Raw genomic sequence first — 40,813 nt, forward strand, 5'->3', positions numbered from 1 at the left:
TAGGCCACCGTCACCGCGCCGACGCTGCCACCGGTGCGGCGCGCGGTGATCACGGCCGTGCCCGCGCCTTCTGCGACGCTGGCGGTCGAGACCGTGAACGATAGCGCGCCGGCCGACGCGACCGTGTCGTTGTCGATGATCGAGATCGTGGCCTGCGACGGACTGCCGAGCGCCGCGCCAGTGGCCGCGCTCAAGCGCAGCTGCAGCGTTTCGGTGGATTCCGCGAGCGTGTCGTTGGCGATCGGGATCGACACCGTCTTGTTCGCTGCATCGCCGCTGGCCCAGGTCAGCGTACCGCTGCGCGAGGTGTAGTCATTGCCGGCCGCCGCGGTGCCGTTGGCGGTGACGTAGTTGACCGAGGCCGAGCCGTAGTCGCCGCCGCTGCGCGTCACGGTGACGACGACGCTGCCACCGGCTTCGGACACCGAGTACGCAGCCGATGTCAGCGCCAGCGTGCCCGGCGCATTGTCGTCGTCGGCGATCGTCAACGTGGCCGTGCTCGGCGACGTCAGCGTCGCCCCGCCGGTCGGAGACGACAGCGATAGCGTCAGCGTTTCGTTGGATTCGGCCGTGGTGTCATTCAGCAGCGTCACGGAGAACGTCTTGTCGGCACTGTCGCCATCGTCCCAGCTCAGTGTGCCGCTGGCGGCGTTGTAGTCGCTGCCGGCGGTGGCGGTACCGTTGGCGCTGGCATAGCTCACACCGACGGCGCCGGCATCGCCGCCGCTGCGGCGCACGGTGATCGTGACGCTGCTGCCGCCTTCGGTGCCGGCAACGCTGCTGGCCGAAAACGACAGCCGCCCCGGCCCGGGCGTGATCGATGCCAAGGCCAGCGCAGCGTCGGCCAGGCCCGAACCGCAGCCACTGCAACTGGCCGGAAACGCGCGCGCCGTACTGGTGATCGCGCTTTCGACCTCGTCGGGCGTCAGCGCCGGGTTCAACGCATAGAGCAAGCCGGCGACGCCGGCCACATGCGGGCAGGCCATGCTGGTGCCTTGCAGGTAGGCATACGAATCGCTGCCCGGCGTGGTCGAGCCGCTGTTGTAGGTCGACAGGATCGTGCGGCCGGAGCCGGAGCTGCCGCCCGGTGCGGCGATGTCCACGCCGGTACCGTAGTTCGAGTAATACGCGCGGCCGCCCGCTTCGCCGACGCTGGCCACCGAGATCACGCCGGTGCAACTGGCCGGCGAGAAATTACCGGCGTCCATCGACGAATTGCCGGCGGCAACGACGACCGTGGTGTTGCGGCTGCGTGCCGATGTGATTGCGCTTTGCAGCGTCGGCGACGACGAGCACGGATACTGCCCGCCCAGGCTCATATTGATCACTTGAGCGGGCTGCGAGTTGGTCGGCACGCCGCTGACAGCGCCGCCCGAGGCCCAGACGATCGCATCGGCGATGTCCGACGTGTAGCCGCCGCAGGCGCCGAGCACGCGCGCGATCACCAGCTTGGCGCCGTAGGCGACACCGACCACGCCCAGCGCGTTGTTGCCGACCGCCGCGACGGTACCGGCCACATGCGTGCCATGCCAGCTGCTGGTCGACGCCGACGCGCCGCACTGCCCTTGCGTGCGGTAGTCCCCCGGGTCTTGCGCATCGCCGTCGCGACCACCGCCGTCGTTGCTGTTGGTGGTGTCGGAGATGAAATCGTATTGCGCGACCACCTGGCCGCTGAGATCCGCGTGCGGTCGGTAGCCGGTGTCGATGATCGCGACGACCGCGCCAGCGCCGCTGACCGTGTCCCAGGCCGCCATTGCGTTGACGCCGGCGACGCCGTTGCTCTGCGCTGGCCCGGCGACACCCCACAGGTTGGCGAGTTGAGGATCGTTGGGTGTCAGCGAAGCCTGCATCAGCCGGTCGGGCTCCACCGACAGCAGGCCCGGCGGCGCGCTGCGCCAGATGCGCTCGGCCAGCTGTTCGAGCACGGTGGCACTGATCGGGCTGCCGTCACCCACGTCGAGCAGCAGCGCGCCGGTGGCCAGTGCGCGGCGCATCTTCAGTGCGCGCCCGCTGGCGGTCGACAGATCACCAACGCGACGCGCAGCCGCTGCCTGGAGCGCCGCCGCACCCACCGCCGTGCCCGGCGCGAATTCGGGCGCGTCGTAGCGCACGATCAGTCGCGCCGGAACCGGATCGGCCAGCGCCGCGTGCACCGCCGTTGACGCGCTCAGCACCGCCAGCATCGAGGCCATCACGAAAAAAGGAGGGCGAAACGCCATGGCACGGTCCTGGGGAAATGCGGCATCAACTCTTGCTATCGGCCGGCGTCGGCGCCGCTTGAATCGACCGACCCGCGGCGGGCCGGTCGTCGGCATTCACATGCGACTCACCGGGCCGGCTGCACAGTGATGGCCCGCAACAATCAGGAACGAACATGACCACGGCGATCAAAAAGAAGGCCTCGGCGGTCTGGACCGGCGACATCAAGAACGGCGGCGGGCTGATCTCGACCGAAACCGGTGTGCTGCGCGACGCGCCCTACGGATTCAAGGCGCGCTTCGAAAACGGCCCCGGAACCAATCCCGAAGAATTGCTCGGCGCCGCGCACGCCGGCTGTTTCACGATGGCGCTGTCGCTGGCGCTGACACAGGCGGGCTTCGTACCGCAGCGGCTCGAAACCCAGGCCGAGGTCACGCTCGACAAGCTCGGCGACGGCTACGCCGTGACCGCCGTCCATCTGGTATTGACCGCCCAGGTGCCCGGCATCGACGCCGAACGCTTCGAATCGATCGCCACGACCGCCAAGGCCGGGTGCCCGATCTCGAAGGTTCTGAACGCCAAGATTTCGCTGCAGTGCACATTGAGCAGCTGATGAACGGCGATGTGACCCGGTTCGACATCTGCCGCGGGAGGGCGTAAGGTGGCCACCGCAGTCGCTTCAAGTTTGCACAGTGTGGCTTCCCAGCGCCAAATGATTCACCCGATTCATGGCCTTCAGATCCCTCGATGCGTTCCTTGATCGCTTGCACCCCACGGGTGGTTTTTCCCGTTTTTATCAAGAAGGAATGTATCAATGAGCAATGTTTCCACCGGCACCGTGAAGTGGTTCAACGACGCCAAGGGTTTCGGTTTCATCACCCCGGCTGACGGCGGCGAAGATCTCTTCGCCCACTTCAAGGAAATCCAGGGTTCCGGTTTCAAGACCCTGAAAGAAGGCCAGCGCGTCGAATACACCGCCGCTCGTGGCCAGAAGGGCATGCAGGCGACGCAGATTCGCCCGCTCTAAGCCGTAAAGCAGTACAAAAAAACCGCGGCCCGTGCCGCGGTTTTTTTGTGGGCGACACCTTGGGTCGGATGGCATCCGTGCCACCGCTCGACGCGGCCGGCGGCGGCCTGATAGCCGCCGCAGCACCGCTGGGCCGGCGCTTCCGTGCGCGATATCGCCCGTATGTTGCACGATGACCAGACGCGGCCAGACACTGCGTTCTCTCAACCGACTCCTGCAGGTGCCGTTTTGCTTTCCACCGACTTACGCGGCGCGGCACGGCTGGCCGTGGACGCCACACTGGCGATCACGAACATCGTCGAAGGCATGCACCGCAACATCGCCCGCGCGCCGTGGATCTTCGGCGAGGTGCCGCCGGGCCGGACGCGCGGCATCACTGGGCTGGTTTACACCAGCATCCGCACCGTCACCGGCTGGGTCGGCTCGGCGCTCGACCTGACGCTGGGCCAGTTGCAGCCCTTGGTCGATGCCGCCGGCGCGATCGACGGCAATGCCGGCCGCGACGCGGTCGTGGCCGCACTCAACGGCGTACTGGGCGACTATCTGGCCGCCACCGGCAATCCGCTGGCGATGGAAATGGAGATTCGCCGTGGCGGCGTGCGCCGTGAATCGGCGGGTGCGCGCCGCGTGCTGCTGCTGATTCACGGCCTGTGCATGAACGACCGCCAGTGGCTGCGCCAGGGCCACGACCACGGCGCGGCGCTGGCGCAAGCCCACGACTACGAAGTGGCCTATCTGCGCTACAACACCGGCCGCCACGTGTCCTTGAACGGCCGCGAGCTGGCCGAACTGCTGGAACGCTACATCGAGCGCGCGGCCGAGCCGGTCGATGAATTGGCGATCCTCGGCTTCAGCATGGGCGGGCTGGTGGCGCGCAGCGCCTGCCACTACGCCGCGCAAGCCGGACACCGCTGGCCGCAGCACTTGAAGCGGCTGGTGTTTCTGGGCACGCCGCATATGGGCGCGCCGCTGGAGCGCGGCGGCAGCGGCCTGCACATGTTGCTGACGATCAGCCCGTACAGCGCGCCGCTGGCCGGGCTGGGCAAGCTGCGCAGCGCCGGCATCACCGATCTGCGCCACGGCAACGTCGTCGACGAGGACTGGGCCGACGCCGACCGCTTCGAGCGCAGCGACCGCCGACCGGTGCCGCTGGCGCTGCCGCAAGGCGTCTACTGCGCGGCCCTGGCCGGTACCACGGGGCAGCGCGTCGGCGACATCAACGACCGGCTGCTGGGCGATGGCCTGGTGCCGGTCGACAGCGCGCTCGGCATCGACCCGCAAGGGCATCGCACGCTCGCGCTGGACCCGGACGTGCAGTGGATCGGAACCGGCACGCATCATCTCGACCTGCTCAGCAGCCAGCCGGCGTTCGAGGTGCTCAAGCGCGTATTCGACCCGGCGCATCCGGCGACCTGAGCCGCTGCGTATCGCAGCGGTCCAACGCGCAGCGGCAGCCGGCTATGCTGCGCGCCCACCCGCTGCATACCGAGAGAGCCGATGGAAGATTGGGTACACCGCGCACTGGCGCGCTGGCCGAACGTGCCCGCGCTGTTCGGATGGCTGCAACTGGATCGCCGGGGACGCTGGCTGGTGCGCAACGAGCTGATCTCGCGGCCGCAGATCATCGACACGATCGGCCGCAACTACGCGGCCGATGAACAAGGCCGCTGGTACTTCCAGAACGGCCCGCAGCGCGGCTACGTCGCGCTGGAAACCGCACCGCTCGTGCTGCGCGTGCGCGGCGATGGTGACAGCGTGCAAACGCACAACGAACTGATCGTCGAGCAACCCCGCGCCGTTTACCTCGACGAAGAAGGCTCGCTGCTGCTGATGACCGAACACGGTCCCGGCGCGTTCGACGGCCAAGACCTGCCGTGGGCGCTGGAGCGGCTGCGCAGCGCCGGCGGCGAATCGATCGATGACGCGCTGCCGGTTGCGCTGGCCTTGCCCAGCGGCGCGCGCACCGCGCTGACGCTGCGCTGGAGCGCGGCACTGAGCTTGCCGGTGCAGCGGCTCGACAACGCCGAGGCGCCGGCGGCGCTGGGCTTTCAGCGCGATCCGCAGCCCGACCCGCCGGCCGGCAGCGCACTGAACTGAGCACCGTGCGGCCCGCCGACCGCAGCCGTCGCCGCGGCATGCTGATGATGCTGGTCGCCGTGGGCCTGCTGTCGTTGATGGACGGCGGGCTCAAGCTGCTGGCGGCGCGCTATCCCCCGTTGCAGGTCGCGTTTCTGCGCGGCGCCTCGTCGCTGCCGTTCGTGCTGGTCTGGGTCGGCAGCAGCGTCGGCTTCGCCAGCCTGCTGCGCGTGCGCTGGCCTTTGCACCTGCTGCGCGGCGTGATCGCGGTGGCGATGATGTCGAGCTTCGCCTACGCGCTGCGTACGCTGCCGCTGAGCACGGCCTACACGCTGTTCTTCGTTGCGCCGCTGATCATCACCGCGCTGTCGGGGCCCTTGCTCGGCGAACGCGTCGGCGTCGCGCGCTGGCTGGCGATCGCCTGCGGCTTTGCCGGCACGCTGGTCGTACTGCGTCCGACCGGTGAAGGCCTGATGTCCTGGGCCGGGCTGGCCGTGCTGGCGGCCGCGACCGGCTACGCGCTGTCGGCGATCAGCGTGCGCGTGCTCGGCCGCAGCGACAGCACGCAGAGCATGGTGTTCTGGCTGCTGACCTTGCTGTCGTTCGGCGCCGGTCTGCTCGCGCTGCCCGGCTGGGTGCCGATCGAGCGCGGCGACGCCGGGGTGATCGTCGGCGTCGGCCTGTGCGGCGCGCTCGGCCAGTGGGCGATCACCGAAGCCTTCGCGCGGGCACAAGCGTCGGTGATCGCGCCGCTGGAATACTCGGCGCTGGCCTGGGGCCTGGCACTGGACCTGCTGCTATGGCAACAGCTGCCGGATGCGATCACGTGGCTGGGCGGCACCATCATCGTCGGCAGCGGTCTGTACTTGATCCGGCGCGAGTCGGACGAATCCGCGATCGCGGCGCGCGCCGCGACCGATCCGCCTGCTTGAACAAGACGACGAGACGATGAGCGCTGCGATTCTGGTGCTGACGCTGCTGCTGTGCGTGGCCATTTCGGCCGTGGCCGAACGCGTGCTGCGGCTGCCGCTGCCGCTGACCCAGATCGCGCTCGGCGCTGCGGTGTCGATGCCCAGCTACGGCCTGCACGTCGATCTGGAGCCGCACCTGTTCCTGCTGCTGTTCGTGCCGCCGCTGCTGTTCGCCGACGGCTGGCGCATGCCCAAGCGTGAATTCTTCCAGTCGCGCGAACGCATCCTGGCGCTGGCATTCGGCCTGGTGCTGTTCACCGTCGTCGCCGTCGGCTATCTGCTGCACTGGATGATTCCGGGCCTGCCGCCGGCCGCAGCATTCGCGCTGGCGGCGGTGCTGTCGCCGACCGATGCGGTGGCCGTATCGGCGCTGGCCGGCCGCGCCGGCATCCCGAAGCGGCTGATGTACACGCTCGAAGGCGAGGCGTTGATGAACGACGCCAGCGGCTTGACCGCGTTCAAGTTCGCGGTCGCCGCAGCGGCCACCGGCGCGTTTTCACTGCAGGCGGCGTCGACCGCGTTCGCGCTGGTGGCGCTGGGCGGCGCGGCGATCGGCCTGGCGATGGGCTGGGGCATGGCGCTGTTCCAGAAGTGGCTCGCCGGCTGGACCAACGTGCAGGCGCAAGGCACGGTCGTGATGATCCTGCTGCTGCCGTTCGCCGCGTATCTGATCGCCGAAAACGCCGGCACGTCCGGCATCCTCGCCGCTGTTGCCGCCGGCATCACGCTGAACCTTAAAAGCGCCGGCGATGCCGGCGCCGACACGCGCATCGCGACAACTCACATCTGGCAGATGGTCGAGTACACGCTCAATGGCGTGATCTTCGTGCTGATGGGCCTGCAACTGCCCGACATCATCCTGGATGCGCTGCGCGAGTCGTTCCAGGAAGGCGGCTGGAAAGACAGCGCGCGGCTGCTGACCTGGGCCGGCATCACCTGGGCGGCGCTGATCGTCACGCGGCTGGTCTGGGTCTGGGGCATGTTGCACGTGACGCATCTGGCCGCGCGCTGGCGCGGCGACGGCCACCGGCCGATGCCGAAACGCCGGCTGCTGTTTGCCACCGCGCTGGCCGGCGTGCGCGGCGCGATCACGCTGGCCGGCGTGCTGTCGGTGCCGTTCGTGATCGAAGGCGGTCTGCCGTTTCCGCAGCGCAGCTTGATGGTGTTCCTGGCCGCCAGCGTGATCCTGATTTCGCTGTTCGCCGCCGCGATCGGGCTGCCGCTGCTGCTGCGCGGCATGACGGTCGAAGAAGACCCGGAAGAACGCGAAGAACAAGCGGCGCGCATCCAGGCATGCGAAGCGGCGATCGCGGCGATTGCCGTGGCAGCGCGCACCGACGACGAACTTCGCCACGTCAATGACGGCCTGTCACCGCAGGCCGCTGCCGCGCAGCGGATGATCCAGGCGTATCAGCAGCGGCTGCGCACGCTGCGCGAAGAAGCCACGGCGCCGGCTAGCGTCCGCGAACGCACTCAGGCTGACTTGCAGCTGCGGCTGATCGGCATCCGCGCCGAGCGCGACGAAGTGCTGCGGATGCATCGCCGCGACGAGATCAACGACACCGTGCTCAACGCGCTGCTGTACGAGATCGACATCCGCGAATCCGCGCTGACACCGCGCGCGACGCGCGGCCACTGACCGCTGCGTTAGTCGAGGCGGTAGACCGGATACAAGCCGAGGCGCTCGTCCCAGGACGGCGCGCGCCGCGCGAAAAACGCCAGCCGCGCCTGCGGGTCGGCAGCGAACGCGGCATCACTGGCCACACGCTGTTGGAACGCATCGGCCAGCGCCGGATCGGCGTCGAGCATCTGCCGGGCAATGTCTTCGGCGACGTAGGCTTCCAGGTATTCCTTGGGCTCGTAGGCGCCGTTGAAGAACCCCCAGGCCAGCAGCGAGTCCTCGCTTTGCGGCTCCAGCAGCGTCATCAGCAGCCGCGCACGCGGCTGCGCGATCGGCACGATCAGCGAGCCGGCCGGAATGTCGCGAGCTTCGTTCTGCCACTGGCCGTCGACGCTCAGCGTCGTGTGGCCTTCGAACGTCTGCGGCGAGAACCGCGTCTGCGTGGCGCGGAAGGTCTGCACCGGCGCCGCGCTTTGTGCGGCATCGACGATCGTGTACTGCAGGCCGTGCAGATCCAGCTTGGCCGCAACCAGCGCCGCACTCGCCGCCGGCACGACATAGCCGCGACGCGGCGCTGTCACCTGCCGATCCACTTGCACGTCGTCACGCAGCGGTACGCGCCAGATCTGCGGCTTGCGGTCGTCATAGCGGGTCATCAGCGCGCCGGACACGGTCGATGGCGTGCGCGTGTACTCGTAGCCGCGAAACTCGATGATGCGGCTGCGCTCACTGGCCTTGTACGACAGCGCGACCGGCTGCCCGGCCAGCGTCGACGCGGCGCGTGCATCGGCCGCGCGCGCCAGCGGTTGCCAGGCCGCGCCTTGGCGCGCATGGATCGCCAGCAAGGCATCGATCGTCTGCGTCGTCACGCGCACCCGCGTGGCGTAGTCCTTCCACGAGTGCGTCTCGACCAGCACGCCGAAGCGGTTGCGCTGTACGAAGTAGCCGCTGGAGTAGCGCGGCGGCGATACGCCATCGGTGAAGCCGGACATCGGATCGTCTTCGACGTCGAACGACGGATAGAACGGCAGCGGCAGCGAGCCCTTGCGACGCAACTGCCCGATGATCTCGTCGCGCAGCGCGCGGCCGGCGTCGCGCAGCGCGGCATCGCCCGAATACAGCGGCTCCAGCGTGATCGACACATCGTGCTCGAACTTGGCGCCGTCGGTGACGTGCAGGTCGACGGTGATCAGCGGGTCCCAGCGCTGGATCAATCGCAGCATCGCCTGCATTTCCGGCGCATCGGCTTTGACGTAATCGCGATTCAGGTTGAAGTTCTGCGCCGTCGTGCGCCAGCCCATCTGCTCGGGGCCGACCTGGTTGGGGCGGTTCCAGGCGCCGAAGCGCTCGTGACCGTCGACGTTGAATACCGGCACGAACACCAGCACCTGGCGCTGCAGCGTCGTATCGCGCCGTCGCAGTGCCTGGCGCAGCGCGATGAAGCCGGCGTCCTTGCCGTCGATCTCGCCAGCATGGATGCCGCCCTGGATCAGCATCACCGGCAGTTGCAACTGCTGCGCGGCTTCCGGCGTGAAGGCGCCGCGCGCCGACACAATCAGCGCCAGCATCGGCCGCCCTTCGGGCGTCGTGCCGAAGCGCTCGCAGCGCACTGCCTGCGGGAACTGCTGCGCGAACGCATCGCACAGCCGGATCACTTCGTCGTAGCGGCCGGTCTGGCGCAGGCCCGAGCGCTCGGCCAGCGTCGTTAGCGACGACGCGGCATCGTCGGCAGCCGGGACGGTGGCAGCGTGCACCGGTAACGGCAGGCCGCCGGCCAACAGCAAGCTCAGCACGGCTGCGAGGCCGGCAGCAGCGCGGGTCATCAAGGTCGTCATCGAGGCGTCAGGGTGGGTGCGGCGGCTTACGGCAGGTTCTCGATCGGCACCGGCTCGATGTCATCGGCCGGCGTGAAGCCGAACACGCGGCCGTAGAAATACAACTCGGCGGACAAGGCGCGCTGGCTCGACTGCAGCGCGCGAAATCCGTGCCGCTCGTTGGGGAAGCTGACGTAGGCCACTGGCAAGCCCTTGGCGCGCACCGCGTCGAACATCGCTTGCGATTGGTTCGGCGGCACCACTTTGTCGAGCAGCCCCTGAAACAGGATCAACGGCGTCGATAGCCGGTCGGCATGACGCACCGGCGAACGCTCGCGATACAGCGCCTGCATCCGCGGATACGGCCCGACCAGACTGTCCATGTAGCGGGACTCGAACTTGTGCGTGTCGCGCGCCAGCGTTTCAAGATCGCCGATGCCGTAGTAGCTGGCACCGGCCTTGAACGTGTCGCGGAACGTCAGTGCCGCCAGCGTCGTGTAGCCGCCGGCGCTGCCACCCTTGATCGCCAGCCGCTGACCGTCGGCCAAGCCGCGCTCGACCAGATAGCGCGCCGCGTTGACCGCATCGTCGACATCGACCACGCCCCACTGCCCGTTCAAGCGACGACGGTAGTCGCGGCCATAGCCGCTGCTGCCGCCATAGTTGACGTCGACGATCGCAAAGCCGCGGCTGGTCCAGTACTGGACCGCCGGGTTCAGCGTCGCCGTCGTCGCGCTGGTCGGCCCGCCGTGGCTGAGCACGCGCAGCGGCGGCGCAACGCCATCGGGCAACCGGTATCGGCGATTGCGCGGCGCGTAATAGAACGCATGCGCAGTCCGTCCGCCGATGGTCGGAAACTCGATGGCCTGCGGCACCGAGATGTCGGCAGCGTCGATCTGCAAGGCACTGGAGCGCCGCAGCACGTCCGTCACGCCCGTTTCAACGTCGACGCGCACCAGCGCCGGTGTTTGCGTCGGCGACCCGCCGACGAATAGCACGCGTCCATCGGCAGCCACGCGCAGGTCCTGAATATCGCGGAACGGCGTGGCGATTTCGCGCAAGATCCCGCGCGCGCGGTCGAGGACCGCCAGTTGCGAGTCGCCGCGACGGCGCAACGCGCAGATGATCCGCCCCTGACGATCGAAGCCGTACAACGACATGCCGAACACCCACTGCGGCGCGCCGAATTCGGCATCGAGCGGATACAACGGGCGCACCGCGTCGGCGCCGTCACGCCAGCCATACAGGTTCCACCAGCCGCTGCGGTCGGAGACAAACACCAGTTCGCCGTCTGGCGCGAACTCGGGCTGAAACACCGACTCCTGCTCGCCGCCGGCGATGCGCCGCGCGCTCGACACGCGGCCGTCGGCGTCGATCGGCGCCTGCCACAGCGTGGTGCCGTCCCAGGGCATGTTCGGGTGATTCCAGCTGAGCCAAGCCAGGTACCGGCCGTCGGCGCTGATACGCGGCGACGAATAGAAATCCCAGCCCGACTGCAGCACGGTCTGCTCATGCGGCGCGTCGAGCGCGATCGCCACCAGCGTGTTGACCGCCTCGGCATCCGCGCGACGATGATCTTCGCGCACGGCGATCAAACGGCGCCGCGGCGCATCGACGATCAGATCGGCGAAACGCAGACCAGGCGTCGTCACCAACGGCGTCGGCACGGCGCCGTCCTCCAGCGGCAATGCGTACAAGCCTTGATCTTCGTCGTTGCTGAAGTAGACGACGCCCTCGCCGATCACATAGGCACCACCGCCGTATTCGTGGACGCGGCTGCGCAGGCTCATCGGCGCTGCGCTGACGTCGCGTACGGTGCCATCGCCATCGCGGCGCACCAGCACCGAGCGGCCCGCTTCATTGACGCGCGATTCGAGCCAGTAAACGGCATCGCCGCGTGGGCTGATCGCGCTGATGCCGATGGCATCGGCAAACACGGCATCCAGCGTGATCGGCGACGTCCATGAGCCGGGTGCTGCCGCGACGACATCGACATCGGGTTGGGCGGCAGCAGCGGCAGTCGGGCTCATCGTCATCGTGGTCAGGCAGCTCATCAGGCAAGTCGTCAGGATCGTCCGCAAGCCGCGTGTTGCGGCAACGGTTGCATGCAGGCCGTGCTTCATCGTGACGGTTTGGAGCAGCCCCGCTGCTCAAAGCCGGCCGTGTCGGTGTAGACGGCGCCCGGCAGATAATCGCCGAGGACGGCCGCTTCGTCACCGGGTGTGCGCGTGTTCTGCACAGCCTGCGCAAAACCGGGCGACGGCAGCATGTTGCGCAGGAACAGCATGCCGTCATCATCATGTCCTGCACCGTCACCCGCCTCGCCCCAATCGACCCAGGCGACGCCGCATTCGGCTCGCGCATTGCGCGGTCGATCGGCCGCGCGGCTGACGACAACGGTGTAGCGACGCTTGGCGTCCAGCGGCACTTGCTCGTCGTAGACGCAGGCGCTGGCGCGCTGCGTATAGGCCTCGTAGTTGCACAGCGACCAGTAGCGCAAATCGCCGGCTTGAAAGCGCGCGCGGCCGCTGCGCGTTGCCGGCACACGCGGCATCGTTCCCTGCAGCACCAACACCGGCCCCAGACGACGGCTGGTCATCGCCCACAGGTACGCGTTGTCGGGGTTGCTGTAGACGCCGCCCTTGCGTTCCGGCTGGCCGCCACATTCACCGAGATAAGCGCAAGCGGCGACCACGCGAGCGTCGTAGAACGCATGCCACTGCAGCGGCTGCGTCGCGGGGAACGCATCCGGCAGTGCGCCAGCCTTCAACGGGCGCTCACGCGCCAGCAGGTAGGCCGGGCGCGGCGCCACGGTGTTGGGCATCGCCTCGCGATTCACTTCGGCGCGGACGCAGCTGTCGTCGGCCGCGAGCAAGCGGCCGTCGGCCAGCCGCAGCTGCGCTTGCGGCAGGTCAACGCCGCCGGTGCGCCCACGGCCCTGGTCCGGCACGTAGACGCGGTACAGCAGCGCGATGTCGCGCTGCTCGGGTCCGGCGTACAGCGTGTTGGCCGCGCGCCGCGCCGGCACCGCCTCGGCACGCACTTGCACGGTCCAGCGACGCGGCCGTGCCGCGCGCTCGGCGCCGTCGATGAACGGATTTCGGCTGCCGGCATCGGGCTGGATCAGCGCGTCGTGCAGCGCATCGGTCGGCGCGCCATCGGCGTCGTACAGCACCAGCGAGGCATAACGCGCCTGCGGGTAGTCACCTTGCAGCTGCAGCGTCGCGCCATCCGGCAAGCGCAGGCGCGCGGCCCAGTACGCCGCGCCGGTATCCGGATACGCATAGCTGCGCGCCGGGTCTTCACGAACCCAGGGGCCGTCCCAAAAGCAGCTGTGTTCGGCCGGTGCGGCGTTGGCGGCGACTGTCGGCGTCGTCGCCGGGTCCGGTGCGCGGCCGTTGCACGCGCCTGTGCTCGTGATCAACAGCGCGACCCACAGCGCGGTGGCCTTCATCGGTGCAGCCGTATTGGGCTTGAACATGCGCGATACCGTTCCTTGGTGGCACGAAAGAATCAGACGCTGCGGGCTTCTCCCTGACGCAGCAGCCACATTGCGTCGTCGGCCAGACCGGCCTCGGCGAGCGCGGCGCGCAGCAGCCGCGGCGGCTCGTCGAGCGCGTCGTCGGCCAGTTCGAAGCTGCCCCAGTGAATCGCCAACGACCGACGCGCGCGCAGTTCACGATGCAGTTGCACGGCTTGTGCCGGGTCGATGTGCTGTCCTTGCATGAACCAGCGCGGCGCGTAGGCGCCAATGGGCAATGCGGCCAGATCGATATCGCCGGTGCGGTCGGCGATCTGCGCCAAACCTGACCAGTAACCCGTGTCGCCGGCAAAGTAGAAACCGAAGTCGGTGCTGCGCGCGGTCCAGCCGCACCACAGCGTGCGGTTGCGGTCGCGCAAGCCGCGCGCGCTCCAGTGCTGCGCCGGCACGCAGTCGAACGTCAGGCCGCGATACGCGTGACGCTGCCACCAGTCATGCTCATGGACATCGACACAGCCCCAGTCGCGCATCAGCGCGGCCAGGCCGAGCGGCGCCAGGAAGCGAGTCGGTGTGGACTGCCGTTGCGAACGACGCGCCAGCGCGCGCACGGTGGCGCGGTCGAGGTGGTCGTAGTGGTTGTGCGATATCAGCACGACGTCGATCGGCGGCAGTGCGTCGACGTCGACGACGCAAGGCACCTTGCGCGCAGGCCCGGCGAAACTCAGCGGCGAGGCGCGATGCGACAGCACCGGGTCGGTCAGTATCCACAGCCCGTCAAGATGCAGCAGCACGGTGGCATGGCCGATCCACCAGACGCGCCGCGATTCAGCGGGGGCCAGCGTAAAGTCGGGAGCCTGCGTCCACTGCGCGGCAAACGCGCGGTAGCCCGCTTGCGGCGGCTGCGGCACGCCGGCCGCGCGGCGTTCGCGACGCCAGCGCCAGAAGTCGCCGCCGATGCGCGCGGCTGGGTCCGGATTCTGAAAGCCCCAGGCGGTGTGATGCGCGGGACGCGACACGGTCAGCGCGCAGCAGGCCGCTGGATCGTCGATTCGAGGTTGTTGCGTACCTCGCGCGCGTCGAATCCATTGAGCTTGTCGGCCGGCTTGGGATTCTTGAACACCAGGATGTCGGCCTGCGCATCGTAGGCGGCGTCGCGATTGCCGCCGAGCAGCGTGCCCAGGCCGATCGACACGCCGGTACCGAATCCGCCCGAGCCGCCACCGACGCCGATGCCGACGCCGCTGCTGACACCGTTACCACTGCGCGCCGGGTCGGCGCGGGTCTGCCGGTCGGCGATCAGAAACCAGTCGTAGCCGTTGTTCAGCGTGACTTCGGCGGCGCGGTACATCAGGTAGTTTTCGACCGTCTCGCGCGGCGTGGCGCCATTACCGCGATAGCTGACGCGGTAACGATTGGATTCGAGCCGCTGTTCGGCATAGCCCTCGCCGTCGCGCAGGCTCTGGTACGGGGTCGCCGTGGCACAGCCGCCGAGCCACAGGCAGGCCGCGGCCAGGCCGGCAGCGCCGAGCGCGCGTCGTAGCGCCGGCAACGTGAAGGTCAGCAATTGCATCGGAGTCTCTCCTGCGCCGGTTGGCGCCTCGTCGGCCATCAGACGCCGCGAATGCGGCGACAGTTCCGGATCGCCATCATCGTAGATAACCGGCGGGCTCGATGCCCATGCGCCGGCAACTGTGCGCGACCACGCCCTCGGACAGCGCGGCGCGCAGCGCCGGACCGGCCAGGTCGAGGCTGCGTGCCGCAGCCTCGGCGCGCAGCCGGTGCAGCCGCGTGCGCTGCATCAGCGCGCAGGCCCAGTCCGGCAACAACGCGGCACCGGCGCCGAGAAACAACTCACGGCCGATCGCGCCGCCGACGACCGGCAGCCGGATCGCATGCAGCACGCGCAGCACTTCGCGCGAGCGCTCGTCGTAGCGCAGCTGCGGCTGCACACGGCGCAGGTACTGCTCGACGCCGGCCACCGACTTGGGAACGCGCTCGGCACCGAGCCGCTCGGCGACGCGCGCGGTCTCGCGGTAATAGCGGTCTCGCTCGGCCGCGCTCAGCAAGCGCCCGCGATAGCGCTCGTAGCCGGCCAGGAAGCTCGCCATTTCGGTGACGTGGACCCAGACCAGCAAGTCCGGGTCGTCAGCCGCGTACGGTTGCCCGTCGGCAGTGACCCCGCGCACCTGGTGGTGGATGCGGCGCACGCGCTCGATCATCTGCAGCGCGGTGTCGGTCGGGGCATAGCTGGTCGCCGCGACGAAAGCCGTGGTGCGCCGCAAGCGGCCCAGCAGGTCGGTGCGGAAGTTCGAGTGGTCCCAGACACCGGCCAGGGCCCGGGGATGCAGCGTCTGCAGCATCAGCGCGCAGACGCCGCCGGCCATCATGCCGGGGAAGTCGGCGTGCACCTGCCAGGTGATGCTGCGCGGCCCGAACAAGCCCGGATCACCCTGTGGATGGTCGTAGTCGATGCCGTCGCCGGCACGGTGGGTCAGCAGGTCGATCAGCACCTGCCGTACGCGACCACGCAAGTCCAGCATGGGCGCTTTGGGCGGCGTTGGGGTTACCAGCTTGGAAGGGGTCATCGCGGCATGATGGCAATCAAAGGGGCATGACAGGGCATCTGCTATCGTCGCCGCCTGCCTTGGAGGGGACCTGCAGATGCCGACGAAAAAGAAGATGGCCACCACCGATACGCTGAGTGCCGCCCTGCTGGACGCACATGTCGAATTCGTGATCGAACAGCTCACGGGCGAGGGGCTGGGCGAGGCGCTCGCGCAGGTGCTCGACACGCTGCTGGCCGACGCTGCCAAGCTCAAGCTCAAGGACGTGGTCACGCCCAAGATGATCAAAGACACGGCACGTACCTATGCCGTGGAACTGCAGTTCGGCGGCGGCTTGCCGGAGCTGGTCGGCGATATCGCCCGCGCACTGCACGGCCACAAGATCCACGAGTCGACCACGTTCGGCGACATCGTGTCGGACCGCTACGTCGGCGAGATCACCGACAAGCTGCTGGAGTTCAAGTCGCTGCGGCAGAAGATCGTCGTCGAGCTGTTCAGCGGGCCGCTGTACGCGCAGTTTGCGTCCGACCTGCTGTACTACGGTATCCAGGGCTATCTCTCCAACAACGCGCTGACGCGCAACATTCCCGGCGCCGGCTCGATGATGAAGTTCGGCAAGGCGGTGATGAACAAGGCCTCGCCCGGACTCGACGGTGCGCTCGAAGAAGGCTTGAAGAAGTACATCGGTAAGAGCGTCGAGGCCACGTCGCGGCGCAGCGTCGACTTCCTGCTGCACAACATCTCCGACAGCGCGATCCGCGAGATGGTGCTCGACATCTGGGAGCGGGTGCGCGAACTGCCGGTGGCGAGCTTGCGCGAGGACATCGGCAGTCTCGACCAGGAAGAGCTGTTCGTGATCGGCTACGAGTTCTTTCAAGAGCTGCGCCGCACGCCGTTCTTCGGCACGATGCTCGACGCCGGTATCGACAGCTTCTTCGACAAGTACGGCAGCAGCACGCTGATCAACCTGATCGACGACATCGGCGTGACCCGGCCGATGATGCTGGCCGAAGCAATGCGCTATGCCCCGCCGATCCTGAAGACGCTGAAGAAGAAGAAACTGCTGGAGCCGAACGTGCGCGCGCTGCTGGCGCCGTTCTACGCATCCGGCATCGTCGAGCGCGTCGTCGCCTCGCAATGAGCGATCAGCGGCACCGCGTCCCGCGTCATGCCGCGCAGCGAGCCATGACGACGGGCGTGGGAGCAGGTGAACTCGGGGCCGAGTAATAGACCCCGACGACGACCGCCATCCGCGCACCGGCAGGACTCAGTTACGCTTCAGCCACACCGCCGCCTAATGCGCGGCCATCGAATCGAAGCAGACAGGGGCGGCATGCGGGTGGATGACGACGCGGCACCGTTCTTCATCGTGTTCAACATCGGCTCCGGCCATGGCGACCGCGATGCCACCCGCGCCCGCATCGCCGACGCGATGCATGCCGCCGGCCGCCGTTACGAGCTGCACGACGTCGACGATCCATCGCAATTGCCGATGATCGCCGCACGCGCCGTGCGTGACGCCGAAGCGCAGCACGGCATCGTCGTCGCCGCCGGCGGCGACGGCACGATCAACGCGGTGGCCGCCGCCGTGCTCGGTCATCCGGTCCGATTCGGCGTGCTGCCGCAGGGCACATTCAACTACTTCGGCCGCGCCAACGGCTTGTCGCAGCAGATCGATGAAGCACTCGATACGCTTCTGACCGGTCGCCTGCAGCCGACCCAAGTCGGGCTCGTCAATGGCCATCCGTTTCTGGTCAATGCCAGCATCGGCTTGTATCCCCGGATTCTCGAAGACCGCGAGGTGTTCAAGCGACGCTATGGCCGGCATCGGCTGGTGGCGCTGGGCGCGGCGATCGGCACCGTGCTGCGGCAGCATCGTCACTGGATGCTGCGGATCGAGGACGAGCGCGGCCGCGCCGGCATGATCGACACGCCGACGCTGTTCGTCGGCAACAATTCGCTGCAACTGGAACAGGTCGGCCTGCCGCAGGCGCGCGACGTCGAAGCCGGCTACCTGGCCGCCGTGGCGATCAAGCCGGTCGGACGCCTGGGCCTGTTTCTGCTGGCGTTCCAGGCCGCGCTGGGCCGCCTGCGCCAGGCTGATGACGTGATCCACTTTGCGTTCAAGCAGCTGCGCGTGACACCGCTGCGGCGCCGCCCGCGCCCGCTGAAAGTCGCAACCGACGGTGAGATCCGCTGGCTGATGCCGCCGATCGAGCTGCGCGTCGCCGACGAGCGTCTGAACCTGCTGGTGCCACGCGATCCAGCACAAGCCGAGCAGGCCCGGCAGGCATGAGCGCAACGCTGACCTTGCTGCATCTGTCCGATACGCACTTCGGCAGCGAGTCACCGGCGGTCGCCGACGCCTTGCTGCGCTTGAGCGAGCAGCAGCAGCCGACGATGGCGATTCTGTCCGGCGACATCACGCAGCGTGCGCGCCGCGCGGAATTCGCGGCTGCCGCGCGCTTTCTGCAGGGCCTGGCGAAACCGGTGCTGGCTCTACCCGGCAATCACGACATTCCGCTGTTCAATTTGCCGGTACGGCTGCTGAGTCCGTATGGCCCGTATCGACGCGCGCTACGCCAGCCGCTGACGCCGACCTTCGCCAGCGACGCCTTGCTGGTGATCGGCGTCAATACGACGCGCTGGTTCCGCCACAAGGACGGCGAAGTGTCGCCGGAGCAGATCGAACAGGTCGGCGAGCAACTGAAACAGGCGCAGCCGTCGCAATTGCGTGTCGTGGTCACGCATCAGCCGGTGCATGTGACCTCGCCGCGCGATCAGCACAATCTGCTGCACGGGCACCAGGAAGCCGTTCGAGCCTGGAGCGCGGCGGGCGCCGACCTGATCCTTGGCGGTCACATCCATCTACCGTACGTGCGCAACCTGCGCGAGCACGACACGACGCTGCCGCGCGACACCTGGTGCGTGCAAGCCGGCACGGCCGTATCGACACGCGTGCGTTTCGAAGCACCCAACAGCGTCAACCTGATCCGTTACCAGTCGCAGAACCGCAGCGGACAGGTCGAGCGCTGGGACTACGACGGCACGCGCAACGCGTTCGCGCTGCACGAGACGACTCGATTGATGCTGGCTCCGGCCTGAGCCGGCGGCGCTAACGACCGGCGTCGCCGGCCAGCGCATCGGGCGCCACCAGTTCCGGGCGGCGCGCGATCAGCGGGTGCAGAAACACCGCGGCCAGCACCACGGCCACGCCGGCATAAAACGCCAGGCCCAGCTCGCGCTGTTCACCCAGCAGCAACGCGGCGAGCACGATCGAGTACAGCGGTTCGAGATTCACCGCCAGCTGCGCCGAAAACGCCGACAGCTGCCGTAGCGCGACCAGCGACAGCGTGAACGGCAACAAAGTGCAGCCCAGCGACAGCACCATCAACAACACCGCATCACGGCCCTGCGGTGGCTGCAGCAAGGCGCCGAGTCCCCCATCGAACAGCGGCGCCAGCAGCGGCAGCAGCAGCACGCCGGTGCCCAGTTCCAGCGCGGTGACCATCAGCGAATCGGAGTCGCCGGCATAGCGCTTGTTCATCGCGATGAAGAACGACACCAGCAGCGCCGACAGCGCGCCGACGCCAATGCCGAGCATCATGCCGGCGGGCACGCCGCCGACGACCAGCGCCACGCCCGGCAACACGGCCACGCCGAGCAGCAACTCGCGCACATCGAAAGGCCGGCGCGCGATCCAGGGCTCGACCACGGCCAGAAACGCGGGCGCCAGCGCCAGGCAGGTGACCGCGACCGAGGCGTTGGCGAGCTTGATGGCGCCATAGAACGTCAGCCAGTGCAGCGACACCAGCACGCCGATCACCGCGTAGATGCCGAGCAGCCGGCGCGGCACGGCGCGCAGCGCGCGCCAGACGCGCGGCACGCACGCCAGGCATAGCACGACGACCAGCATGCGCCACCAGACCAGCGCCAGCGCCGGCAGCGAGATCAGCTTGCCCAGGATCGCCGTGAAGCCCCACAGCAACACACAGAAATGCAGTTGCCACTGGGCTTTGGCGGTCGCAGTCAGGGCCACGGGAGATACCAGCATCGTCGGGAAAGGCGCGCAGCTTGCCGCGCCCACCCGCCGTTGGAAAGGCGGGTGTCAGCGGCGGCTCAGCCAGCCGGCACGATCTTGTGACGACCCAGCACGACCGCAAGCCCGGTTGCAACGGCCGTCGGAGGCCATGCCTCGCAGCCGGGACCGATGCGCGCACCCGCCAATGGGCATAGCCTGTCCTGGTACCCGGACTGTCAGGAGATCGAAAGCCATGATCCGTTTCTCATCCGCTGCAGCGGGCGACATCCATATGCTCGACGAACACGGTCGCCAGTTGATCGACGCGATGGGCAAGCCGCGCGGCGAGCGTGGCGTGATCACGGCTGGCGAGATCGGCGCCGTACTGACCCGTCTGCGCGCGGCCATCGCCCAGGACGCGCCCCAGCATGCGCACAGCGACGACACCGACGACGAGGCCGAGCGCGAGCGCCGTCAGCAGGATGTCGATCTGGGTCGCCGCGCATTTCCGCTGATCGACATGCTCGAGCGCGCTGCACGCAAGAACAAAGACGTGACCTGGGGCGTTTGAGCGAGCCGAGGTCAACGCGCTTGCAGCGCCGCGTCACGCCGTGGACGACGACGCGCTTCGAGCACCAGATACAGCAGCAGCGCGAACAGGCCCGGCAACAGGTAATACAAACCGCGATAGGCCAACAGCGCCGCCAGGATGCGCGCTGGCGGACACAGACCGTCGAGCACGGCCAGAAACACCGCTTCGAGCACGCCCAAGCCCGCGGGTACATGGGCCAGCACGCCGGCTACGGCGCCGAGCATCAGCGCGCCGAGCACGTCGCGATAGGCCACCTCGCCACCGAGCAGCACCCAGAGCAGCGCCGTCATCGTGGTCCAGTTGAACACGGACACCACACACTGGCGCGCGGCCAGCGGCAGCGGCGGCGCCTCGATACGAAGTCCGCGTACGAGCAGATGGCGCGGCGGCCGATGCCGGCACAGCAGCAGATACAGCGGCAGCACCAGCATCAGCAGCAGACCGCCACCCTGCAGCAACGGCTCCAACACCGCGATCGACAGCGGCAGCGCGACGCTGCCGGTCAGCAGTACCAAACCGAGCAGCGGCGTGTAGCCGATCCAGTTGCCGAGCATCGAAAACCCGACGATGCGTGTGATCGTGGCGCTGTCCAAGCCGTAACGCGAGTAAAGCCGGTAGCGAAAGCCGATGCCGCCGACGAGCGCGCCCAGGTTCAGATTCAGCGCATAGCTGACCAGCGCGGTCGTCAGCACGTTCGACGTCGGCAGTGCATGGCGTGCATAGCGCCTGCCGAGCAGGTCGAAGCTGGCATACAGCAGATAGCTGACCAGCCCCAGCACGGCTGCCAGCAGCAGGCTTTCGGCGTCGTAGGCCGCCAATGCGGCGCCGACCTGCGCCGCGTCGATTTGCCGGATGCGCGCGTACAGCAGCCACGCAATGCCGCCGAAAAACAGCAGCGTCAGCAGACGACGCGCCCAGCGCCAGCGCACATCATCGGTGACGTTCGTCGTGGCCTCAGAGTTGGAGCGTGCCATGCTCGCCGAAGGCGACCGTGCTGCCGGTGGTCATTGCAATACCCAGCGCCAACCATTGCCGCGCCTTGTTGCTGGGGCCGTCCCAGTATTCGGCGAACTCGGGCTGCACACGCAGCAATGCGACGCCGGGATCGCGGACGCCATCGGGGAACCAGACTTCGACGAGGTTAGTCCAGCGCCGCGCCTTCTGGTCCTCGTCGCGAACCAACTCGGCGCGGCCGCTGATCGCGACATATTCGCTGTCGGCCGTGTTGGCGTAGGTCAGCAGCACGCGTCCATCGTGCTGCTGCACTTCGATCGTCTTCTGCGAGCGGGTGGCGACGACGAACCACAGCGTCAGATCATCGTCCACACCGATGGTCTGCAGAGGCCGGCTGTGCATCGTCTGCTGTAAAGAATCGAGCGTCGTGAACATCGCCACGCGTGCTTTATCGATCAACTTGCGCAGGCGCGCCCGTTGTTCGTCATCGGCGGGTGTGTCAGCGATCGGACGGCGCGCATCATTCGGACCACTCATCGGACTCTCCATGTCGTATCGGGCTGCAACGTCTTACGGCGCGCGATTCATCTACGCGCCGGTGCGCAGCCTGTAGCCTGGGTACTGAAGCCGTCATGAACTCAGCAAGGAGTAACGCGATGAGCCAAGCCACTGAAAGCAGCCTCGACCCCCAGCAAGAAGACGGCGCCGATCTCGGCAACTTCTATCCGACACACCATGTACTGATTGCCTTCGAGCAACGTGAGCAGGCCGATGCGGCGCACCAAGCGCTGCGCGAAGCCGGCTTTGATCAGATCCGCCAGATCGACGACAAGACGATGGCCAGCGCATCGCAAAAAGGCCTGGACTCCGCGGGGCTGTTTGCCGCGATGGGCGCGTCACTGAAGATGGTCGAACTGCATCTGACGCTGGCCAAAGAGGGCTGTCACTTCCTGCTCGTCCATGCGCCGTCCGACGAGGACACCGAGAGGCTGATGCAGGTCATCCGTCGCGGCAGCTTCCGGATCGCGCAGAAGTACCGGCGCCTGGTGATCGAGACGCTCGACTAGCGGCGCAACGGCCGATCATCGTGGGTCGATATCGCTGTATCGACACGCCGCGCTGCGATCATCAGCCGCGCGGCGCGGAATGGCTCGACGCGATATCGGTCAGTGGCGACCCAGCGTGCGGTCGCTGAGCGGTGACGCTGCCGGCTCGCCTTTCTTACCGAGGTCTTCGAGCATCGTGCTCAAGTCTTCGGCGTGCTCTTCTTCGCTGGCGAGGATCTGCTCGATGACGCGTCGTGTCGTCGGATCGTCTTGACCGACGAACTGCGCGATCTCGCGATAGGTGTCGATCGCGATGCGTTCGGCCACCAGATCTTCCTCGATCATCTGCACCAAGCTGTCGCCTTCGACGTACTCGGCATGGCTGCGGGTTGCCAAGCCCTCCGGGTCGAAGTTGGGCTTGCCGCCGAGCTGGGTGATGCGTTGCGCCAGCAGATCGGCATGGGCCTGCTCTTCGTTGGCATGTTCGAGAAACTCGGCCGCGACCGACTTGGCGTGAATGCCCGAGGCCATGTAGTAGTGATAGCGATAGCGCAATGTGCAGACGATCTCGGTCGCCAGTGCCGTATTGAGCAACTCGATCACCTTGACGCGATCAGCGCGATAGCCGCCGGTCACGGCGCCTTGATCCAGGTGCTGACGCGCACGCTCGCGAATCGTCTTGATGTCGGTCAGAAACGCTGGCTTCTGCAGCGGGGGCGCGCCGTCGGTCGCGGTCGGCTGAGCGGTGTGGTCGCCTGGCATGAGATCCCTCCTTGGAATCCAATCGCAGGCCGGCACGCCGATGGCGGCGCAACGGCCCGTTGGAGCCGGCATTGTCAGCCGGCGCGATGAATCGGCGATGAGCCGCGGCGCGAGGGCGCCGCGATCAACGCTTCAGCACCTCACCGAAGTAGCGGCGCAGCTTGTCGACCTTGGGCAGCGCCACGCCGGCGATGTAGCCCTCGTTCGGGTGCAGCGCTGCGTAGTTCTGGTGATACGCCTCAGCCTCGAAGAAATCGTCGAGCTTTTCCAGCCGCGTGACGATCGGCGCGCCGTAGACCTGCGCAGCATCGAGCTGCTCGATGTAGGCACGGGCGATACGCTGCTGTTCGTCGTCGGCATAGAAGATCGCCGAGCGATACTGCGTGCCCAAGTCGTTGCCTTGGCGGTTGAGCTGCGTCGGATCGTGGGCGACCGCAAAGAAAATCTTCAGCAGTGCGCCGAAGCTGGTCCGCGACGGGTCGTAGGCGATCTGCACCACTTCGGCGTGTTCGGTACGCCCCGTGCAGACGGTCTTGTAATCCGCAGTCTCGGCGCTGCCGCCGGAGTAGCCGTTGACGACGTCGAGCACGCCGTCGACTTCACGGTAGACCGCTTCGACACACCAGAAGCAGCCGCCCGCGAGCACGGCGAGCTTGCGTCCGGGCGTGGCGCTGCGCGGCTCGTCGACGACGGCGGCGGGAACATCGCGGGGGCTGACGCGAAGGCCAGTGCCTCCGAAGAGTGAACTCATGACGGCTCTCCTGTTGCGGTAGCAGATCGTGTGGGCGCGCGGCCTGGATTCAACGGCTGGGCGTACGCCGCGCGGGTCAGTAGTGCGGCGGGATTTCGTCGAGCAAGGAGCCGCGTGCGGCGCCTTCGGGCTCGTTGGGCAGACGCTCGCTGACGCGCTTGAGCGTCAGCTGCATCTGGTCGATCAGGCGCGATTGGCGCGCGATCTCGTTGCTCAGGGTTTCGAGCGCGGCTTCCTGGTAGGCCAGCCGCGTTTCCAGGTCGATGAGACGGTCTTCGGGCATGCCCGTTATGCTCGCAAGATGATCGAGGACGCACACCCTACACCGAGCGTCGGCCCGGCCGCGACGGCGCAGCCAGCGGCAACGGCGAGCGTTGATGCGCTCGCCCGCTTCATGACCGAGCACCGGCGCTTGTTCGTGCTCGGCGGCGCGGGTTGCAGCACGGCCTCGGGCATCCCCGACTACCGCGACGACCGTGGCGCCTGGAAGCGGCGTCCACCGGTGACTTGGCAGGCGTTCAGCGGCGACCCGGCGACGCGGGCGCGTTACTGGGCGCGCAGCCTGATCGGCTGGCCGATGCTGTCGGCTGCCCGGCCCAACGATGCACACCGGGCGCTGGCCGCGCTGGAGTCGGCCGGCCATATCGACCTGCTGGTCACGCAGAACGTCGATGGCCTGCACCAGGCGGCGGGGAGCCAGCGAGTGATCGACCTGCATGGCCGCATCGATCGGGTCATCTGCATCGCCTGCAGCGCGACGCTGCCGCGAGCGGTGTTCCAGCAGCAGCTGGCCGCGCTCAATCCCGTCTGGGCGCAGTACGACGCGGCAGCCGCGCCCGATGGCGACGCCGATCTGGACCGCCACGACTTCCACGACTTCCGGGTGCCCGACTGTGCGGCCTGCGGCGGCCGGCTCAAACCAGACGTGGTGTTCTTCGGCGAAAACGTACCGGCCGATCGCGTCGCCACCGCGCTGGACGGCGTTGCGCAAGCCGATGCGGTGCTGGTCGTCGGCTCGTCGCTGATGGTGTATTCCGGCTTTCGCTTCGCGAAGGCGGCCGCCGAGCGCGGCATCCCGGTGGCGGCGATCAACCTGGGCGTGACCCGTGCCGATCCGCTGTTGAGCCTGAAGCTGCAGCAGCCGGTCGGCGAGACGCTGAGCGCGGTCTGCACGCAGCTCGGCATCGCCTGAGTGGCGGCCACCGCGTCGCCCCCAAACGAGCCCGGCGCTTACAACCGCAGCAGGACCCGGCTTGCGGCTTGCAGATCGGGTGATACCGACGAACGCCGGCCCGCCTATGATGGCCGCCCACATCCTGAGGCGGGAGCCTTGATATGAGCCTGTCCATGTACGAAGCGTCGGTGCCCTGCCTGGTGCGCATGCTCGACAACCTGCGTGTGATTCTCGGCAAGGGCGCGGCGCATGCCGACGCGGCCAAGATCGACCCCGTGGTGCTGACCGGCGATCGCCTGTTCCCCGACATGTTCCCGCTGACGCGGCAGGTGCAGATCGCCACCGACATGGCCAAGGGCTGCGTTGCACGACTGGCCGGTGGCGAGCCGCCGAGCTACGAAGACACGGAGACCACGTTTGCTGAACTGATCGAGCGCATCGAAAAGGTCCAGGCCTACATCAAGAGCTTCAACCCGGCACAGATCGACGGCAGCGAACAGCGCGCGATTGTGCTGAAGATTCGCGGCAACGAGGTGCGGTTCACCGGCCAGGCCTATCTGCTGCACTTCGTGATGCCGAACGTGCATTTCCACATCACGACGGCCTACAACATCCTGCGCCACAACGGCGTGGTGCTGGGCAAGCTGGATTTCCTCGGCGCGATCTAAGGCCGGGAGCGACGCTCAGAACTCGTTGCGGCGGCGTCGACGGCCGCCGCGACCGAGTAGCGGCAAGATCAGACCCATCAGCACGCCGCCGCCGACCAGCGCGGCGCCGGTGACCAGCGTGCGCCGTCGCGCCTGCTCCTCACGCGAGCTGAGCTGGGCATCGACGTACTGTTGCTGGGCGGCGGCCAGTTCGATCTTGAGCCGCTCGTTGTCGGCGGCGACCTGCATCGCCGGCCCGACCTGTTGCAGCCGCGCCTGGGCAGCGTCCCGCTCGCGGGTCAGCGTCTGCATTTGCTGGCGGGTCTGGGCCAGATCGGCCTGCAAGCCCTGCACGCGTGCCTTGGCGGCCGGCTGTGTCGACAGATAGCGCGAGGTGATCCAACCGACACGTCCATCCGGCAAGCGCACGCGGGCGAAGCTTTGCTCGCCGAGGTTTTCGAGCACGGTGACGACGTCGCCGCTGTTGACCGAGGCCACCGGTGTGGCGTCGTTGCGCGGCCCTTCGCGGACCGTGATGCTGATGTCATCGGAGATGTACTGCTGTCTGGGCCCATCCTGGGCGCCGGCCATTGCGGGCAGCAGCACAAAGCCCGCGATACAACCGATCCTGGTCATCATCGCTGGAGTCTAGCAACGGCTCGTCGCCATTGAACACCGCCGGTCCGCCCGCGAGCCTGAGCCGCCTGGCGGCGATGCGCTTAAACTAGGCGCCGTTCCCCACCGCCGCCGCCAGACGCCGATCATGAAACCCAACAGCAGCAAGCCGATTTTCCTGACCCAATTCTTGATCGAGGAGCAACGCTCCGCCGGCAAGATCAAGCCCGATCTGCGCTTGTTGCTCGAAGTGGTGGCGCGCGCCTGCAAGCGCATCTCGATCGCGGTCGGCAAGGGCGCGCTCGGCGGCGTGCTCGGCGATGCCGGCACCGGCAACATCCAGGGCGAAGCGCAGAAGAAGCTCGACGTGATCAGCAACGAGATCCTGCTCGAAGCCAACGAATGGGGCGGCCATCTGGCGGCGCTGGCGTCGGAAGAGATGGACCATCCGCATCCGATTCCCGAGCAGTACCCGAAGGGCGGCTATCTGCTGCTGTTCGATCCGCTCGACGGCTCGTCGAACATCGACGTCAACGTGTCGGTCGGCACGATCTTCTCGGTGCTCAAGGTGCCGGAAGGCGTCACCCAGGCGTCCGAAGCCGACTTCCTGCAGCCGGGCGTGCAGCAGGTTGCGGCGGGCTACTGCGTGTACGGGCCGAGCACGACGATGGTGCTGACGCTGGGCAAGGGCGTCCACCAGTTCACGCTGGACCGCGAACTCGGCAGCTTCGTGCTGACGCAGCGCGACATGATGATCCCGGCGGACACCAAGGAATTCTCGATCAACATGTCGAACCAGCGCTTCTGGGAAGCGCCAGTGCAGCGCTACATCGACGAATGCGTGGCCGGCAAAGACGGCCCGCGCGGCAAGGACTTCAACATGCGCTGGGTGGCCTCGATGGTCGCCGACGTGCACCGGATCATCACGCGCGGCGGCGTATTCATGTACCCGCTCGACTCCAAGACCCAGGCGCAGGGCGGCAAGCTGCGCTTGCTGTACGAGGCCAACCCGATGAGCTTCATCATCGAGCAGGCCGGCGGCGCGGCGACCACGGGCCGTGAGCGCATCCTCGACATCAAGCCTGGCAAGCTGCATCAGCGCGTGCCGGTGATCATGGGCTCGAAGAACGAAGTCGACCGGGTCACGCAGTACCACGGCTGAATCGCCGCGTGATCGCAGGCCGGGGTGGCGCCAAGCGGCGTAACGGCGCCGACAATGGCGCCACCAGCCCCGACCTGCGACCGATCCGATGAAGCTGACGCCCGCACCCGACGACCACGACACGCTGAACCCGATCGCCGACGGCATCTGGGTCACGTCGATCCCGCATCGCTTCATCGGCTTGCGCATCGGCACACGGATGACGGTGGTCCGGCTGCCGTCGGGCGCGTTGCTGCTGCATTCGCCCGTGCCGATCACCGCGGCGCTGCGCCAGGCGATCGACGCGATCGGGCCGGTGGGTCACATCGTCTGCCCGAACCTGTTTCATCACCTGTATGCCGGCGATGCACAGCGCGCGTATCCGAGTGCGGTGCTGCATGGGCCGGCGTCGTTGCAGCGCAAGCGCCGCGACTTGCAGTTCGGCGCCACGCTCGGCGACAGCCCGCATCCGGATTGGGGCGGCGCGTTGCAGACGATCACGATCGGCGGCAGCCTGCTCGACGAAACCGTGCTGTACCACGCGGCGACGCGGACGCTGATCACCAGCGATCTGGTCGAAAACTTCCACGATCACGCCCATGCACCGACCCGCTGGTATCTGCGCGCCGGCGGGCTGCTGGGCAAGGTCGGCTGGCACCCGCTGCTGCGGATCGTCTACGTCAATCGCCGCAAGGCGCGCGCTTGCGTCGAACGCATTTTGGCTTGGCCGTTCGAGCGCGTCGTCGTCGCCCATGGCGAGGTGATCACCAACGATGCACGCAAGGCAGTACGCCAGGGCTTGAACTGGCTGCTGTGAACGACGCGGCATAGCCGGCGAACGCGCCGCGATGGTGGCGATACGGCCATCGCGCTTCAATGGCGCATGTCATTTCGATCATCCCCTGCCCGCGTCGTCAGCTGGATTCTGCGTGCCGTCTTGGTGACGACGACGGCCGCTGCAGCTGCGGCGACGCCGACGTCCGCGCGCGTGCCAGTGCTGGTCGAGCTGTTCACATCGCAGAGTTGTTCCAGCTGCCCGCCGGCCGAAGCGCTGACCCAGCAGCTTTATCGCGAGCAACCGATCGACGGCGTCGAACTGCTGGTGCTGGCCGAGCATGTCGACTACTGGAATCACCTGTCGTGGCACGACCCGTATTCCTCGGCCGAGCGGACCGAGCGGCAGCGTCGCTATGCACGCCAGCTCGGCAACGGCGGACGCGTCTATACGCCACAGGCCGTGGTCGACGGCCGCTTTGATGTGATCGGCAGCCAGCGTGATGATCTGATCGCCGCGATCCAGCAGGCCGCGCGCGCGGCGCATGCGCCGCTGCGGTTCGACGTGCAGCCCAGCGGCCATCGGCGTTGGCAGATTCGCGTCACGCCGCTACCGCCGGCTGCCGGTGCGATCGACTACGCCGTGGCCCTGGTGCAGGACGGTGTGATCACGTCGATCCCGCGCGGCGAGAACGCCGGTGCACGTCTGGTCGAGGACAGCGTCGTCCTCCAATGGATCGAAGCTGACGAGCGTGGCCTTGCCGATCTGCAATTACCGGCGTTGCCGGATGCCGGAGGCTGGCGCGTGATCGTATTTGCGCAGCGCCGCGATATCGGTGCCGTGATCGGCTCGGCACAGCAGCGCTTGAGCACTTCGCGATAAACCCGGCCACGGCAACCGGTCGCGCTCGATCAAGACCGCGGTATGCGCATCAGTGGGCCGGCGCTAGCGAGGCGTCTTCCAGATGCTCGGCGTCGTGAACGTCGTCCGATACAGCTGCTCGACCTGCTCGCGCGCCCAAGGCGTTCGGCGCAGAAACGTCAGGCTTGATTTGAGCGACGGGTCTTTCTTGAAGCAATTGATGTTGATCCGCTGCGCCAATCCGTCCCAGCCATAGCGCTCCACCAACGCCGTTAGCAGCGCTTGCAGCGTCAGGCCATGCAGCGGGTTGTTCGCTTGCGCGGGAGCGTCGGTCATCGTCGGGGCCCGGGTGGTCTGCGTGGCATTGTCGTCGATCGGCTGCCGGTCGCGCCGATGCCGCGGCGCATCGCTATGCCGCCAACAGCAGCGATGCGGCGATCGTCAGCATCACCACCGCGATCAGGCCGTCGAGTACGCGCCAGGCACCGGGCCGGGCGAACAGCGGCGCCAGCCGCACCGCACCGTAGCCAAGGCCGTAGAACCACAGCAGCGAGGCCGTGCAGGCCCCCACGGCAAACGCGACGCGCTGCGCGCCCGGATAGCGTCCGGCGATGCTGCCGAGCAGCAGCACGGTGTCGAGATACACATGCGGATTGAGCCAGGTCAGCGCCAGCACCGTGCGAATCACCGTGCCGCGCGGTGTCGGCGTCACCGGTGCGTCGGCTTGCAAGGCTTGCGGCCGCAGCGCGCTGCGCACATGCAGCAGACCGTAGACGGTCAGAAACGCCGCGCCGATCCAGGTTACGGCACTGACCCAGGCTGGATGCGCTTGAATCAGCTGGCCCAAGCCAGCGCAGCCGATCACGATCAACGTGGCGTCCGACACGAAGCACAGCGTGGCCACCAGACCGACATGCTCGCGGCGCAAGCCCTGGCGCAACACGAACGCGTTCTGCGCGCCGATGGCGACGATCAGCGACCCGCTGAGTCCCAGCCCGGCGAGCGCGCTGCCGAGCAGCGTCGCGCTCATCGACGACGGCGCTCAGCCATGCGCATCAGCCGCGTCGTCGGCCACCGTCAGCCCCTGTGCGGCGGCCAGCACCAGCGCCATCGCCAGATAACCCAGCACCCAATCCCAGGCCGGGCTCAGCGCGAGCACCGTGTCGCCAGCGCTGTAGGCGAAGCCGTGCATCAGGCCGGCCAGCGACAGCAGCGCGGCGACCAAACACCAAACGGCGGCGATCAAGAAGCGCCGCTCGATGATCGCCACCGTGGTGGCGGCGAGGATCATCGCGGTGAACACGACACCCTGTTCCAGCGCGAACGCGCCGGTGATGTAGACGTCGCTCTGCAGGAACTTGCCGACCAGCGCCGACGAAAACGGCTCGCCGCCCGGCTGGCCCATGCCGGCGGCATGCAGCCCGGACTTGGCCATCATCGCACCCCAGGTCGCCAGGCCCGGCAGGATGCCGATGACGACGGCCGGTGCGTGGTGGCGCGGCGTCGCCTGGAACGCCTGCGAGGTCATCACGATGCCGATCCATAGCAGGATCGCCATGCCGGCTTCGACCGGCACCAGCCACGTGAACACCGACAGCGTGCCGGTGAAGCACAGCAGCGCGACGACCAGCCCCGACAGCGCCGAATACGCCGAGCGCGCGCCCATCGCCTTCCAGCCCGGATGGCCGATGTACAGCGTGGTTGGGAAGCAGGAGCCGAACACCGCTGCCGCGATCGAGCCGATGCCGTTGACGATCAGCGACGAGCGCGTGTCGTAGCGGTCGCCGGCGGCTTCGGCCGATTCGAGGTTCTGCATCGAGCCGACGACGATGATCAAGCCCATCGGCACGATCACCGCGAAATACGTCATCAGCACGCCGGCATGGAAACCGGCCAGCAGATCGCCGATCACCGGCACGGGCCCATGTAGCGATGGCGGTGGCGGCGTCGGCCCGGTCGGCGCCAACCCGGTGCCCCAGGCCAGCGCGGTGCCCAGCGCCACGGCCACCAAACCGATCGGCAGCCCGCCGCGGATGCGCACGCGGCCGAAGTAGCCAACCAGCACCACGGCCAGCGTCGCCAGCCCGACCAGCGGGTGCGCGTACGCGCGGAACAGGAAGCCGAGTGCGATGAACGCCAAGGCCAGGCCCGCGAGCGTCGACAACAGCGCCGCGCGCGGTGTGGCGCGGCGGATGCGCTCGGCCACCGCACTGGCGACGATCTCGATGACGCCGCAGCTGAAGCAGGCCAGCAAGCCGGCCTGCCACGCGATCCGTGCCGGATCGGCCGCGCCGGCCGCTTGCGCGGCCAGCTTGGCCGGCAGCATCACCAGAAACACGAACGCGAACACGGTCACCGCATTCAAGCCATACGGCAGTGCGCAAACGTCGTCGCGGCCACTGCGTTGCGCCAGCTGCCGCGCCTGCCAGCTGTAGTACAGATTGCCGACCAGCAAGGACACCGCAGCACCGGGCAGCACATGGCCCAGCAACAAGGCATCGTCGAAGCCGAGCACGAAGCGGCATAGCCCCGACAGCACCAGCAGCAGAATCAGGTTGTCGAGCGCCAGCCCGAACAGCCCGTCGATGTCACCGCGAACGATCAAGCGCATGCCAGGCTCCGTATCGAGAGCGACGCGTCAGAACGACACGTCGGCAGGCTGCGTCACGCGCAGCACCGACTGGTCGCCGGTCATCTGCTTCCAGGCCGCGCGAATCGCGTCGATGTCGGCGCGCTGCTGTGGCAGATCGGGATACAGCAGCACGATCTGCTTGGATCGCAGCCGCTCGATTTGCTGCTCGCCCTTGCCGCGCCACTGGCCGTATAACTCGAACACGCTCAAGCCGTCGGGAAACCGCGGGCTGACTTCGCGGTCGAGAAACGCGCGCCACTGCGCCTCGCTGATGCCCTGCCCCGGTTCGTCGGCGAGGCCCGTGCCGAAGTACAACTCGGTGCGCACCCAGTTGTGGGTTCGATCGGGGTGCGCGGCGTCGCCCTGAAGCTGGGAGCTTGCCGTCGACAAGCTCGCCTGCTGCGGTACGGTGCAGGCAGCGGCTGAGAGCAGCAGCAGGCTGGTGGACAGCGGACGCAGCCACGACGGTGCAGGTTTCATCGGCAGCGAACCTTGGTTGGAGTGCGCGCGATGATACGCAAGGTCCAAGCCGTCAACACCGCAGTGCACGTCCGAACATAAACATGGCGTCAAGGCCAGACTGCGAAGACCTAAAGGTCTGCTTGAACGGTCCAACGGCCGATGCAGCGCATCCAATCCCGATATTGATGCGTAAACCCCAGACCTGACACCGCTACAGAAGGGGTTCAAGATGGACTTTTCACTCAAGCCTTTAGTTGCTGCTGCGCTCTGCACCGCATCGTTGACGGCAATTGCTTCAAGCCACCGCGAGGCCCCGCTGATCGGTGGGTCGCCGCGCGTCGACGGCACCGACTTCTACATGTTTCGCAGCTATGAACCGGGCCGCGATGGCTTCGTCACGCTGATCGCCAACTACCTGCCGCTGCAGGATTCCTACGGCGGTCCGAACTACTTCAAGCTCGACGCGAACGCGCTCTATGAAATCCACGTCGACAACAACGGCGACGCGGCCGAAGACCTGACGTTCCAGTTCCGCTTCACCAACACCTACAAGAATCTCGGCGTGCCGACCGGCGCACCGGGCGGTGCCAACGTCGGTGTGCCGCTGAACAACATCGGACCCGTTGATGCCGAAGCAGCCAACGTCAACGTCGTCGAGAGCTACACGCTGTCGCTGGTGCGCGGCAATCGCCGCACCGGCACGTCGGCACCGATCGTCGATGCCAGCAGCGGTTCGGCCACGTTCGGCAAGCCGGTCGACAACATCGGCACCAAGTCGATCCCCGACTACGCCGCGTATGCCAACGGCTTCATCCGTCCGATCACGATTCCGGGCTGCAACACGCCGGGCCGCGTGTTCGTCGGTCAGCGCCGCGAAGGCTTCGTCGTCAACCTCGGCCAGGTGTTCGACCTGGTGAACCTCAACCCGCTGGGCGCGCGCAATTCCGCCAGCAACGTGATCGACGATAAGAACATCACGTCGCTGGCGCTCGAAGTGCCGACCAGCTGCCTCACGGCAGGCGATGATCCGGTGATCGGCGCCTGGACCACGGCCAGCCTGCGTCAGTCGCGCATCCTGAATCCGTCGCCGACCGGTCCGGTTGCATCGTCCGCCGGCAAGGGTCCGACCGTTGAAGGTGGCGCCTACACGCAGGTATCGCGTCTGGGTTCGCCGCTGGTCAACGAAGTCGTGATCGGCCTGCAGGACAAGGACAAGTTCAACGCCAGCGAGCCGAAGAACGACGTCGCCAACTTCGGCACCTACGTGCTGTATCCGACGCTGCCGGTGCTGGTGAACGTGCTGTTCCAGGTGCCGCCGCCGGCCACGCCGCGCAACGACTTGCTGGCCGCGTTCGTCACGGGCATCACGGCGACGGTCAACGGCTCGCCGTTCAAGTTCACCGCGCCGGCGAACCTGACGGTGCCGGGTGAAATGCTGCGCTTGAACACGGCCGTTGCACCGACGCCGGCGGCCAGCCAGAAGGACCTCGGCTTCCTCGCTTGCGACCTCGCCGGCTTCCCGAACGGTCGCCGTCCGGTGGACGACGTCGTCGACATCGCGCTGACCGCCGTCGAAGGCGCGATTGCCGAGAACGCACTGAACCTGCAGACCTGCGACGTCAGCGGCGCCACGCCGACCGTTAAGAATGCCGGTGCGGTGGTCAATGACGGCGCGCTGCCGGATGCGGCGGACTACCTGACCGTGTTCCCGTACCTGGCCTCGCCGCTGCCGGGCTCGGTCAGCACCGCTGCCCGCTAAGGAGCTGCGATCATGACGACCTCCAAGCTGGTCGCCACGGGTCTGGCCGCGCTGCTCGCGGCCACGCTCGTCGGCTGCAACAACAACGGCAGCGATGGTGACGGCGACGGTACGCCGCCGCCGGCCGCGGCCAACGTCAACGACCTCGCCACGCAGCAGGTGAACACGCGCACCTGCGAGCAGCTCAAGTCTGACGAGATCAACTCGGTGGCCATCGCCGAGACCGAAGAAGCCGTCAACGTCGCGAGCCTGACGCCGGCCTGCGCCAGCGGCACGTAAGCGAGGCCCGCAAGGGCACAGTGGTAACAAAAAGGCCCCGCTCGCGGGGCCTTTTTGTTTTCGTCGACATCAGCGCATCGCGACCGCGATGCGCGTTCGGCGCTGCTTGCTAGAACCCGATGCTGAGCATCGCGCGCACCTGGCGCGGCTCCAGCGGATGGAAGTGAAAATCAGGCACGCCTTCGGCCGGCTCGCCGGGCAGGCGCGATTCGTAGAAGTAGGTGATGTCGTTATCGCCGCTGTTGAGCAGGTTTAGCACTTGCAGCGACACCTGATAACGCTGCCGACAGCGATAGCCGACCTGGCCGTTGACCACGGTCGTCGACGGCGAGCGTGCGCTGTTGTCTTCGACCAGCGGGCCGCCGCCCAGATAGCGCAACCGCAAGCCACCGCTCCAGCCGCGCGTTTCAGCAATCGCCAAGCCCGCACCGAATACACCACCGATCGAATTCGGAATGCGGTTGCCATCTTCCGAATCGAGCCGTGCATGGGCGTACGCATAATCGAGATCCAGCGTCAGCCACGACAGCGGCGAGTAGTACATCGCCAGTTCGATACCACGCCGGCGGCTGGCACCGCTGGCTTCGGTGTTGCCGGCATCACCGACATAAACCAGCTCCGAATCCGAGTTGAGCCGCCACAGCGATGCCACCAGGCTCAGCTGCGGCAGCAGCAGCGTCGACACGCCGATCTCCGCTCCACGCTGTTTGACCAGCGCGTCGACCGGTTGCAGCGGCGTGCTGCCGTCGGTGGGATCGATGCGGCTGGTCACGCCACGCGCGTCATTGCTGTGAAAGCCTTCGCCGTAGTTCAGAAACACGCGCGTGCCCGGCGTCGGCGTGGCGATCAGCGCCAGCTTCGGGCTGAGTAGCGTGGCGCGATCCTCGCCACTGTTCTGCACGGTATCGCTGTCGACGTCGAACGTGTAGGCATCGGCGCGCAGTCCAACCTGCGAACGCAGCCACGGCGTCCACTGCTGGTTGCTGCTCGCATACAGCGCCGCGCTGCCCTGACGCACCTGGTCTTCGCGTACCGTCGACAAGCGCTGCCTGGCCTGCGTCAGATACAAGCCGACCGGCTTGATGTCGTCGTAGCGACTCTGTAGGCCGATCGTCAGATCGCTGCGGATAGGAGTCGGCAACTGCCAGTAGCGGCTCAGATTGACGCCGTAGACGTGACGGTCGTCGAGCTGATTGAACTGGTCGCCGTTGACCGGATCGTTGAGGAAGTAAGTGAAATTGGAGTACAGGTCCATGCGATAGCGCAGCGCATAGGCCTGGGCATGCCAATGGCCGGTTTCACCGGCGCTGCGGCGCAGATCGATGCTGGCGCTGTAGCGACGCACATCGCCGCCGTCGCTGGGGTCGATGAAGCCGCGCCGGCCGATCAAGCCTTGCTCGACCGCACGAAGCGGAATCTGATCGGGTGCGTTGTAGTCGATCCGGTAGGTCATCAGCGACGCGGTGATGCCGTCGCGGTCATCGCCCTGGTGATAGCGCGCGACCGTCGACAGTTTGCGGATGTCCTGCGACAGATCGAACGGCCCGTCGTAACGGCTGGCTTCCCCACCGAGCAACAGCGTGCCGCCGAGCAGCGAAGGCGATCCGGCCAGCAGCGCGCTCTGGTAGCCGAATTCGCCGACCGACACGCGTGCGATGTTCTCCGGCAGCGAATCGACGTAGCGCAGCTGCGCCGATCCCGCAGTGGCGAAGTCGCCGGCTTCGGCAAAGTACGGGCCCTTGCGATAATCGAGCGAACCGATCAGATCGCGGATCACGAAGTTGATGTCGGCGTAGCCCTGGCCGTGCGCATGGCTGCGCATGTTGACCGGCACGCCGTCGACCTCGGTGTAGAAGTCGGTGCCATGGTCGAGATTGAAGCCGCGAAGGAAGTACTGGTTGGCTTTGCCTTCGCCGCTGTGCTGCGTGACCATCAAGCCCGGCACGAACTCCAGCAGTTCTCCGGCGCGCGACGTGGGACGCTGCGCGAGTTGCTCGCTGGTGACGCTGCCTTCGGTGGCCGAACTCGCCAACACCGGTTGAACGCCGCTGCCAGTGACGACGATCACCGGTAATTCCAGCGGCACGCCGCCGGCGATGGCCTCAGTGCCTGCCATCGAGGCGACCAGCGCCGACACCGCAACGCTCATCGGTTTTCGCAGAAAAGGGCGGCGCTGATTCACGTGTTTCAAATCCAAGTCCAAGAGAAGGCTCGTTCGACGAACCAAAGGAGTCCGATCAGCAGCACCAGCACCGAACCCGGAATCAGCACCGCATAGCGATACCCGCGCTGATTCCGCAGCCAATAGCCGGCGGGCACGACCAGCATGACCAGCGACAGCTGCGCCAGCTCGACACCGATGTTGAACGCCAGCAGCGCCCACACACGGCCGGTCGTGGGCAGGCCCAGTTCCAGCAATGCGCCGGCGATCGCCGACCCGTGTATCAGCCCGAAGCCGACCGCCAGCCACGGCAGCCCGCGGCCGACCATCGGCAGCAGATTGTTCAACGCGGCGAACACGACGGTCGCTGCAACCGCCGATTCAACCCAGCGCGTCGGAAACTGCACCCATCCCAGCGCGGCGATGCTCAGCGTCGCCGCATGCGCCAGCGTGAAGGCGGTGACGATGCGCGCGGCGTCGAGCAGCGGCGCGCGCAGCGAATCGGCGATCTGCCAACCGCCGCCACGCCGACGACGCGTCGCCGCCGGCAGGAACAGCGCCGCGAGAAACAGCAGATGGTCCCACCCAGTCCACACATGCCAGACACCTTCGTGCAGATAGGTGCGGAACGTGCGACCGATATCGCTGACGCCCGGCTGCCAGACCAATTGCGGCTGCGACGGTGACATCACATCACTGACGATCCGGCCTTTTGCGCTGAGCTTGAGCAGGCCGCGATGTGAGGGATCGATGTCGAACAGCAGCCCATAGCGCAGTTGCAGCGCGGCCGGCGTCGCAGCGCAGTCACCGGTCAGCATCAGCGCGGCGTAGCGACCGTCGAGGTGATCGGCGACACGCAGTTCATGCAGATGCAATGGACACGCGACGCCATCGGCGTCGATCTGTAATCGCGATAAGGCATAGGCCTCGATCGCATCGGACGCGCGGCGCACTTCGCCCCAGGTCAGCAAACCATCACCGTCGGCGTCCAGGCCGATCGCTTCATCCAGATCGCGCAGCGCAATGTCCCACTGCCCCGCCAGTTCGGCCTGGTTGAGTTGCAGTTCGAGATAGCTGGTGCTGGCCGCATGAGCAGCCGCGCGCTCGCTGAACAGCGACAGCGCGACGATCAGCGCCAACACCTGATAGAGCCAGCGTTGCATCAGCGATTCCCCGGCGTCGGCGATGCAAAACGCTGCAGCAATGGATCTTCGATCGCGTGATCACGCAGCCACTGGCGCACCGGCGCCGCTGCAGCAGGTTCACCCGCCGCGTTGGCCGCTTCGAGCACCAGGCGTGCATCGATCGGTTCCCGCTGCAGTTGCCAGTTGGCCAGCGCCAGCGACAAGGCGCGCGTGGCATCGGATTCGACATGCAGCGCGAACATCGCCTCTTCGCGGCCGTGCGTGGTGTCACCACGCAGGCGCACCGCGTCGAAGCGCGCTTGCAGTTGCTGGCGATGGAGATCCAGCGACGGCGTGGCGACGCCCGCCTGCTGCAGCCGGCGTTCGGCGATCGCGACGCGCAGCAACAGACCGTCGACCCGCATGTCGTCATGCAACAACGCAGCAACCGCTTGCGGCTGGCCCTGATCGAGCAAGTGATCGGCATAAGCGGCCAGCAGATATGCGTCGCGATCCGGACCAGCGGACCGCATCGCGGCCAGCGCACGCTCGAAGCGCTGCGTGGCCTCGTCAGTGCGGTCGAGACGTGATGCGATTTCAGCGGCCAGCGTCAGCGTCCACAAACGCTGCTCGACCGGCGCGCGATCCAGCTGCGGCATGATCGTGTCCAGCGCTGCCAGTGCCGACACCGCGCGGCCATCCAGACTTGCCGCCAGCGCGCCGCAGGTCGTCGCGGCCAACACATCGTGACGCGCGAGCGCGGCGCAGTCGCGCACGGCCTCGCGTTGACGTCCCTGAACCAGCAGCAGCGAGGCGCGCGTCAGCCGTGCGGGTCCGACTTCTTCGCGCTGCAGCAGCGCGTCGAGCCAGTGCATCGCGCCGTCGAAGTCGTGCCGCTGCTGCATCAGCGTGGCCTGCAGCCAGACGATGTCGGCCGGCTTGTCGCCGATCGGCGCCAGCGTCGCGCCGTTGCTTGCGCCATCATCGCCGACAAACCAGGGCGCGAGCGCCGCTGCTGCATAACCGTAGAAGCGCGGATCACTTTGGCTGCGGCCAAGTGCGATCGCACGTCGTGCGTAGTCAGCGGCCAGCGCCGCATCATGCGGCTGCGCCGTCAGCGTCTGTCGCAGCTGATGCAGTTCGCGAACCTTGGCGTCGCGACTCAAGGGCAGCAGTTCAAGCACGACCTCATCGTCGGCCGGCAGGTACGACATCATCGTCGTCGCGAGCGCGACGCCGACGCCGCCGGACGCCAGCACCAGCGCAAGCAGGGCGGATCGATGCATCCGTGATGAGGGCAAGGTGATGGTAACCATGCTCAGTGTTCGTGCGCGATCCGCCAAAGGATGCGCCACACGACGCGGCCCCTGGTGACGTCCGGGGCCGCGATGCGGTCTAACCGGGCGTCAACAGGGGCCGCGCGTTGCAGCCGTTGCGACTGATGCTACCTGCCGGCCTTGGAGTGCAGCGTCCACAGACGGGCGATGTCCTTGGCACCATCGGTGCCTTGAACCGTCGCAAACGCCTTGTTTGCCAGATCCTTCTTGCCCGCGAGCAAGTAGGCGTAGCCCTGATGCAGCTTGGACTGATCCGGCTGCTTCAAGCCGCCTTTCTTGATGCCTTGGTCGATCAGCGCGAGACCCTTGTCGTAGTCACCGTAGGCGACCAGATTGAAGCCGGTGCTGACGAGCGCATCGCCGGTCGGCTGTGCGGCGGCTGCTTTTTCGCCTTCGGCCAGCGTGGCCTTGTCGTCGGTGATCTTCTTGGCGACCAGATCCTTGAGCCGCTGGTGACGGCTGGCGTCCGGGCCCTCACCGAGCAGCTTGGCGGCGTAGCCAGCGCTGACGAACTTGTCGGCCTCACCGGGATAGCCCGCCTGCAGCGCCAGCTGTGCGGCTTCCATGTAGTCACTGGCCTTGTCGAGCGTGCCGGTCGCTTCGCGCAGCCGGTACAGGTCGAGGTCGAGACGATCCGAGAAGCCCGGCTTGCGCGAGGTACGGACGATCAGGTCGAGCCAGTATTCCTTCTTCGGCGTGTAGGCGACGATTTTCTCGAGCGCTGCCGTGTAGGCCGCCATGTCGTTCTGCTTGAGCGCGCAGCTGGCCAGCAATTGCAGCTGCGTTTCGGTCGGGCGCTTGCCGGCCGATTCGAGCGCGCTGATCTGGCTGCTGAGTTCGGCGGCCGCCTGCTTGTAGTTGCCACCGAGGTACAGAGACTGCACATACAAGTTGAGCGTTTCGGCGCTGTTGCCGCCGGCGGCCTTGTATTGCTCGATCGCAGAGGCGGTCTTGGCGTAGTCCTTCGATGCGTAGGCGATCTTCACGTACGCATCGAGAGTCTGCAGCTTTTCGCCGGCCGGCAGTTCCGGCGAAGCGAGAATCGTCTCGTAGGCATCCAGCGCCGACTTGTAGTCAGCCTTGCCGATGGCCGCAGCCGACTTCAGGCGCGCAACCAGATAGCTTTCGTAGGCGGTCAGCTTGCCGACCGCTTCGGCAGCGGCAATTTTCTCGGCCGCTGCCTTGTAGTTCTTGCTCTGCAGCGCCTTTTGCGCCTCCTGCAGCGGCGCGCCGACTTCGGCGCGGACGGTCTGCTTGTCGGCCGCAAAAGCCTGCGCTGCCGCCAGCATCAGCAAGGCGCCCGCAGCGAGCTTGAACGGAGTTTTGTTGCCAGTACGGTTGATCATTGAAGGAGTCTCGGAGACGTTACTGCATGAATTGTTCATTGCCGACGATGCCGACCTTGGTCACGCCCAAGCGTTGGGCCGAGGCCAGGACGGCGGCGACGTACTTGTATTCCACCAGCTTGTTGGGCCGGATGTGAAACTCGCTCTGGTTCTCACCCGCCTGCGCCTCGCGGCGGAAGTTCGCTTCCAGCGTGGCGCGGTCCATCGGCGTGCCGTTCCACAGCACCGTGCCGTCGAAGTCGATCTCCAACTCCACTGCCGGCGGCGGCGGGGCTTCGCTCGGCGGCGTGTTCGCCTGCGGCATGTCCAGCTTCACCGCGTGCGTCTGGATCGGGATCGTGATGATCAGCATCACCAGCAGCACCAGCATCACGTCGATCAGCGGCGTCGTGTTGACGTCCACCACCACGTCCGGGTCGCCGTTGCTGCCCCCGCCCGATCCGCCTACGTTCATTCCCATCGTCTTGCTCCTAGCCGTTCTTCGGCGGTGGTTCGGTGATGAAGCCGATCTTGGCGATCCCCGCTCGCTGGCAGGTCACCATCACCGTTCCGATCGCCTGGTAGCGCGCCACCTGATCCCCGCGGATGTGAATCTCCGGCTGCGGCACCTTCACCGCTTCC

General features: G+C 67.1%; 42 protein-coding genes. 18 read left to right on the top strand and 24 right to left on the bottom strand.

Annotated elements, in window-relative coordinates; all coding sequences use genetic code 11:
• Positions 1-2,219 (bottom strand): S8 family peptidase (locus BUB09_RS17240; RefSeq protein WP_084083429.1); only part of this gene is annotated, 2,219 nt, incomplete at its 3' end.
• Between the two features lie 155 nt (positions 2,220-2,374).
• On the opposite strand from BUB09_RS17240, the gene BUB09_RS13545 reads away from it, so the two are divergent.
• The 6 genes from BUB09_RS13545 (at position 2,375) to BUB09_RS13570 (ending at position 7,912) form a co-directional block, all read left to right on the top strand.
• Positions 2,375-2,812: an OsmC family protein gene (locus BUB09_RS13545; protein WP_072898254.1), complete on the top strand. Its 438-nt coding sequence runs from the start codon at positions 2,375-2,377 to the stop codon at positions 2,810-2,812.
• A 201-nt stretch (positions 2,813-3,013) separates the two neighbouring features.
• Positions 3,014-3,226, top strand: coding sequence for a cold-shock protein (locus tag BUB09_RS13550; protein ID WP_072898255.1), 213 nt, complete (start codon positions 3,014-3,016; stop codon positions 3,224-3,226).
• 228 nt (positions 3,227-3,454) lie between these two features.
• Positions 3,455-4,642, top strand: a complete 1,188-nt coding sequence (locus tag BUB09_RS13555; RefSeq protein WP_072898256.1) for an esterase/lipase family protein — start codon at positions 3,455-3,457, stop codon at positions 4,640-4,642.
• A gap of 81 nt (positions 4,643-4,723) precedes the next feature.
• Positions 4,724-5,323 carry a DUF2946 family protein gene (locus BUB09_RS13560; protein WP_072898257.1) on the top strand — a complete coding sequence of 200 codons (600 nt, stop codon included), beginning with the start codon at positions 4,724-4,726 and terminating at the stop codon, positions 5,321-5,323.
• Between the two features lie 38 nt (positions 5,324-5,361).
• Positions 5,362-6,234, top strand: a complete 873-nt coding sequence (locus tag BUB09_RS13565) for a DMT family transporter (protein ID WP_366486459.1) — start codon at positions 5,362-5,364, stop codon at positions 6,232-6,234.
• Positions 6,235-6,250: 16 nt separating this feature from the next.
• Positions 6,251-7,912, top strand: a complete 1,662-nt coding sequence (locus BUB09_RS13570; protein ID WP_072898258.1) for a Na+/H+ antiporter — start codon at positions 6,251-6,253, stop codon at positions 7,910-7,912.
• 8 nt (positions 7,913-7,920) lie between these two features.
• Here BUB09_RS13570 and BUB09_RS13575 read toward each other — a convergent pair whose 3' ends face one another.
• The 6 genes from BUB09_RS13575 to BUB09_RS13600 form a co-directional block, all read right to left on the bottom strand.
• Positions 7,921-9,717 carry a M14 family metallopeptidase gene (locus tag BUB09_RS13575; protein ID WP_139250290.1) on the bottom strand — a complete coding sequence of 599 codons (1,797 nt, stop codon included), beginning with the start codon at positions 9,715-9,717 and terminating at the stop codon, positions 7,921-7,923.
• Between the two features lie 38 nt (positions 9,718-9,755).
• Positions 9,756-11,738 (bottom strand): dipeptidyl-peptidase 5, encoded by a 1,983-nt coding sequence (locus tag BUB09_RS13580; RefSeq protein WP_072898348.1) that lies wholly within the window; start codon positions 11,736-11,738, stop codon positions 9,756-9,758.
• 89 nt (positions 11,739-11,827) lie between these two features.
• Positions 11,828-13,189 (bottom strand): hypothetical protein, encoded by a 1,362-nt coding sequence (locus BUB09_RS13585; RefSeq protein ID WP_072898259.1) that lies wholly within the window; start codon positions 13,187-13,189, stop codon positions 11,828-11,830.
• A gap of 32 nt (positions 13,190-13,221) precedes the next feature.
• Complete coding sequence (locus BUB09_RS13590) at positions 13,222-14,205, bottom strand: MBL fold metallo-hydrolase (protein ID WP_245793288.1); 984 nt, start codon at positions 14,203-14,205, stop codon at positions 13,222-13,224.
• A gap of 2 nt (positions 14,206-14,207) precedes the next feature.
• Entirely contained in the window at positions 14,208-14,759 is a 552-nt protein-coding gene (locus BUB09_RS13595; RefSeq protein WP_072898261.1) for a CC0125/CC1285 family lipoprotein, read from the bottom strand.
• Between the two features lie 76 nt (positions 14,760-14,835).
• On the bottom strand, positions 14,836-15,774 hold the full coding sequence (locus tag BUB09_RS13600; RefSeq protein ID WP_084083432.1) for an oxygenase MpaB family protein: 939 nt from the start codon (positions 15,772-15,774) through the stop codon (positions 14,836-14,838).
• A gap of 76 nt (positions 15,775-15,850) precedes the next feature.
• Here BUB09_RS13600 and BUB09_RS13605 point away from each other — a divergent pair, with 76 nt between their 5' ends.
• The 3 genes from BUB09_RS13605 to BUB09_RS13615 all read left to right on the top strand — a co-directional run bounded on the left by BUB09_RS13605 (position 15,851) and on the right by BUB09_RS13615 (position 18,858).
• Positions 15,851-16,894 carry a hypothetical protein gene (locus BUB09_RS13605; RefSeq protein WP_072898263.1) on the top strand — a complete coding sequence of 348 codons (1,044 nt, stop codon included), beginning with the start codon at positions 15,851-15,853 and terminating at the stop codon, positions 16,892-16,894.
• A 192-nt stretch (positions 16,895-17,086) separates the two neighbouring features.
• Positions 17,087-18,049 carry a diacylglycerol/lipid kinase family protein gene (locus tag BUB09_RS13610; RefSeq protein ID WP_072898264.1) on the top strand — a complete coding sequence of 321 codons (963 nt, stop codon included), beginning with the start codon at positions 17,087-17,089 and terminating at the stop codon, positions 18,047-18,049.
• Positions 18,046-18,858 carry a metallophosphoesterase family protein gene (locus tag BUB09_RS13615; protein ID WP_072898265.1) on the top strand — a complete coding sequence of 271 codons (813 nt, stop codon included), beginning with the start codon at positions 18,046-18,048 and terminating at the stop codon, positions 18,856-18,858. The genes BUB09_RS13610 and BUB09_RS13615 overlap by 4 nt, the downstream gene beginning before the upstream one ends.
• 10 nt (positions 18,859-18,868) lie before the next feature.
• Here the strand turns inward: BUB09_RS13615 and BUB09_RS13620 are convergent, their stop codons facing one another.
• The gene (locus BUB09_RS13620; protein WP_245793289.1) at positions 18,869-19,792 is read right to left on the bottom strand and encodes a DMT family transporter; all 924 of its coding nucleotides are present in this window, start codon (positions 19,790-19,792) and stop codon (positions 18,869-18,871) included.
• A 235-nt stretch (positions 19,793-20,027) separates the two neighbouring features.
• Between BUB09_RS13620 and BUB09_RS13625 the strand changes: the two genes are divergently transcribed.
• Positions 20,028-20,345 (top strand): DUF1840 domain-containing protein, encoded by a 318-nt coding sequence (locus tag BUB09_RS13625; RefSeq protein WP_072898267.1) that lies wholly within the window; start codon positions 20,028-20,030, stop codon positions 20,343-20,345.
• An 11-nt stretch (positions 20,346-20,356) separates the two neighbouring features.
• On the opposite strand, the gene BUB09_RS13630 is transcribed toward BUB09_RS13625, so the two are convergent.
• Positions 20,357-21,340, bottom strand: coding sequence for a lysylphosphatidylglycerol synthase domain-containing protein (locus BUB09_RS13630; RefSeq protein WP_072898268.1), 984 nt, complete (start codon positions 21,338-21,340; stop codon positions 20,357-20,359).
• A complete protein-coding gene (locus BUB09_RS13635) occupies positions 21,321-21,857 on the bottom strand; it encodes a pyridoxamine 5'-phosphate oxidase family protein (protein WP_072898269.1) in 537 nt (178 codons plus the stop codon). Before BUB09_RS13635 ends, BUB09_RS13630 begins: the two co-directional genes overlap by 20 nt.
• A 119-nt stretch (positions 21,858-21,976) precedes the next feature.
• Between BUB09_RS13635 and BUB09_RS16815 the strand changes: the two genes are divergently transcribed.
• Positions 21,977-22,387, top strand: a complete 411-nt coding sequence (locus tag BUB09_RS16815; RefSeq protein WP_084083435.1) for a hypothetical protein — start codon at positions 21,977-21,979, stop codon at positions 22,385-22,387.
• Between the two features lie 99 nt (positions 22,388-22,486).
• On the opposite strand, the gene BUB09_RS13645 is transcribed toward BUB09_RS16815, so the two are convergent.
• The 3 genes from BUB09_RS13645 to BUB09_RS13655 all read right to left on the bottom strand — a co-directional run bounded on the left by BUB09_RS13645 (position 22,487) and on the right by BUB09_RS13655 (position 24,162).
• Positions 22,487-23,128, bottom strand: coding sequence for a ferritin-like domain-containing protein (locus tag BUB09_RS13645; RefSeq protein ID WP_084083436.1), 642 nt, complete (start codon positions 23,126-23,128; stop codon positions 22,487-22,489).
• Positions 23,129-23,252: 124 nt separating this feature from the next.
• A complete protein-coding gene (gene msrA, locus BUB09_RS13650) occupies positions 23,253-23,879 on the bottom strand; it encodes a peptide-methionine (S)-S-oxide reductase MsrA (protein ID WP_072898270.1) in 627 nt (208 codons plus the stop codon).
• 76 nt (positions 23,880-23,955) lie between these two features.
• Positions 23,956-24,162, bottom strand: a complete 207-nt coding sequence (locus tag BUB09_RS13655; protein WP_072898271.1) for a SlyX family protein — start codon at positions 24,160-24,162, stop codon at positions 23,956-23,958.
• 18 nt (positions 24,163-24,180) lie between these two features.
• Here BUB09_RS13655 and BUB09_RS13660 point away from each other — a divergent pair, with 18 nt between their 5' ends.
• Positions 24,181-25,071, top strand: coding sequence for an NAD-dependent protein deacetylase (locus BUB09_RS13660; RefSeq protein ID WP_072898272.1), 891 nt, complete (start codon positions 24,181-24,183; stop codon positions 25,069-25,071).
• A gap of 143 nt (positions 25,072-25,214) precedes the next feature.
• Positions 25,215-25,721 (top strand): DUF1993 domain-containing protein, encoded by a 507-nt coding sequence (locus tag BUB09_RS13665; protein WP_072898273.1) that lies wholly within the window; start codon positions 25,215-25,217, stop codon positions 25,719-25,721.
• A 15-nt stretch (positions 25,722-25,736) separates the two neighbouring features.
• Here the strand turns inward: BUB09_RS13665 and BUB09_RS13670 are convergent, their stop codons facing one another.
• Positions 25,737-26,339 carry a TIGR04211 family SH3 domain-containing protein gene (locus BUB09_RS13670; RefSeq protein WP_245793290.1) on the bottom strand — a complete coding sequence of 201 codons (603 nt, stop codon included), beginning with the start codon at positions 26,337-26,339 and terminating at the stop codon, positions 25,737-25,739.
• Between the two features lie 124 nt (positions 26,340-26,463).
• Here BUB09_RS13670 and BUB09_RS13675 point away from each other — a divergent pair, with 124 nt between their 5' ends.
• The 3 genes from BUB09_RS13675 (at position 26,464) to BUB09_RS13685 (ending at position 29,113) form a co-directional block, all read left to right on the top strand.
• The gene (locus tag BUB09_RS13675) at positions 26,464-27,477 is read left to right on the top strand and encodes a class 1 fructose-bisphosphatase (protein ID WP_072898274.1); all 1,014 of its coding nucleotides are present in this window, start codon (positions 26,464-26,466) and stop codon (positions 27,475-27,477) included.
• An 88-nt stretch (positions 27,478-27,565) separates the two neighbouring features.
• Positions 27,566-28,273 carry a DUF4336 domain-containing protein gene (locus BUB09_RS13680; RefSeq protein WP_072898275.1) on the top strand — a complete coding sequence of 236 codons (708 nt, stop codon included), beginning with the start codon at positions 27,566-27,568 and terminating at the stop codon, positions 28,271-28,273.
• Between the two features lie 66 nt (positions 28,274-28,339).
• Positions 28,340-29,113, top strand: a complete 774-nt coding sequence (locus BUB09_RS13685; RefSeq protein ID WP_072898276.1) for a DUF1223 domain-containing protein — start codon at positions 28,340-28,342, stop codon at positions 29,111-29,113.
• Between the two features lie 63 nt (positions 29,114-29,176).
• On the opposite strand, the gene BUB09_RS13690 is transcribed toward BUB09_RS13685, so the two are convergent.
• The 4 genes from BUB09_RS13690 to BUB09_RS13705 form a co-directional block, all read right to left on the bottom strand.
• On the bottom strand, positions 29,177-29,428 hold the full coding sequence (locus tag BUB09_RS13690) for a VF530 family protein (RefSeq protein WP_072898277.1): 252 nt from the start codon (positions 29,426-29,428) through the stop codon (positions 29,177-29,179).
• Between the two features lie 73 nt (positions 29,429-29,501).
• On the bottom strand, positions 29,502-30,122 hold the full coding sequence (locus BUB09_RS13695; RefSeq protein ID WP_072898278.1) for a LysE/ArgO family amino acid transporter: 621 nt from the start codon (positions 30,120-30,122) through the stop codon (positions 29,502-29,504).
• 12 nt (positions 30,123-30,134) lie between these two features.
• Positions 30,135-31,703, bottom strand: coding sequence for a permease (locus tag BUB09_RS13700; RefSeq protein WP_072898279.1), 1,569 nt, complete (start codon positions 31,701-31,703; stop codon positions 30,135-30,137).
• 27 nt (positions 31,704-31,730) lie between these two features.
• On the bottom strand, positions 31,731-32,204 hold the full coding sequence (locus tag BUB09_RS13705) for a DUF3574 domain-containing protein (RefSeq protein WP_072898357.1): 474 nt from the start codon (positions 32,202-32,204) through the stop codon (positions 31,731-31,733).
• Between the two features lie 262 nt (positions 32,205-32,466).
• Here BUB09_RS13705 and BUB09_RS13710 point away from each other — a divergent pair, with 262 nt between their 5' ends.
• Positions 32,467-33,945 (top strand): DUF4331 domain-containing protein, encoded by a 1,479-nt coding sequence (locus BUB09_RS13710; RefSeq protein ID WP_217650306.1) that lies wholly within the window; start codon positions 32,467-32,469, stop codon positions 33,943-33,945.
• Between the two features lie 12 nt (positions 33,946-33,957).
• Positions 33,958-34,224 (top strand): hypothetical protein, encoded by a 267-nt coding sequence (locus BUB09_RS13715; protein ID WP_072898281.1) that lies wholly within the window; start codon positions 33,958-33,960, stop codon positions 34,222-34,224.
• Between the two features lie 109 nt (positions 34,225-34,333).
• Here BUB09_RS13715 and BUB09_RS13720 read toward each other — a convergent pair whose 3' ends face one another.
• From BUB09_RS13720 to BUB09_RS13745, 6 genes are all read right to left on the bottom strand, one after another.
• Entirely contained in the window at positions 34,334-36,373 is a 2,040-nt protein-coding gene (locus BUB09_RS13720; RefSeq protein ID WP_072898282.1) for a TonB-dependent receptor, read from the bottom strand.
• 38 nt (positions 36,374-36,411) lie between these two features.
• Positions 36,412-37,548 (bottom strand): HupE/UreJ family protein, encoded by a 1,137-nt coding sequence (locus tag BUB09_RS13725; RefSeq protein WP_072898283.1) that lies wholly within the window; start codon positions 37,546-37,548, stop codon positions 36,412-36,414.
• Positions 37,548-38,795, bottom strand: a complete 1,248-nt coding sequence (locus tag BUB09_RS13730) for a hypothetical protein (protein WP_072898284.1) — start codon at positions 38,793-38,795, stop codon at positions 37,548-37,550. The genes BUB09_RS13725 and BUB09_RS13730 overlap by 1 nt, the downstream gene beginning before the upstream one ends.
• A 158-nt stretch (positions 38,796-38,953) precedes the next feature.
• Positions 38,954-40,192 carry a tetratricopeptide repeat protein gene (locus tag BUB09_RS13735; RefSeq protein WP_072898285.1) on the bottom strand — a complete coding sequence of 413 codons (1,239 nt, stop codon included), beginning with the start codon at positions 40,190-40,192 and terminating at the stop codon, positions 38,954-38,956.
• A 19-nt stretch (positions 40,193-40,211) separates the two neighbouring features.
• Positions 40,212-40,652: an ExbD/TolR family protein gene (locus tag BUB09_RS13740; protein ID WP_072898003.1), complete on the bottom strand. Its 441-nt coding sequence runs from the start codon at positions 40,650-40,652 to the stop codon at positions 40,212-40,214.
• 10 nt (positions 40,653-40,662) lie between these two features.
• A partial coding sequence (locus BUB09_RS13745; protein WP_175550204.1) for an ExbD/TolR family protein occupies positions 40,663-40,813 on the bottom strand: 151 nt, incomplete at its 5' end.

Source organism: Hydrocarboniphaga daqingensis, assembly GCF_900129825.1.
Lineage (GTDB): Bacteria > Pseudomonadota > Gammaproteobacteria > Nevskiales > Nevskiaceae > Hydrocarboniphaga > Hydrocarboniphaga daqingensis.

Bases quoted from the DNA above. Each gene is read 5' to 3' on its own strand.
- BUB09_RS13545 (WP_072898254.1), top strand. From the start codon at position 2,375: ATGACCACGGCGATCAAAAAGAAGGCCTCGGCGGTCTGGACCGGCGAC.
- BUB09_RS13550 (WP_072898255.1), top strand. From the start codon at position 3,014: ATGAGCAATGTTTCCACCGGCACCGTGAAGTGGTTCAACGACGCCAAG.
- BUB09_RS13560 (WP_072898257.1), top strand. From the start codon at position 4,724: ATGGAAGATTGGGTACACCGCGCACTGGCGCGCTGGCCGAACGTGCCC.
- BUB09_RS13565 (WP_366486459.1), top strand. From the start codon at position 5,362: ATGCTGATGATGCTGGTCGCCGTGGGCCTGCTGTCGTTGATGGACGGC.
- BUB09_RS13570 (WP_072898258.1), top strand. From the start codon at position 6,251: ATGAGCGCTGCGATTCTGGTGCTGACGCTGCTGCTGTGCGTGGCCATT.
- BUB09_RS13575 (WP_139250290.1), bottom strand. From the start codon at position 9,717: ATGACCCGCGCTGCTGCCGGCCTCGCAGCCGTGCTGAGCTTGCTGTTG.
- BUB09_RS13580 (WP_072898348.1), bottom strand. From the start codon at position 11,738: ATGAGCCCGACTGCCGCTGCTGCCGCCCAACCCGATGTCGATGTCGTC.
- BUB09_RS13585 (WP_072898259.1), bottom strand. From the start codon at position 13,189: ATGTTCAAGCCCAATACGGCTGCACCGATGAAGGCCACCGCGCTGTGG.
- BUB09_RS13595 (WP_072898261.1), bottom strand. From the start codon at position 14,759: ATGCAATTGCTGACCTTCACGTTGCCGGCGCTACGACGCGCGCTCGGC.
- BUB09_RS13600 (WP_084083432.1), bottom strand. From the start codon at position 15,774: ATGACCCCTTCCAAGCTGGTAACCCCAACGCCGCCCAAAGCGCCCATG.
- BUB09_RS13605 (WP_072898263.1), top strand. From the start codon at position 15,851: ATGCCGACGAAAAAGAAGATGGCCACCACCGATACGCTGAGTGCCGCC.
- BUB09_RS13610 (WP_072898264.1), top strand. From the start codon at position 17,087: ATGCGGGTGGATGACGACGCGGCACCGTTCTTCATCGTGTTCAACATC.
- BUB09_RS13615 (WP_072898265.1), top strand. From the start codon at position 18,046: ATGAGCGCAACGCTGACCTTGCTGCATCTGTCCGATACGCACTTCGGC.
- BUB09_RS13625 (WP_072898267.1), top strand. From the start codon at position 20,028: ATGATCCGTTTCTCATCCGCTGCAGCGGGCGACATCCATATGCTCGAC.
- BUB09_RS13630 (WP_072898268.1), bottom strand. From the start codon at position 21,340: ATGGCACGCTCCAACTCTGAGGCCACGACGAACGTCACCGATGATGTG.
- BUB09_RS13635 (WP_072898269.1), bottom strand. From the start codon at position 21,857: ATGAGTGGTCCGAATGATGCGCGCCGTCCGATCGCTGACACACCCGCC.
- BUB09_RS16815 (WP_084083435.1), top strand. From the start codon at position 21,977: ATGAGCCAAGCCACTGAAAGCAGCCTCGACCCCCAGCAAGAAGACGGC.
- BUB09_RS13645 (WP_084083436.1), bottom strand. From the start codon at position 23,128: ATGCCAGGCGACCACACCGCTCAGCCGACCGCGACCGACGGCGCGCCC.
- msrA (WP_072898270.1), bottom strand. From the start codon at position 23,879: ATGAGTTCACTCTTCGGAGGCACTGGCCTTCGCGTCAGCCCCCGCGAT.
- BUB09_RS13655 (WP_072898271.1), bottom strand. From the start codon at position 24,162: ATGCCCGAAGACCGTCTCATCGACCTGGAAACGCGGCTGGCCTACCAG.
- BUB09_RS13660 (WP_072898272.1), top strand. From the start codon at position 24,181: ATGATCGAGGACGCACACCCTACACCGAGCGTCGGCCCGGCCGCGACG.
- BUB09_RS13665 (WP_072898273.1), top strand. From the start codon at position 25,215: ATGAGCCTGTCCATGTACGAAGCGTCGGTGCCCTGCCTGGTGCGCATG.
- BUB09_RS13670 (WP_245793290.1), bottom strand. From the start codon at position 26,339: ATGATGACCAGGATCGGTTGTATCGCGGGCTTTGTGCTGCTGCCCGCA.
- BUB09_RS13675 (WP_072898274.1), top strand. From the start codon at position 26,464: ATGAAACCCAACAGCAGCAAGCCGATTTTCCTGACCCAATTCTTGATC.
- BUB09_RS13680 (WP_072898275.1), top strand. From the start codon at position 27,566: ATGAAGCTGACGCCCGCACCCGACGACCACGACACGCTGAACCCGATC.
- BUB09_RS13685 (WP_072898276.1), top strand. From the start codon at position 28,340: ATGTCATTTCGATCATCCCCTGCCCGCGTCGTCAGCTGGATTCTGCGT.
- BUB09_RS13690 (WP_072898277.1), bottom strand. From the start codon at position 29,428: ATGACCGACGCTCCCGCGCAAGCGAACAACCCGCTGCATGGCCTGACG.
- BUB09_RS13695 (WP_072898278.1), bottom strand. From the start codon at position 30,122: ATGAGCGCGACGCTGCTCGGCAGCGCGCTCGCCGGGCTGGGACTCAGC.
- BUB09_RS13700 (WP_072898279.1), bottom strand. From the start codon at position 31,703: ATGCGCTTGATCGTTCGCGGTGACATCGACGGGCTGTTCGGGCTGGCG.
- BUB09_RS13705 (WP_072898357.1), bottom strand. From the start codon at position 32,204: ATGAAACCTGCACCGTCGTGGCTGCGTCCGCTGTCCACCAGCCTGCTG.
- BUB09_RS13715 (WP_072898281.1), top strand. From the start codon at position 33,958: ATGACGACCTCCAAGCTGGTCGCCACGGGTCTGGCCGCGCTGCTCGCG.
- BUB09_RS13720 (WP_072898282.1), bottom strand. From the start codon at position 36,373: ATGAGCGTTGCGGTGTCGGCGCTGGTCGCCTCGATGGCAGGCACTGAG.
- BUB09_RS13725 (WP_072898283.1), bottom strand. From the start codon at position 37,548: ATGCAACGCTGGCTCTATCAGGTGTTGGCGCTGATCGTCGCGCTGTCG.
- BUB09_RS13730 (WP_072898284.1), bottom strand. From the start codon at position 38,795: ATGCATCGATCCGCCCTGCTTGCGCTGGTGCTGGCGTCCGGCGGCGTC.
- BUB09_RS13735 (WP_072898285.1), bottom strand. From the start codon at position 40,192: ATGATCAACCGTACTGGCAACAAAACTCCGTTCAAGCTCGCTGCGGGC.
- BUB09_RS13740 (WP_072898003.1), bottom strand. From the start codon at position 40,652: ATGGGAATGAACGTAGGCGGATCGGGCGGGGGCAGCAACGGCGACCCG.